We start from the raw sequence: 48,488 nt of genomic DNA, 5'->3' as shown, positions 1-48,488 counted from the left end.
CCATATCAAGTCAGAGCTTGGGAGAACAGGCTTACAACTATAGAAAGGCTTTTAAACTATGGTGAACGACAGTTTCGTTAGAGGGTAATGGGCAATGGGCATGGGGCATGGGGCATGGGGTAAGTACTCGCGCAAAATTAATTTTATATTCACATTGCTTGAAATACTTGTGAAACCATGATTCCAGTTTCAAGAAATATATAAATAATTTTGCATAACCACTTACATAGCAGTTCTGTGTTGTATACCAAACATTCTAGCCCTCCTCCCCCAATGCCCCATGCCCAATGCCCCATGCCCAATGCCCATTTACGCATTTTATTTCGTGGCTTGTAAATATTTTTCAAGATATATACGCAGAATTATGGATTCTATATGAAGCAAAAATATTAGACAATGATTGTATATTTGCTTGATATAATTATGTATGCAACCCCTAGCTGAATTGCTGTTATTACCATCATTGAATTCTGCAATTGACTTTTCACCAATAACTGTTCCACCAGACACACCTTTATTAGATGTGATTGAGCTACTCGGTAAGTCTCAACCACAAGCGAATAGCGTATTAGTCGTTGAGAATTCACTGATTTTAGGGTGTTTCACGAATAACGATGCCGTTCGACTGTTTCCCGCAAAAGTTGACTTCAAAACAACCAGTATTTGTGAAGTGATGACTACTTCAGTGACTACTGTGAAGCAATCTGATATTCAAGACATTACGTCTGTCCTATCAATATTACGTCAGCATCACTTGCCTTTAATATCAGTGGTGAATGAGCAGGAGCAACTAATTGGTTGTATTTCATGTGAAAGCGTTTGTCAAGCACTGGATTCCTACAATTTTCTCGAAAATGAAAATATTATCAATTATGAACAGGTAGAACATAAGCTACTAGAGGCAAAAAAACAACTTTTGAATGTTGTATGCGGACTTGTTTCTAGGGTAAATGAAAGTGTAGATGAGCATTGTCAAGGTATTGACCGTTATTTAGCAGAAGCCACAGATTTGACAAATGACGGTTTTACTAGTGGTACTCAGAAAAGTACAGATTTTCCAGACTTGATGAACGAATTTCTGGTGACTCAATCTTTAGCAGTTCCGAGTATCATCGATGGTACAACACATAATTGGTTAATTCCTGAACAGAACTACCAACGAGGAACCGCTGCTTTTTCTAGAAAGAAAGATTTCACTGAACATCAGCAAATACAAACATCTGTTATAGAAAGCGAAAGACTATTCCGTGATATCTTCGATGGCACCTTCCAGTTAACTGCGGTACTAACACCAGAAGGGAATATCTTACAATTTAACAAAACAGCACTCAATTTTGTTGGATTACAGCAAAAAGATGTAGTAGGGCGTTTATTATGGGAAATCCCAGCGCGGACGATTTCTCAGAAAACAGAGAACCAATTGAAAAAAGCAATAGCGATCGCTGCTAGAGGAGAATTTGTTCGTTATGAAGTTGATATTTTGGGGGCTGCTAATACTGTAGCGACTATCGACTTTTCTTTGAAGCCGATGAAAGGAGAAACTGGCAAAGTCATACTGATTATTGCCGAAGGACGCGATATCACTGAACTTAAGTCAGCACGAGCAGCTCTTGAGAAAGCGAAACAAGAGTTAGAAATGCGAGTCGAGGAGCGGACAATTGCCGTTAAGAAGGCGAATCGCCAGTTAATCTTAGAGATGGCAGATCGTCTCCTTGCAGAAGAGCAGTTGCGGCAATCTCAGGAAATGTTGCAGCTCATTATGGATAATATTCCCCAATGTATTTTCTGGAAAGACACAGATTCTGTTTATTTAGGTTGTAATCGTAACTTTGCTAGAAAAGCTGGTTTTGAAAATCCAGAAGATATTGTGGGTAAGACTGACTACGATTTACTCTTAGACAAAATAGAAGCTGAGATCTACCATAAATCGGATGCTACGGTCATACAGAGCGACGAGCCATCATACCACATCGTAACAGAGCATTTGCAAAAGGACGGCACAAAAGCTTGGCTGGAGACGAATAAAGTCCCACTGCATGATGCAGAGGGGTATGTAATAGGTATTTTAGGTAGTTTTGAAGATATTACTAACCGGAAGCGAGCAGAAGAAGCTTTGCAATTGCGCGATCGCGCGATCGCTGCTAGTAACAATGGTATTGTGATTTGCGATGTCACCTTACCAGACTGCCCAATGATTTATGCAAATCCTGCTTTTGAACGCATTACTGGTTACAGCGTAGCAGAAGTCATCGGGAAAAACTGCCGTTTTCTTCATGGTTCTGATAGCAATCAACCAGAACTAAAAAAACTTGCCTCGGCTATTCAACAAGCCAAAGGTTGCACCGTTGTTTTAAGAAATTACCGTAAAGACGGCTCTTTGTTTTGGAATGAATTAAGCATTTCTCCTGTTTATGACAGTAATGGCAAATTTACCCACTATATTGGCATTCAAACGGACATTACCGAGCGAAAGTTAGCAGAAACGGCAGTACTACTCTCGCAAGAGCGGCTACAGTATTTACTCTCTTCCAGCCCTGGTGTGATTTATACTTGTAAACCTTCTGTGACGTATAGCTCGACTTTTATCAGCAAAAACCTTGTTACCGTGATGGGCTATGAAGCAGAAGAATTTCTGGCCGATCCTAACTTTTGGTACAATCACATTCATCCAGAAGATAGAATACAGGTTTTTGATGATCGACTAGATTTATTCGAGCAAGGGAAATACAGTGTTGAGTACCGTTTTTTACACAAAAATGGTACTTATTGCTGGTTATACGATCAAGCAAAGCTTGTTTGTGATGATGCTGGGAATCCAGCAGAAATTGTTGGTTACTTGACAGATATCACACAACGCAAGCAACTTGAGGTGGAACTAAGAGATGCGTTGGAGAAAGAAAAAGAACTCAACGAGCTAAAATCTCGTTTTATTTCAATGACTTCCCACGAATTTCGTACCCCATTAAGCACTATTATCTCCTCCTCAGAATTACTAGAACATTACCGTCATAAATGGTCAGAAGAAAAACAAATCACTCACTTGCACCGCATTCAAACCGCTGTTAAGCGAATGACTGAGATGTTAGATGACGTGTTAGTTATTGCCAAGGCGGAGGTGGGAAAACTAGATTGTAGACTAGTACCCTTAGATTTGGTTGAATACTGTCTGACTCTGGTGGAAGAATTACAACTCAATGTCAAAAATCAACATACAATTGCTTTTAGCACTCCGCACCAATCTGTGCGATGCTATATGGATGAAAAATTGCTAGGACATATTCTTAGTAATTTACTTTCGAATGCGATTAAATACTCTGAAAATGGTAGCAGCATTAAATTTAATCTCACCTGTCAACAAGGACAGGCAATATTTGAGATTCAAGACCAGGGAATTGGTATTCCTCCAGAGGATATACCCCGTCTGTTTGAATCCTTTTATCGTGCCACGAATGTTGGAAATATTCAAGGTACGGGGTTGGGATTGGCAATTGTTAAAAAGTGTGTAGATATCTATAGGGGTAAAATTACAGTGAACAGTCAAGTAGGAGTAGGAACAACATTTTTTGTCACTTTACCATTAACTCTTGAGTAAATGCTTGGTGTTATATACCAACTAAGGACGGAGGTGATTATAGATAGTTGATAATTAGTTGGTAAGAGTGGCTCGGTTATCCACTGCTTTGCGGTGATTTCGTCTCCTAAAACGATTAGGGGTGGCTATACAGGCTTATGCTCGTCTTCGCAAGGACGAGATCATTAGGGAGGTGCTGTACTCTCAATACACAGTTCACCTACTTGGTTTGAACACACTTATTAACAACAAACAACAACCAATAATAAACAACAATGGCACACATTTTAGTAATTGAAGATGAAGAATCGGTAAGAGAAAATATTTTAGATCTCCTGGAAGCAGAGGGTTTTGAAACTCTTGCTGCTGCTAATGGTCGAATTGGGTTACAGTTGGCTCTTTCTGAGTCTCCTGACTTAGTTTTATGTGACTTAATGTTACCAGAGATCGACGGGTATGGTGTGCTAACAAAATTGCGTGAAGAACCTTTTACAGCAACTATCCCATTTATTTTTCTCACTGCTAGATCTGCTAGGGCAGACTTTCGTCAAGGGATGGATCTAGGTGCAGACGATTACCTCACAAAGCCATTTACTCGGGTGGAATTATTAAGTGCAATTACTAGCCGTTTATCAAAGCAAGCGACTTTGCGAAAGCTTTTGGGTAGCAATCCTAAAAGTAATAAATTATCTACAGAAATGCAGATGATAGAAGTCTGTTTACGCCGCACTTTAGAAAACAGAGAAGTTCGCCAATTTCAGGTTTACTATCAACCCCAAATTGATCTTGTGTCGGGAAAAATTATTTCTGCCGAAAGTTTAGTTCGTTGGCAAAGTCCTGAATTAGGGATGGTTGAGCCCACAGAATTGATTCCTTTAGCAGAGTCTACAGGGTTAATAGTTCCTATTGGTGATTGGATATTACAAAATGTTTGTAAACAAACTAAAATCTGGCATAATGCAGGATTTCCAGGTTTGCGTGTTGCAGTAAATTTATCAGTACATCAATTAACACCAAAAAACTTTATTCCAAAAATAGTTAAATTTCTAGAAGCAAACAATTTAGAAGCACAATGTTTAGAGTTAGAACTTACGGAAAGTATGATTATGAAAGATGTGAACAGCGCGATCGCAACAATGAACGAGTTACAATCTATAGGAGTTAAAATAGCAATTGATGATTTTGGCACTGGATACACTTCTTTAATTTATTTAAAAAGGCTACCAATTAATATTTTAAAAATTGATCGTTACTTTATTCACAACGTTGGAAATGATACACAAAAAGCAGCGATCACCACAGCTTTAATTCAAATGGCGCATAATCTCAATCTTCAGGTAGTCGCTGAAGGTGTGGAAACAGAGACAGAACTATCTTTTCTAAGAGAACACAACTGCGATGCAATGCAAGGTTATCTCTTCAGCCGTCCACTACCAACAGCGGAGTTTGAAAATTTGCTATTTTCTGACAAACATTTAAACTGATGAAAAAAAATCTACTACTCAGAAGATCGCTGAAATTTAATAAGTAGATAGATAATGTTGACGCCAAAGCAAAAAAATCTCAATGCAATTATATTTTACTCCATATGTATCAAATTTTAGTTATTGAGGATGAGACCAGTATACGGCAAAATCTGTTGGACTTGCTTGCACTTGAGGATTTCAAAGTCATTTCCGCAGAAAATGGTCAAATTGGTTTACAGTTAGCCCAACAAACAATTCCTGATCTCATTATTTGTGACGTGATGATGCCGGAATTAGATGGGCACAATGTTCTAAAGATATTACGTCAAGAACCCACGACAGCGACTATTCCTTTTATTTTTTTGACTGCTAAATCTGATAAAACTGATTTTCGTCAAGGGATGGAATTAGGTGCAGACGATTATCTAACAAAGCCTTTTACGAGAGCAGAATTATTAACGGCTATTACCTCTCGATTAGAAAAACAAGCGGTTTTTAATCAGCAATCTCAGCAAAAGCTAGATGACTTACGCAGTAGTATTACCTTGTCCCTTCCTCATGAGATGAGAACACCTCTAAATGGCATTTTAGGTTTCTCAGAACTTTTGATCAAAGATGTTGATATTCTCAATTCTCACGAAATTCGTGAAATGGCAGAAGGTATTCATAAATCTGCTACACGCTTATTAAGGTTAATTCAAAACTTTTTACTCTATGCAGAACTCGAAATCATATCAAGTGCTCCTGAACGCATTAATTTAATGCAAAGTTATCGGACAGTCTTTCCTACAGTAGCTTTGACCAACCTGATAATTGAAAAAGCAAAGCAAGTTGGACGGACAGGAGATTTACAAGTCAATCTATCAACCAATTGTAGCCTAAAAATTAATGAAACAAAACTTTATAAAATTATTGAAGAATTAATCGATAATGCCTTAAAATTTTCATCATTAGGAACAATTATTCAGGTCAATACTGCTTCCATTAACAATAAACTCATACTATCTTTTCTGGATCATGGAAGAGGTATGACATCTGCTCAAATTTCCGAATTAGGAGCTTATCGGCAATTTGAGCGTAAGCTCTACGAACAACAAGGTTCAGGCTTAGGTTTAATCATCGCCAAACGTTTGGTTGAATTACATGGGGGTGAACTTAAAATTAATAGCCAGCCAAACGAAAAAACACTTGTACAAGTAGTGCTTCCGTGTGATAACTCATAATGAGTAATGGGGAGCAAGTACGGTTGTGAGGCAGCTGATTGGGCGGCTTCCCGCAGGATACAACTGCCGTCATCTGGCATCAATAGCCAAGGGGCAAGGAGAATAGGGTGTGTAATTAATTCTATCTCAGCTCTGTACGTATAATCAGATTTTAAATCAAAATGTTTCGCTATTTTTCCTCAATTCTTTGTTAGGAGTTGTATCAATTCTTAATGAATCTGTAGTTAGATGAAATGAGCCTATTAAAAAAGCTATTAGTAAGATACTAAATATTGCGAAGAAAGTAATATTTGAAATTCGATAATTTTGAGATGAACGACGTTCTTTTGATCGTCTTTCTTTACCTAGAAGTAAAACGAAATAATATCCTTTCCTAAAAAACGGAATAGAAAGTCTAATATCTACAGCATGACGTTTAGCAAGTCTGTCTCCAAATACTTCTTTCAGGGCAGTTAATTGAGCCTTGTTAAAGGTTGCTGCTGTTTGATCAGGGATACGGGCAAAAAAGTGCTGCACGAAACGATCATTGCTTGCAGCATTTTTATTTAAGTGATTTTGCGAGCTTTTGCTTTTCATATAAATGCAAGTACGTTCTAGAACATAGGATTGTGTTCATAATCCCAACACTTTCCATGCTCCCAGATCCTACCAGTGTGTTGACAATCAGATTTATTTTCAAGCCAAGGAATTGATGCAGGATGTGGGGAGGAATTGTATGTGTAAGACAATGAGGAAAATACAAAGGACAACGTTGTTAACCCGGACACTGATAGGACGATGATGAATCCTATCATAAAAATAATATTGCTAGGAGTCCACAGAGGATATAAGCCTTTTTCGGATCGCAAGCGCTGCTTTGAGCGACGTTCAGAGCCAGCCAATAGCACAAGATAAAATGGTATCCCTGGTATCGGAACTGAAACACGCACGTCTATAGGGTGACGATTCCAACTACGAGATCCAAAGGCTTCTTTGATCGCATCTAATTGTTCGTCAGTAAAGGTATCAGCTATTTCTGGGTCTATTTTCGCTAAAAATTCGGCAAAAACAGTGTCATTGTGCTGTAAGCTTCTCATTAGTTATAAATTGCGATAGACTCCGTAGTAAAAGAATGAAGTTAGGCGCAGACACCCTAAATTAGAAAAACTAAAAATTCCTGTCCTTGATTTCCGTAGATTGTTGGATTAGGTAATGATCTAAATTACTTGAGTAGATTGATTTTGCTAACCACCAATACTAGTATGAACAACTAATGTTTGAATTAATATTTGGCTGTTTGTTTAAGTTTGGTTATAATCTGTAGAGGATGTATACGAATACATAAATTCCGTAGAGTTAAATTCTGTAAAGTTTTTTATAAAAAATATGGCAAAGCGCTCGCTTCAAGCCTCTATCGACGGTATTAGAAGAGCTAAACATGCTTTTAAATATAAAGGTTGGACACAAGAATATTTAGCTGCTGAAGTTGGTCTAGAAACTCGTCAGCCGATTTGGAAATTTTTCAGTGGAAAGCCGGTTGACCGCCAGGTTTTCTATGATATTTGTTATGCTTTAGATTTAGATCCAGAAAATATTGTTCAAAAGCCTGAAGCTGAGGAAGAAGCCCGCTTAGTCATAGCACAGCAAGATGTTGTAGATATTGATACTTTAGTCTCAAAAGCACGAGCCGCCCACTTCGAGAAAATTCGACAGCAGTGCAGCACTTTGCACGTCGTAGATATTGCTCGCCCTTTGCAGTTAGATGAACTTTATGTTGAGGTTAATATTCTCGAGGAAATCACCAGCCAAAGATGGCTAGAAATTTCGGATTTTAAAACATGTGGAGTGGGCGAAGCTGATAATTGTGTTTGTCGATCATCCCAAGAAAGCTTTACAGGAATAGAAGTAGTCTCTAAATACACCAAGTTAATGGTTCTAGGAAAACCTGGTTCTGGTAAAACTACCTTCTTGCAATCAATAGCCCTGCGCTGTAATCAAAAAGAGTTCAAGCCGGATCACCTACCCATTTTTATCACTTTAAAAGACTTTGCTGAGGATGCTGGCGAAGTAGGTCAAAATCAAAGCAGCTTATTTAACTATATCAGTGAAGAATTTGTTAATTTTGGTATTTCTGAACAAGATATTACCACTATATTATTGCAGGGTAGATGTCTAATTTTATTAGACGGTTTAGATGAAGTTACTGAAAAAGATAATGATAAAGTTATCAAAGAAATTCGTCATTTCACGGATAAGTTTTACAAAAATCACATAGTTATTACTTGTCGCATAGCGGCTCAAACGTATAAGTTCAAGGGATTTACTGAAGTTGAGATTGCTGATTTTACCCAAACACAAATAGCAGCTTTTGCGGAAAGATGGTTTCTGGCTGTCGCGAAGAAGCCCATACACGAAGCTAAAGCTTTTAGTTCGGAATTTATCCAAAAACTCAACTTACCGGAGAATCAACAAATTCAGGGATTGGTCAATACACCAATTTTGCTCAACCTTACCTGTTTAGTGTTTCAATTTTTAAAGGATTTTCCTAAATTACGTTCTGAACTTTATCAGCAAGGATTAGATCTGCTGTTAGTACGTTGGGATGAGCTTAGGGGTGTTAAGCGAGATGAGATTTATCGGAATTTATCATTGCCACATAAAATTAAGTTACTAAGTCGTTTAGCAGCAATTACGTTTACGGAAGAAGATTGCTTTTTTTCAGAGAATAAAATTCAGCAAATTATTTCTGAATATCTATCAGAACTTACCAACGCACCGACTGATGTCTATAATTTAGAACTAAAGAGTAGAGATGTACTAAAATCCATTGAGGCGCAGCATGGTTTATTGGTTGAACGTGCTCGTGGAATTTATTCTTTTTCTCATTTAACGTTCCAAGAGTATTTCACCGCCAAGGAAGTTGTTGCTCATGCAAATTCTCAAACATTATTAGAGTTTGTTGCTCATATCAGGGATAAGCGTTGGAGAGAAGTCTTTTTACTCACTGCGGAAATGTTACACCCTGCTGATGAGTTATTGCAGTTAATCAAGCAACAAATTGATACATTAGTAACATCGAGTAAGAAATTACAGGATTTTTTGAATTGGTTATCGGAAAAATTTTCCAGAATCAATGCACCTTATCACCCTGCTAGTGTACGTGCTTTTTACTTTACCCTTGTTCTTCCTCCAGAGCATTCTCTATCGCGTAACCAAGATCTAGCTCTATCTTTAGATCATCGTCTGGCTGGAAAGCTGAATAACGATTTAGCCCTGGATTTAGCTCTGATCGATGCCCTAAGTATCAGTCTAGTAATGAACGCTGATATTTTCTTCCAACGGCTATCTGCTATGAGTTTATCCGTTGACTTAGAGTATCTCCTACAAGATTATCCGTCTTTACGAGAAAAATTGCAACGTCTGAAAAACCAGCTACCATTAGCAAGCCAAGGAAAAGAATCTCTCAAAGCTTGGTGGTTAGATCATGGAGAGGCTTGGACTGAACAATTGCGAAATTTCATGATAAGCGATCGCCAAATTGGTCATAACTGGCAGTTTTATGAAAACGACTGGCAATTGTTACAGCAGTACTGGGATGATAACAAATTACTCCTTGATTGCCTTAATAGTGCAGGTGATGTTTCCTTTCATGTGCGCCAATCAATTGAAGAAAATTTGTTTATGCTCAGTCAGTAGGGAAGTCCGTAACGCACCAAACCTGTAATCCTAATTAACCCTACAAAAATCGAACTTTAGATGAGTGACACTTTTTCAGCTTCAGATATACCCTTAAAAAACCGTGCATCATCTAAATATTATGAAAGCCTCTGCGCGTTTCTTATTATTTTTTCTACTAATCTCCACAACTGTAGCCTGTAACCAGACTCGCGCTTCTTTAGAGACTCCGACTGTTGAAGCCTCCGCACCTTCTTCCCCGCAAAAAATAGCACAGAATTCCACACAACCGAAAAATATCGTCCGAACTAAACCTTTTTCACCCAAACCTATCCGCATCACTCTCAACGATTTACCAAAACCCTTTACAACTCAAAGTTCTTCAAAACCGCCTCAAGTCGTTCCAATTCCCGCAAACCCCACATTGCAAGTACCTCCTGGCTTTGTAGTTAATGTCTTTGCTGACAATCTAAACGCCCCACGCTGGCTAGCACTCACCCCAAGTGGTGATGTACTAGTCACTGAAACCAAGGAAAATCGCATTCGCCTGCTAGGTGACACAAACGGGGACGGCGTAGCGGATGTTAAAAAGACGTTTGCTAGTGCAGAGAATGGACTTAATATTCCTTTTGGGATGACTTTTGTAGGCGATTCCTTTTTTTTGGGTAACACTGATATAGTACGTAGGTTTCCTTATAAAAAAGGTCAACAGCAACTAACTGGTACTGGTGAAAAAATTACCGATCTACCTGGTGGTGGTTACAATCAGCACTGGACACGTAACGTAGTTGCCTCTCCCGATGGTCAAAAACTTTATGTTTCCATTGGTTCGCAATCAAACGATGATGAAGAACCTCTTCCACGCGCCTCAGTTCAGGCAATGAACCTAGATGGTTCACAAAGACAAACTTTTGCTTACGGCTTGCGTAACCCAGTTGGCTTAGCTTTTCATCCAGTCACCAAGGAACTTTACGCTACTGTGAATGAAAGAGATGGTCTTGGAGATAATTTAGTACCAGATTATTTTACACGTTTACGTTCAAGTGAATTTTATGGATGGCCCTACGCTTATTTAGCGCCGAGTAACGTCGATCCAAATCATAAGACAAATGGCAAGAGTAAGCGTCCTGATTTGGTAGCCCGCACAAAGACTCCAGATGTACTGTTTGAATCACATTCAGCAGCACTAGGATTGCAGTTTTATAACGGTAAGACTTTTCCTGAGAAATACCGTAACGGTGCTTTTGTTGCCTTTCGTGGTTCTTGGAACCGCGATCGCGGCACAGGTTACAAGGTTATTTTTATACCTTTTAATACTAATGGACGCCCGCAAGGTTACTACGAAAACTTTCTAACTGGTTTTCTCTTAAACCCAAGTGTACCAACAACTTGGGGGCGTCCTGTAGGTTTACTGACTCTACCCGATGGTAGTCTTTTGGTTACTGATGAAGTTAATAACCGGATTTATAGAGTTCAGTATGTTGCAAGAAGAATACAGGAGTCAGGAGTCAGGAGTCAGAATAGATAATATATTCTTTACTTTAAACCGACGGAGAATCATGATTTAAAGCAGAACTTTTATTTAATTATGGAGAAGAATGAAAAATTTTCTTTGCCTAAAGTGTTCTGAACGCCAGGTGCTTTAAGCCGGGGAACCCGTAAGGGCGCACTGGCTCCTCCTGACTCCTGTATTCTGACTCCTGACTCCTTGCTCAAAACCACCCTTCCAGTTCTAACGTTTCAATCAATTGAAGTCCACGTGGATCTCCGACTCCTAAAATGGCAGCTTTGGCGTCTTCGCGCACTCCCAAATCTTTGTCTTCGGCAAAGGCTTGAATTAAAGCATCCAAGGCGGTAGCATAAACCACATTAGAAGGTAGTTCTCGGCATAGTTGTCCAATTGACCAAGCACAATTACTTCGTACTGCTGAAATAGGATCTTGCACTAAAGCTTGAATTAACGGTGGTATTGCTTTGACAACAGTTTCGTAATTGACTTGTGCCATTTGTGCTAAAGCACTAGCAGCCCACAATCGCACAGCAGAAATATCAGTTTTTAAAGCGTCTGCCAGGGGTGCTAAACAACGTTGATCGCGGCAATTTCCTAAAGCCCAAACCACACCTTTACGCACATAACCATTCCAATCCTGATTTAATTGGTTAATTAATGGCTCCACAGCGTCTACACTAGGATTGCGGCCAATCCCGTACGCTGCGCTTACCCGTACTAAAGGACATGTATCAGCCAACAAACGAATAAGGTGAGGAGTTGCCCGTGCATCTTCTATGTCACAGAAAGCACGTGCTGCCAACATCCTCTGCTGTGGTTCAGGGTTTTCTAAAAGTGCCAGCATTTCCTCCGGATCTGGCTTAGGCACCTCTAACTCGGCGGTGATGGGTGCTAAGTGATCTAGAGGGCTATCTAGTTCCTCTTCATTCTCAAGTAAGCTTATATCGTCTTCGTCATACATATTTTATTTCGTTAAAAAAGGCAGCAGGAATAGATAACAGGGAATAGGGGAGAGAAAAACAATGGGTTGATTCTTTGTAAATCTCAAACCTCCCAGATTTCCCTCCCTTCTCTATTGCAGGAGTGCCTATTCCCTATTCCCTATCTAATTTAACCTTTATCCGACCGGGATACTTAATCTCCACGCAGTGATTTGAACATGCATAGTGACTGGGTTTGATAACCCAGTTGATTGTAAAGATTTAGTGCGTTTGTGTTTGACACAAAAACTTGCAACCCAATCTGGCGATCGCCCCTGCTTTTTGCCCAATTTTCGACATATTGCATTAAAGCTTTACCAATACCTTGCCGCCGGTACTCTGGTACAACGTAGAGTAAAAAGATGTGAGCATGGCGATCGCCATGCACTTGATCTATAGAGTTTCCTACCCAAGTACAAGCGACTGGTGACAAAGGACGAGGAAGCGACTGCTGTTGTTGTTCTTCTACCCACCACAAAGGAGTAGAGGGAGAGAAGTACTGCTCGACGGTTTGTGCTAGATGAGAAAAATCTTGTAGTGGAAATAAATCTTGATAAGTCCACTGCATAAACTTGACTAGCAGTGTTCTGTCTAAAAGTGTACCAGGGCGGATATTGTATCCTGTTAGTAGTTGTTCAGACACTCATGTAGATCATCAACTCCTGTTAATTATTTTAGGACATTGAATAAGAAAGGCAGTAGCACTCCTGCTTCCTCAACAGGTGCAGGAGAAGCCAGATCAGACGGTAAAAATATCCGAGCACTAACAGCCACAAGGGCAAAAAGAAAAACTAGCACGATTAAAAAGGGAGCAATGTACTGACGGAATATAGCCATTTATTTTTCTAGAGGAAATAGCTAAAGATTTGTGAAACTTTCTAATTTATTTTAACGAGTTTCAGTTTTTTTTGCGAAAACATGCTAACCCATCGTTAGCGCTGATCCCGCTCCAACTCAGCAATTGATTTTTCCCAATGCCAATTTTCTGGCATATCAGGATTTTCCCGCTTTGACTGCTGAATTAAACGCTCAGCAGCAGCCGTGTCGCCTCCTAAAATAGCAATAAGCCTACTTCTGAGACGGTCATCAGGTAAAACCTCTCCACGTTGGAGCGTTGTTCTCCCTGATGATAACGACTGTGACTGATTTCGCCTAAACTCCCAAAATAAAACATAGTAGAGTGTGCCGAAAATGACAATGAGGCTGAATGTTCCAAGAAAAGTTAGTAAGTTAAGGATCAAAAATCCTAGAACTAGCTGGGAGAGAACATAACCAAGTAAAACCCCAGTTATCAAAAGAATGAATGTTGCCGTAAAAATGATTATTTTCTGCCCCATAAATCTTCCTCATCGTCTAATCCTGGTCTAGGAATTGTTACTGGTTGGGGGTTCCAAGGGGCAAAAAATGGTAGAAGCAGCAATCCTGGTAACGCCGCTATTGCTGTTAGCAAGAAAAATAATGGCCATCCTGTGGCTTGCGCCCATACACCGGCTGGAGCTACAAGAATATCTCGACTAAAACCTTGCAAACTACTAAGTAAAGCAAACTGAGTTGCTGAATAGCCTTGATTACAAAGGCTCATTAAAAATGCAACAAACGCAGCTGATTCTAAGCCTGCACAAAAGTTTTCGATATTAATGGCGAGTACCATTAAAGGATAATTTTTACCCACTACAGCTAAAGCAAAGTAGGCTAGATTACCTACAGCTTGAAGTATGGCGAAGATCCATAAAGAGCGATTAATACCTATTTTGGAGATCACCGCTCCTGCTACTAAAGTGCCAACGATAACGGCAACAATCCCCAATCCACCCGGAAGTGCAATGTCGCTTTGGGTGAAATTTAAACCCTTAGCTAACAAAAATGGGGTGGAAACATTTTTTAGCAAAGAATCCCCCAACTTGTAAATAACAATAAACACCAAAATCAGAACAGCTTGGAGTGAGCCATTACGTCGAAAAAATTCGATAAACGGCAATGTGACAGCCTCATATAAGGTTTGAGGCGTCCCCAAGTCTAAAACTGGTTCTGGTGCCAAGATAGAACTTACCACACCAAAGAGCATTAACAGCGACATCAACAAGTAAACACCTTGCCAAGGCATTCTGTCTGCTAAGAACAAGGTGACATAACCTGTTACCAGAATTGCAAGCCGATACCCTAAAAGAAAAACAGATGCACCTGGACCCCTTTCTGGTATCGCTAATACATCAGTACGGTAGGCGTCAGCCACAATATCTTGACTCGCGCTAAGAAAAGCGACGATAGTAGCAGCGATAGCCAATAATTTCAAGCCCTCTGATGGCTTTTGGAAAGCCATGGCGGCGATCGCAATCAGTAGTCCTACTTGTGTTATCACTAGCCAACCACGACGACGACCTAAAAATGGAGGTATAAATCGATCTAGTATTGGTGCCCATACAAATTTTAACGAGTAGGGCAATCCCACTAAACTAAATGCGGCAATGGCATCTAGACTCACGTTTTCTTTAGTCAACCACGCTTGCAGCGGTGTTTTACTGGTTAAATAGAATGGCAACCCAGATGAAAAACCTATAAATAACAAAGCCGCCATCTTACGACTGCTAAAGATTTTCAATATTTCCACAGTTCCTCCTTGAGCAAGTTTTCAGTGATAGCGGTTCTCTTTTGCAGAGTGTATAATCTTAAAAGCCGATTGGGAATATCTTGTCATATCAGCTATTATCTTTTTTGCCAACAGGCTCGCCGCTACGCGGAAGTTAAAAGTAGGGGCGAACGGCGTTCGCCCTTATAAGGTTTTGGATGTGTAGTCACATTTATGCGAATTAGTATTAGACGAGACGTCGTAACGCACCAAAACGGTATAGAAGGTGCGTTATACCAATTTACTTAAATGTTGATACACATTAAATATCTGTAAGGGCGAACGCCGTTCGCCCCTACAACGTATTTGTATCAGGATTTTCGTGAAATGGTATTACATTATCGTTTCGACACGAATATAAACGGTGCGTTACGCTATCGCTAACGCACCCTAGGTGTTAATGGGGTTAACGGGATAAACTTGATGATCTCTAATTTCTACCCCATGCGCACTGAGGCATTTTAACCAACCTTCGCGAGTCCCAATTTGGCTTTTGTCCTTAAGAAGTCCTAATTCCTCTTCTTGTTGGGTAAGCCGAGCAAATTGTTCATAAAGGGGGTAGTTAGGAGTTACAAATGTTTCTTTGCGGTGTAAAACAGGAGGATTCTCTCGATTCTCATAGTTTCTATGAGTTATGTGTAAAGATTTTAAATCAATACTGATACTTGTTTTGAGTACAGGATGGGGATCAGTATCGAAGTCAGGATAAAACAAATAAGATACTAGCGGTTTATCAGTAGAAAATTTTACCAGTGTTGCTCCATCAACACGCCCAATTGTGCGACTAGCACAGCCTTCGTAAATTCTTAGCAACGAATCAAGCTCGGAAAGTGCATTAATATGGACGTAAAGAGCGCCACGGGTTTGTTTACCAATCTTGCTTTTTTGACAAGCACTCTCAACAACGCCTGGCTTACCTAAGCTGAAAAGCTTTGCGTCAGCAACCTCGCAAGCTTCCTCATAACTACCAAAAAAGGCTTTGATATCGTAACGCATTTCTGGTGCTAGCTTTGAGAATGAGGGGCGGTGGTCAAAGTGCGACAGAGCAAGGTAAACTTGAATATCAAGAGAACGACGGTAGGCGATCGCGTCCCATTCTGCTTCATCGGTTGCTTGGCATATCACAGCAAAAGCCCGGCGAAAACTACCAAATTCACTCAGGAGTTCATGCTCATTTTCCAACTCACCTTTCGCCGGAAGTCTCCCACGGTTCGTAAAAAAAGCCATTAATGGTTCTAGATGTTCTTTATAGTCCTCAAACCGCTTGGTAGAGATACGAACTCTTGGTGTAAAAGTCCTGGAATAAAACCGTTTCGCTTTATAAGCTTCTTTTTCAGCTTCATCGCGAAACACAAAATAGACGCCCAACGCCACTGGTACTGCATCTACATTCAGTACCTTATCAATATAAGCTTTAAGCTCTTCTTGTTCGTAATATTTCTGAAAGGTATTGCGGCGAGTCACAATACCATCACCATATGCTATTTGCGTCTTGCTAGGAGCGTTAATTAGCACCTGTGCAGCAACAATTAATACCTTATTAGTGAGTTTCCAAGCTTTGATTAAGCTGTCTTGACGTTCCTCTGGATCCTCAATCACATTTAGGACGTAGCCCAAATTGACAACATCAGCGGCAAAAGTCGGGGTGTCTGGGTAATAATAAGGATCCCAACCTGCGCTGGTGTAGCCGAAGTTTGCTACTCGCTCTACATCACCGCCGTGTCCGCATCCGTAATCAAAAAACGTGGTATCTTTAGTTAAAATCGCCGATTCTATTGCTAATCGCACAGGTCGAGATAAGTCAGTGCGAAAAATTGCGGCTCTATGACGCTCGATTTCTAAATGGCTTTCTGACATTATGCGCAATACCTATACTAAAGACGATGCTTCAAGCACGTTTTCCAGACTAGCTCCCTTTATACAAGAATATATATACAACAATAACTGGACTGAATTACGACCAGTTCAAATAGAAGCTTGTAAAGTTATTTTTAATACTGATGCGCACTTGCTGGTTGCTGCGGGAACTGCTTCTGGAAAAACCGAAGCTGCATTTTTACCAATTTTGACTTTATTACACGAAAATCCTCCTACTACCATAGGAGCATTATACATTGGTCCTATTAAAGCTTTAATTAATGACCAATTTGAGCGTCTCAATGGTTTGTTAAAAGAGGTAAATATACCTGTTTACCATTGGCATGGTGATGTTTATCAAAGCCAGAAAAATAAGCTGCTCAAAAATCCCCAAGGGATTCTGCAAATTACACCAGAATCTCTAGAAAGCTTGTTGATCAACAAACATAACGAACTGTCGCGTTTATTTGCTGATTTACGGTTTGTTGTGATCGATGAAATTCACGCCTTTATGGGTTCCCAAAGGGGTTGTCAAATTCTTTGCCAATTAGCACGGTTAACAAAAGTAATGCAGTCTCAACCCCGTAGAATTGGTTTATCGGCGACTCTTGGTGATTATTCAATGGCCGAAGAGTGGTTACGTTCTGGAACCGACAAGCCAGTCATTACTTCAAAAATTGAAGGAGCAAAACGCCAAATTAAATTAGCTTTAGAACATTTTTATACTTTACAACCAGAGCGACAAATAGATTCAGACATCACAGCCTACGAGAGATATATTTTTAATTTAAGTAAGGCTCGCAAATGTCTAATTTTCGCTAACAATAAATCTCAAACAGAATCTGTCATTGCTTCCTTGCGCCAAATTGCTAGCTCCCAAGGAGATCCAGATATTTATTATGTACATCATGGTAGTATATCGGCTAGTTTACGGCAAGCTGCGGAAGAGGCTATGCGTGAACCTAATAATCCTGCTGTCACTGCTGCCACTTTAACTTTAGAATTAGGTATAGATATCGGTCATTTAGAGAGAGTCATTCAGTTAGAATCGCCTTTGTCTGTAGCCAGTTTTTTACAACGTCTGGGAAGAACTGGAAGACGGGGAGAGGCTGCTGATATGCGTTTTATTTGCGCTGAAGATGAACCTTCCCCAGATGCAACCCTACCAGAACAAATTCCTTGGCAACTTTTGCAATGTATTGCAATTATTCAACTGTATTTAGAGGAGCGTTGGATTGAGCCGATACCACCTCTTAAATATCCTTTGAGTTTATTGTACCAACAAACAATGAGTGTTTTAGTAGCAAGCGGGGAAATAACACCTGCTAGCCTGGCTAAACAAGTATTAAGTTTAGAAGTATTTGCTGCTATTACCAAAGAAGAATTAAAGCTATTGCTGCGTTATTTGATTGATATTGATCATATTCAAAAGACTGAGAAAAATACATTGATTCTTGGTCGTACAGGAGAAAAAGTAGTAAGCAAATTTCAGTTTTATGCTGTGTTTGCGGATAATCAGGAATATGTTGTGAAACAAGGCGCGATCGCCATCGGTAGTATTGTCAAGTTGTTACCCGTGGGAAGTCAATTTGCCTTAGCAGGGAAAACTTGGGAAATTTTAGAAATTGACTTTAAAAGAAAAATTGTTTTTGTCAAGCAAGTACAAGGTAAGGCTAGTATTTTTTGGCGCGGTGGTAGCGGCGCTATTCACACAAGAATTTTGCAAAGAATGCGGAAAGTCTTATTTGAAGAGGTAGAGTATAGTTTTTTGCAAAAAAATGCTTTGGAACGTTTGCGCAAGGTTCGTAGCTTAGCTCAAGAAGCTGGATTAGATAAACAAAACATTTTCTTAATAGAAAAAGGTCAGTGTTGTATTTTCCCTTGGATGGGTACTGTAGCATACCGCACCTTAGAAAGGTTACTAAACTCCTTTTGTCGAGAGTCTTTAGAAATTCAGAAAATTGGCGGTATTAATCCCTATTTTTTGACAGTTAAGTTAGGTAAGGGCAAGTGGAAATCTCTTTATCCTGAAATCGTTTCTTTGTGCGAGCAAAGGATAACCGCCGAGAATTTATTAAGTGATTCAGAACCTCTGGAGCGACAAAAGTATGATGAGTATATACCTTACATACTTTTATTAAAAGCGTATGCTAGCGATAATCTAGATATGGTGGAATTGAGACAGCAAGTGTCGGGTTGGGAGGATTTTGTAGGTGACTAGGCTAAAGGGTGTGTGATAAATGAAGGCGATCGCTTATAGTATGGACTTGTTAATCCCTGGCTTGTATGTGTGGCTTCCAGGATTTAATATTAGGATTGGAGGCAGTATCCCTGATGATTTACCTTACAAATATCCTGGTAAGATTCACAGTCCGACTGGTATTGCTTTAGTATTACCTGGGTATAAGATATTTACTACCAGGGAACCTATGACCCTAGAGAAGCACTAAATACAAGGGATACCACAATTTAAATGTAAGGTCATATACTCAAATTAATTTGAAGACATGATGCAAAAAGCTGGTTACTCTATGACCGGAAGTGCGCCAGATCAAGGTAACAGAATTAAAGTCTGGTGGACACACACTCAATATCAACGAGTTGAATCAATATATAGTCCAAACAAAACAAAGGTTATAACGGCGTATCACGTTTAACAAGCTTTTGCTTTGGTCAGTTAGCAATTACAATAAAACTTACGCACCATACAAATTGAACACTATATGTATTGATGGGTAATGGCTGTTTCACACCTCTAAGGGCGTAGCCTCCGGCTTCCCGTTAGCGCAGCGAGCCCGCAGGGATTAGGGTATGGCATTCGCCCCCAATACTGCGTAGGTTTTGCCCGATAATTCGCCCTGAACTAAAGTTCGGGCTAATAGCTAAAGTGAGCTAAAAGCTCACTGGGTAGTCTTTTAACCCATTTTAATGGGTTTGGGCTTTGAGCCGGGAAATTTATTTCCCGGCTCTTGACTGGGGCTATAAGATTTACAGTTTCTTTTGTTTTTTCTTCAGCAGTGAAAGTCATGAAAGTCTCCAATTGCTTACTATACAAAGATTTCTTTCTTGGCGCTCAGGGAACTTTTTTGCACCTAAGTAACAATATTTAATAGTTAAGCAACCAGATATTAACCTTGCTATAGACATAGATACACTGCATAGTTTAAGAGTGATTTAACACTCCGCAGGTAGAGGGCAATATTCTGTAGGAAAATAAACGTATTCTCAATGCAGCACTGGACACCCGAAAGAACTACTCGTACTAGATTTAAGGGGAGTATTAAATTTCTTCTTTCTGCTTCAGAATACCAAAACCAGCTTTTCTTTCTATATAGTCAGCTAAGTTAATAAAATCATCGCGTGGATAGCATTTTCCGCCAATGAGTTCAAATGCTAATCTACTTGAGGGGTTTTCATCTTCCAAAATATGCATCCCCCAATAATAGAGTTGATCACTAGTGCGAATACATGCTTCTTCTGGATCTATACAATAAAACTTATCGTCTGTTTGGCTAACTTCTTTATAAGTATCAAAATAAATCTTTTTAAGAAGCTGTAATCGCTGTTTACCTGGATCTTTAAAGTTATTCACTAGCACAAATAAATAGGCATGTTCGTTGATTTGACGTATTTGTTGAACAGTTTCTTGAATAACTTTTCCGTGCTTATTAATTCCTAAAGGATTTAAGGTTGTTGGTATAATACAATATTGAAATTTTTTAACGAGTTCTATAGGATTACGTTCAAGTGCAGGTGAGCAATCGCAAATCACTATTCTACTATCGCGGGCAGAATCCTCATGCCAATCTTTGCCATTAAACACTTCGATAGTTGTGCCAACACCTTTAGGATTAGGAACAAATATTCCATCACCCACAAGCTTTTGTAAATTTTGTTCTGGATCTAAATCAACAAGCGCTACATTAAAACCTTGTAAAGCAAATGCTCCTGCCAAATGTCCTGCTATAGTAGTTTTACCTACTCCACCTTTGCAAGTAAAAATCCCAAAATAAACTTTTTCTGATGGGATCTTTGGCTCTTGATCACTTTTATCTTCGTTATCAATACCCTCAATTCCAAAAAGTTTATATTCTTGTACAATACCACAGTAAATTTTAGCATCTTTTCCCCACGATCTTATTAAAGCTAATGCAGGGGTACTAAAACCTTTTGTAGTGATAAACAAGCCAAAATTAAATTTTTTACCTTCTTGAGAATCTAAAAAATCTGCAAATTTTAAAAGCTGTGGCGCTGCAACATTATTTCTTAGCCATTTAAGTTGAACGGCACCAACTAAGTTACGCTTTTTGATAACCAAATTATAACCAACCTGGTTTTGTTTGGCCGTGATCACTGTCCATCCAGACTTATAGAGGAGTTTTGCTACATGTTGTTCAAGATGGTTATAGTCTTTGGTATAAGAAGGTTCCATGGTTCCATAAATAGTGAAAAAAATGCTTTATCCGCACTCGTCACGTATATTTATACCTTGTATCATTTCTCTGATTCAATCCTCCTTTTGGCAAAAATTACACACAAATTAGTTTTTTAAGTATAAATACCAAAACAAATACAGCGTTTATAAAAAGGTGTCAGAGTAGAGAATACACCATCCCTTTACTGGGTGGTGTATTCTCTCTTCTGGCTTCTGACTCCTGACTCCTGACTTCTGAATTCTGTTTGATAAATTTTTCAAGAAGATATTTTGGTTAATACAGATAATATGTTAGCTTTTGGATAAGCTGGAAGCGCCAATCTGAGGAGAAAATCAGCGTTATGCATTTGTTGTTATCTGGACCGTTGGAAGTAGAAAGATTGACGGTTAAGATTGCAGATTTGCCAGTTTCATTAGATGGAATAAAGCTGGTGCAATTGTCGGATTTTCATTATGATGGTTTACGACTATCGGAAGAAATGCTAGAAAAAGCGATCGCACTCAGCAATGAAGCTGAACCCGATTTAGTTGTATTAACCGGCGACTACGTGACTGACGATCCATCACCAATCCGTCAGCTGGTACTAAGACTCAAACATTTACAAAGCCGTGCCGGTATTTATGCTATACTTGGAAACCACGATCTACGTTACAGATCTTCAAAAGCAGAAGTGATAGGAGCTTTCAATAGCATTGGGATCAAAGTTCTATGGAATGAAATCGCCTATCCACTAGGAAAAGAATTCCCATTGGTGGGACTAGCTGATTATTGGTCACGGGAATTCGACCCTAAATCTGTCATGAACCAGCTAGATGCTGCAACACCCCGAATTGTTTTATCCCATAACCCAGATACCGCCGCTATATTACAACAATGGCGCGTTGATTTACAACTGTCTGGTCATACACATGGTGGTCAAATAGTTCTTCCAGGACTTGGTCCCTTGGTAATTCATTACCAAAGACTTCTATCAAAAGTTCCTCGAAAACTGCAGCGCTTAGTACCAATGTTACGATTAGACTGCTCTAAGGTAATGCGACACTGGGAATGGGCGCAGGGCTTTCACACAGTAGCACAAAATCAACTATACGTTAATCGGGGTTTAGGAACTTATCCACCAGGGCGCTTGTTTTGCAACCCAGAAGTGAGCGTAATTACTTTAAGAAAAAGAATTTAGGAGTCAGGAGTCAGAATGAATCATCAAGAGCTTGAAATCCTCGTCCCATAAATTCTGGCTTCTGACTCCTTCTCCTTTTGTCAGAAACAGCGAACCGCCAAAAGCTACGACAGGCCGAGATCAGGAGCTTTTAGCGGTTTATTAAAAATGCAATTGATTTTGAATAGTAGAAAATTCAGAAAAAAAGCAGGTATTTTTAACTAAGGTGTATAAGATTCGCAACTTAATCTACTCAGATCCACATCCCTCATTCCAGCTAGGTGAGCGTTTCCGATTCTATTTTACAAACCTCCTAATCAACTCGATGAACTTTAGGTAAAAGCACATTGTAGAGGATGTAATAGCTGAGAAGTTTTTGCGATGGTATTAGAGCGGGAGGTACAGGCTCTAATTGAGTTTTTTTCTCTTTTTTGTACCTGTTTATAAATTAACACCCCATTGGTAATAAAAAGTTCTTTGTTTACTAAGTGTTATCATGATTAACGTATCTTAATATTCTCTAAAGATTTCTACACTTTTCTCGTACTCCTTGTTCCCCTACCTTTGCCTTACCCATGAAAAGGCAAAAGTGTAATAGTCTTATCTCCATTAGCACTAGCTAAAGTCTTACCATCTGGGCTAAAGGCAACGCAATAAATGGGATCTTCGCTTCCTGTAAAAGTAAGGAGTTCTTTACCCGTCTCAACTTGCCAAAGCTTGATTGTTTTGTCTTTACTTCCACTGGCTAGAGTCTTACCATCTGGGCTGAAGGCGACGGAACACACTGGATCAGAATGACCTAGGAGAGTGCGGATTTCTTTACCATTGGACAGTTGCCAAAGTTTGATCGTTTTGTCTCTACTACCACTTGCTAGGGTTTTGCCATCTGGGCTGAATGCAACAGAATTAATACCACCATACAAGTCAGAATGTCCTTTGAGTGTTAGGAATTTGTTTTCAGCTAGATACCAAATTTTGATGGTTTGATCATTCGCCGCACCACCACTAGCTAAAATTTTGCCATCCAAGCTAAAGGCAACACACAGAACCTCGTCGGAATGACCTGGTATAGTATAGATGCCTTTATACTTTTCTATTGACCAAAGCTTAATAGTTCTATCCTTACTACCACTGGCTAAAATTTTTCCATCAGGACTAAAGACGATAGAGTAAACCTTTTCTCCATGTCCTGTAAAGGTACAAATTTCCTTTCCTGTCAAAACATCCCACAACTTTATTGTTTTGTCATTACCACCACTAGCTAGAGTCTTTCCGTCTGGACTAAATGCAACTGTATTAATTCCTCCAAAATAAGAAGATTCTCTGTGTCCTTTAAGAGTACGTGGTTCATTGGTAGCCAGATTCCAAATTTTTAATGTTGTATCATGACTACCACTAGCTAAACTCTGCCCATCAGGACTAAAAGCGATAGACATCACTTTATCTGTATGTCCCCTAAGAATGCGTTTAAATGTTAAGTTTGGCTTGATTACCTCAGATGTAGGTGGTGCAGAAGGTGTAATGATTTTGTCATCAGAGTTTTTCTCTGCTGCAATAGGTGGGGGATTCTGAGGGGGATTTGTTTGTTGTATCTGTGGTGTTACTGGTACTATTAATTTTGAATTGGTACCCTGGTGAGCTAATGCTGGAGGAGTACTGCCATTGCGTTGGTGAGCCAGTTCTGCATCCGGGTTTACCGGCGTAGGAATCTGGCGGTTAGCCTCATGTGGTAAAGGAGGGTTGGGAAACGGCGCTTCTGCGGGAGAGTTTTCTTGTTGTTGATCCCCAGAGGAACTAATGGGTTCCACGAGTTGAGAATTATCTGGCGATCGCTCTACCGTTGATTGAGGTTGTTCTTGACTTGGTTCGGGAGTAAGTACAACAGGTAAGGTATTTGTAGGAGAAGTTGTTTGCTGTACCTGTGGTGATGGTGGTTCTATCGGTGGGGTAGTTGCTTCACTTTGTGGCGGGGTGATAATTTTCTCTGGCGTATCTGGTGAGTTTTGCTCATTCACAGAAAAGGATAAGGTTAACACTTGGAGTTCAGTCTGGATTTGGGCGATCGCGGACTTTAGCTCCTCCATGTGGTTAAAAGTATCTGTACTTAATTGTTGAGTAAAAGCTTCTAGTTGAGCTAAACGCTGCTTAAGATGGTCAGTATTATTTTGTGGCTGGTAGCGTTGTAGTTCTTGTGTCTGTTGCTCAGTTGTTTTACTCAACTGTTGTATTAAGCCTTCAAGCCGAGAGAGGCGCTCACTAAGAGGTTCTATTTGATTATGAGTATTTATACTTAATTGTTGAGTAAGATTATCTAGTTGGGCTAGCTGTTGCCTAATATTGTTAATATTATATTCTTGCTGGTAGCGTTGTAATTGTTGGGTGTGTTGCTCAGTTGTTTTATTCAACTGTTGTGTTAGCGTATCCAGTTGGGTCAGACGTAGATTAAGAGGGTCAATTTGTTTTTGAGTATTTGTACTCAATTGTTCTGCTAAGGAATCAAATTGAGTCAGGTACTGGTTAAAAGCATCAGCATTTTTCTGTTGTTGGTTGAGTTGTAATTCTTGTATTTGCTGAGCTGTGGTTTTGCTAAGCTGTTGTGTTAACCCATCAAGTTTAGTGAGACGCTGGGTAAAAACATCAACGCTATACTGTTGGTTATTACGTAACTGCTCTAGTTGCTGCTCAGTTGTTGTACTAAGTTTGCGCGTGTAGGTGTCGAAGTTCTCCAAACGCTGCCTGAGTGGATCGATCAGTAGATCTAGCTTGTTGATTGCCCGGATATGCTCTTGTTGATTCAGATACTTCAACCTTTCGCGATTAGCTATGTTCAAGCCGATTGTTAAAGTTAGGGGAGCAACCGCGTAGACAATCTGTTGAGTAACTGCTGCTGTAACGATTCCTATTGTAGATAAAGAAAGGGAGGCGTATTCGCTAACTTCTAACCAATGGAGTTGTGTCATAGTTCAACTGGTGTGCTTGGCTCTTAAAGGAAAAATAGCTTGCTGTGTTTTACCGATGTATCAGATATCTTCTTCATTTGAAATTTCTCCAACTTGTGCTGAGAATTTCCCATTGCCTATGAGATGCTACTAAAACAAATACGTCGGTTAGCAAAGACTTTGTGTGAATTACCATTTGAACCTCAGTAAACGCTTTATCCACTGGAAGAACTTTGTTATCAAAGATTTTCGCTTTGATTTCCATCCCGAGGATGTTGATGCACGAGAAGCTTCTTTATTTATTTTCCCTTCAATTTGTCCAGCTTTGCTTAAGTCTGAGGTGGCTCTATACTCATATCCCAGTTGGGAGCAGATAAACCCACGATATTTGTATGCTTCAACATAGTAAGGATCAAGACGAATGGCTTGAGTAAAGTTGGCGATCGCTTCTTCATATCTTTCTAGTTTTGCATTCTCTACTCCCCAGTGGTAGAAAATTTCAGCATTAGAGAGAGTAGTGTTAATTTTTGTTGCGTTTATTTGCCCAAATGAATTGGCAGGGCTTAAGTAGTAGGATTTTAGCCTGTTGTAAGCTTGGTTAATTTGTTTAAGTTTTTTTTCTGCTTCCTGCTTTTCCTGTGAATGAAGAAAACGATCTGGATGCCATATTTTAACTAGCTCACGATAGGCCAGCTTAACATCCGCTTGGGATGCGCTAGGTTTTAGACCTAATAGAGAGTAAGCATCATTTATATCAAAGCTATCATCGCGCATACTAGGAAAATAGGCAGCACATCGTAAATCCATGTTAACTATTCCCAGAAATGCTTTTCATAAAATATAAATAGGTCATAATAGTTATTATGAGTAGTATAGTCATGATTATTTCTCTAGAAGATAGTATTACTACGTAACCATATAAAAATTTATTTATGGTTGATAGCCCTAACAATCATCTTCACGTAACCCAGACACCTCATAGCGGCTACCATTGGGACGGTAGTAGTCGCCGCTTCTTTGAAGGTTGGTACTATCGTGTAACTTTGCCTCGAGAAGCCCAGACTTTTGCTTTCATGTATTCCATAGAAGATCCCATCGGCGGAAAGCCTCACAGTGGCGGTGCTGCACAGATTCTTGGTGCAAATGACGAGTATCTATGCCGTACTTTTCCAGACGTAAGGAAATTTTGGGCTAGTCGTGATGTGTTGGCTTTAGGTCATTGGGGTAAGACCAAACAGCACACCGCTCCTGTTTATCTTCCACCCCCAGAGTTTGACCGTTATGTAGAAGAAGGCTATCAAGCTACAGCTACCCTGAATCAGGGAGCAATTCATGATCCGGGTACTGGTTGCTATTGTCGTTGGGAATATGAAATTAAGCCACTGCTGGGCTGGGGAGATCAAGGAGGTATTCAGCAATCAACTGCTGGGTGGCTATCATCTTTCCAAATTTTCGAACCAGGATGGCAAATTTTAATGGCTCATGGTTTAGCTTCCGGGTGGATAGACTGGAATGGCAAACTCTATGAATTTATCGACGCGCCAGCTTATTCTGAGAAAAATTGGGGAGGAGCTTTTCCCACAAAATGGTTTTGGATGAATTGTAACTTATTCGAGAATGAACCCAACTTAGCATTAACCGCTGGCGGCGGGCGACGTGGGGTGTTGTGGTGGATGGAATCTGTCGCGATGATTGGGTTACACTACCAAGGTAAGTTTTATGAATTTGTACCTTGGAACTCACAGGTTAGCTGGGATATTCATCCTTGGGGCGCATGGAAAATGCAAGCTAAAAACGAACGCTATAAGGTTGAGTTAATAGCAACTACTGATTTACCAGGTACTTCTCTCCGTGCCCCAACAAAAAATGGTTTGGTATTTTGTTGTCATGACACGATGCAGGGCAAGTTAAATTTAAAACTACAAGAATTCAGTAATGGGCAAGGCAAAATAATTTTGGAAGCACACAGTTTTCTTTGTGGATTAGAAGTAGGTGGCAAACCTTGGCAAAATGTTTGGCAGTCCGAATAAAGATGGTATCATAATACTATTGACATATAATTGGGGCTGTAGCTCAGCTGGATAGAGCGAGCGCCTCCTAAGCGCTAGGTCGCCGGTTCGAATCTGGCCAGTCCCGTAAACAAAATTGAATAATTAGCCGGAAAACCGTTTTATCTACTTGAATATCAAATAAAGAAGGCAAGAATACCGGATCTCAGATCTGGGTATCTCCTAGCAGGGAGAGCAAGGGAAAGCCCCATAAATAAGTGTAGGGTACTGAAACAAATACCTATTGTTTCTCGTCAAACAATGAGACATGGTAATGCGCGTTAAACACCCCACTGCAATTTAATGCTGACTTTATAAATAGTCCATTAACGGAGCTTCCTTTACTCCCCCCTTCGGGTGACGCTCCTGCGACTGGCGTTAGCTGGCGCTAACGCCAGTCGCCCAGACGCTCGTAGACTCGCTATCGTGACGGAGACCGCCAAGATGGGCGCTGGTCTCACCTGCTCCCCCGCTAAGATTTCCCTACCTCTTGCGTATTTCCTATTCCGTTATTATCCTTTAAAACAGAAAAATTACAGTCTAAACAGCTCAAGTGGATAGAGCCGTCAACTACCCACACTAACCGCAAGCGGTATAGTGTGGGATTGAAAGAGCCAGATTTCAACGTAAGAGATGACTAGCCCACGAGACTTGTTCTGTTACGGACTCCCGAATATTTCCCTAGTTCGGGTTATCTCTAAGCCTACTGGCTGTAGGCGCTCTTAGAAAGGACATGCAGAACAAGTTGGGCGAAGGGACTGATAACTTTACTCGGAGGTTTATCACTTTATGCGAGTACCAGTAAAACCAAGAATATTTCAGTTTATAACCACGATTGGCGTCGTATCGGTCAGTTCAGTCCATCAAAAGTGCAACTAATTAAACGGAGCACGAGATTATGCGTAGCAGTCTAAGAGATTGCTTGATTTATCGCTATTCTCCGCCTCCTAACCACTACGCGGGAAATTGGTCAGGGACGCAACAAATTAAGCGCGTAATTCCTCCCAATACCGAATCAAATATTTCGGTGTGAGACTCAAGAGCAGGACATGTTGAATAAGTTACTATCTAAAGTTATGGCTTTAGTCGCCCTACCGCTAATGGGGTTATGGGGTTACAAGGAGATCAAAATCCAATTTCTACAACCGCAAGCAATTTTAGTGTTGGGTGGTTCAACCAAAAAATTAGAACGAGAGAAGTTTACAGCCGAATTTGCTCGTCAACACCCAAATTTACCAATTTGGATCTCTGGAGGTAGTCCTCCAAAGGTAACTAGACTGGTGTTCGCCAAAAGCGGGGTAAATACTAAGCGATTGCATTTAGACTACGAAGCCAACAACACATTAGAAAATTTCACCACGGTTGTAGACCATCTGGAATCTCTTGGCATCAAAAGCGTATATTTAATTACATCAGACTACCACATGCGTCGAGCTAAAGTTATCGGCGATATCGTTCTAGGTAGCCGAGGAATTGATTTCAAACCAGTACCCGTCCCTTCTGACTACTCTCCAGAGCCAATTGAAAAATCTATTCGAGATGGAGTAAGAGCCGTACTTTGGGTAGCAACTGGTTATACGGGAACACATGAATCGCAAGAAAAGCGATAAATTAGGTGCTAAGCTGGTTTCTCCTGCACAAGTACATAAGGCTGCACAATTAGAGTGTTAAATTTTTTAGTGCGCTCGTGATTCCATTCTCCCACCTGAGTGGCTGAGGGTTTGGCAATCAATGCTTCATCAATCCAGGCTTGTACTTCTGAAACTTTATCGCTAGCGATCGCGACACCCACATCGAGTAAATCTAGTCCTTGCACCACCACAATGACTGCGTCGCGTTTTACATGAGGAATCAGCCACTCCCATTCCGACTCATCCAAATTTTCTGTTAATTCCGTTCTTAAATCCGACATAATTTCCCCAAGTTGATGCACTATAGATTTATTCTACTTACCGCCCCAAATCATGAAGCGCATTAATCGCTGCTGCACATTGCTTTGTCACCGCTTCTAATTCCTCTTTGTCAGTAGAACTTGGTGTTTCAATCACGCTACCAATCCGTACTGTCACTGGAGCCGAACGGGGGGCTCCACCCTTAGCTTCAATAGCTTCAGTTCCCCATAAACATACGGGCAAAATTGGTGCTTTAACCTTAGCAGCAATCAGAGCTGCACCCCGTTTTGGATCTGTAATACGCCCATCTGGGGTACGAGTCCCCTGTAAAAAAATACCTACAGCCCATCCCTCATCAAGATACTTTAACGCTGCCCGCATAGCAGCACGATCAGCAGCCCCCCTATTTACAGGGTAAGCACCGTACAACTCAATTGCTTGTTTCAAAATTGGGATTTTAAACAGTTCTTCCTTTGCCATATACGCCACTGGACGACCTACACAATTAGAAACAATTGGTGGATCAAAGTTACTAGCATGATTGCTGACTACCACAAGTGGTCCAGTTTTAGGAACATTTTCGGCACCATAGATCCGTCCTCGAAGGTACGTATGAAGTACAGGACTAACTACTGACCACTTAAAGGCATGGTACAGCAATAAACTAATAATCGGTTCGCGGCTTCGAGTCATAGGTCATTGGGCGTGGGGCATGGGGCATGGGGCATGGGGCGTGGGGCAGGGGAGCAGGGGAGCAGGGGAGCAGGGGAGGATTGAACAAGTAGTATTTATACTCTCTTGGCACTAAAGATTTACCGACTTAATTCTTCTCCTGTGCCCCATGCCCTATGCCCCATGCCCTATTCAGAAATACTTTGAACGTTTTCTAATATTAAATCAGAGCAAGTGCGTTTAATTAAACCTGTCAAAACTTTACCAGGTCCAATCTCGACAACTCGTCCGATACCATTTTCTGGTAGTGCTAGTGATATTTCTCTCCACCGTACTGAACTAGTCATTTGTTGTGTGAGGCGGTGCTTTAAAACATGAGCATCAACAGATGGAACTGGTTCTACATTAGATAAAACTGGCACGGTAGCTTGCTGAAATTCTACAGATTCTAGCACTTCTTGAAATTTGTCAGCAGCAGTTGTCATTAGAGGTGAGTGAAAAGCCCCAGAAACATCTAAGGGGATGGCGCGTTTTGCCTTCACTTTAGACATAACCTCTTTGACCGCTTCTGGAGTGCCGGAAATAACGACTTGCATTGGACTATTGTCATTTGCTAGCACGGCGTTAGGAGTTTCGGTAATGACTTGCTCTAATTGTTCTCGATCAAAATTCATTAAAGCAGCCATCATACCACCTGCTGTATTGTCCATTAATTCAGCACGACGCTTCACAATTTCTAAGCCAACAGACCACTCAAATACACCAGCAACATAAAGGGCAACATATTCCCCCAAACTATGCCCAGCTACTAAATCGGGTTTTTCCTTTTCTTTGATGACATCAGCAAGAATACTTGCTACAACGTATAAAGAAGGCTGAGTGTATAGAGTGCGTGATAGTTTTTCCTCATTTTGGCAAATTTCAGTTACAGACCAGCCTAATATTTCCTTGGCTTGGGCAAACTTTTCCTTAGCTAAGGGTAGCTCTAATAAATCTACTCCCATTCCTGCCGCCTGGGAGCCTTGACCGGGAAATACCCATGCAGTTTTAGTCATTATGTTGTTTTCTGTTTCGTATTTGGTATAAAAAAGAATTCAGGAGTCAGGAGTCAGGAGTCAGAAGTCAAAAATCAATTCTTTAGACTGCTGGGTAAGACAGCCTTCGATTTTAGTTGTGGAGCAGAGTGAAGAATTTTTTCATATTTCAAAACCCTGGCTTCAGCCATGGCATATTCTGACTCCTGTATTCTGACTTCTGACTCCTTCTTTATTTTCCCCATTGAAAAATGGCTGCTCCCCAAGTTAATCCCGCACCAAAACCCGATACAGCGATTACATCACCAGTTTTGATGGTTCCTTGGCTGACTGCTTCATCTAGTGCTAACGGTATGGAAGCAGCAGAAGTGTTACCGTAGTATGCAAGATTCGTGATAACTTTATGCTCTGGAATATTTAGGCGATCTTGTACAGCTTCAATAATGCGCTGATTAGCTTGATGTAATATTAACCAATCGATGTCGTCAACACTGAGATTAGCACGGAATAAAGCTTTGTCTATGATTTCTGGTACTTTTTGGACAGCAAAACGGTAAACCTCTTTGCCATTCATCGCAATTGGTTGGAAGTTTCCTTTCCCAACGTTGATACCTTGGACAAGTTGTGTTTGTTCGGGTGTGTATGCCACGCTTAAGCAATAGTTTTGAGTGCCGTCGCTTTTGAGTTCAAACCCCAACAAGCGATCGCACGAGTTTGCTTGCAACACTACAGCCCCAGCACCATCTCCAAATAACACACAAGTGCGTCTGTCTTGCCAATCGACCCAACGAGAGAGTATATCAGCCCCTATCAGGAGTACTTTTTGATAAACTCCAGTTCTTATATACTGAGCAGCTGTCACCAATCCAAATACAAAACCAGAGCAAGCAGCTGTCAAGTCAAAAGCCACAGCGTTGCTTGCCCCCAATTGCGCTTGAATTTTACAAGCACTGCCGAACAAATCATCTGGGGTAGAGGTAGCTAGTAGAATGAGATCCAGATCTTGTGGTTCGATTCCTGCGGCTGCGAGTGCTTTTTTACCCGCAGCAGTAGCAAGGCTAGTTAAAGATTCAGTGGGTTGCGCTAACCTTCGTTGATGAATTCCTGTTCGTGTGGTGATCCATTCATCTGATGTATCAACTAGTTCAGTTAGTCCCAGGTTATCTAAAAAAGTTGCTGGTACTTCTGAGCCACTACCTGTAATTGCGATTCCTAAATTTTGCACTCCTAAATTTCTCCCAAGCTATCAGCTATTATCTGCGTCAACAATACCAATTATGTAAAGTTTTTTTAAAATTGACTTAAAAGGCTTGTATTTGCGCTCCACATACGCTAATGCGGAACCACAAGCCAATCAGAATGCTATCTACTTAAGTGTTAGTTGTTGGTTGTTTAATGGTTGATAACTCATAACAACCAACAACTAACATGGGCTAGAGAATATAAATTCCTAGCTGGTTTCGCCTTGTAAACTTTGATATTGATAGAGAATTTGTTGCAGCACTTGATTATCTACTGCTTCTTTTGCCATACGAATTGCATTAAAAATTGAAGGTGCTTGAGAGCTGCCGTGACTGATAATGCAAATTCCTGCCACGCCAAGAAGTAAAGCCCCTCCATGTTCCGCGTGATCTACTCGTTGCTTAATACGCTTCAGGTTTGATTTTAAAATTGCTGTACCTATTTGACCGTGCAATCCTTGAGGTAATTCCTCTCGGATGATTTGCAATAAGACTTCTCCAACTGCTTCGGCAAATTTCAACAACACATTGCCCACAAAACCATCACATACAATTACGTCAAAGCGACCAGACAAAACATCACGACCTTCAGCATTACCAATAAAAGAAATTCGAGAATTTTCCCGTAGCATTTGGTGAGCACGGACTGCGGCATCATTGCCTTTGCTGTCTTCCTCCCCAATGTTTAATAAACCAACTTTAGGTTCTGGAGTACCCAAAACGTATTGGCTATATACCGACCCCATAACAGCAAACTGTTCTAAAAATTTGGGGCGGCAGTCTACGTTTGCACCGACATCAAGTATCAGTACAGGCTTATTCGCTACGATTGTGGGAAAAACCGCGCCAATTGCTGGACGGTCAATTCCCGGTAGCCGTCCCAAACGGAGCAAAGCTGCTGCCATAGCTGCTCCAGAGTGACCGGCAGAAACGACAGCGTCTGCCTTGTTTTGCTTTACTAAATCCATTGCCACGTTGATCGAAGCCTTCGGTTTGCGTCTGATGGCGCTCAAAGGCTCTTCTTCCATAGTGATCGCTTCCTCAGCAGCAACGATCTCTATCTGCCCCAAATTGGTCTTTGGTGGCAGTTGGCATTGAATTTCTTGGGGATTTCCCACTAACAATACTTCCACACCCAGTTCTTCTCTTGCCCGCAGTGCGCCAGCTACGATTTCACGAGGTGCGTGATCCCCTCCCATTGCGTCAATTGCGATCCGTACGCCAGTCGATCCCATTGCTCAAAGCTTCTAGAAACCTTACAAATTTTACCAGATGCCTCTACTGAAAGTTGCTAATTTCTAATTGCCAAAACATGCTCTTCAATTCAGGGCTAAAGGGTGACATAAATGCCACGGATAAACAAAAATAATGATGTAACAAATGAACACCTTTTTTTGTGATCAACCCAAAAGCTTTCGGCCTGCAAGTTTCATTACTTTCAACAGAGGTTATACCTAGCCCAAGATAACATAAATGATCACAAAATGCGCAGAAATTCACTGAAAAGTCAGGGTTTTAGTCGATGTAGACGCAATGCTACAACGTAATTGGTTCAACCAAATTGAACAAAATTCCCTGATTTGCTTCCTGACATTAGGAAGAAGATATTGGATAACACAAGCAACGTAGCGAAGGACTAAACTGATAAAGTTCGATCTTTTTTATAAAGTAGTCAGGAGTCAGAATTCAGGAGTCAGAATGATTATTGTTTTAAAACCGTGTCCCTTGTGGACGAGATAGGGGTTAAAAATTTTTGTTTAAAACACCGTCCCTTTATGGGTGCTTTATTCTGACTCCTGACTCCTGAATTCTGTTTTATTATTTATTTTTCATTCTCCCCACTTCCGCAGAGGAAAAACACCAGCTATTATGGCTCAGTGCGGACAAGTATCCCTCATACTATAAAAACAAAGTAGCACATCCTAATAGAGGAATGAAGCATGCTGGAATTATTTGGTTCGGGTTTGATTTCACTTTGGCTGAAGATGGCTGGAGTACAAGTCAAGCCTTTAGATGCCTTAGATATATTGTCTTGGCAAATTAGTCCTGGCTTGGTTCTTGCCTCTGATCCAAATCCAGCTGGATCCGCCACAGTGCAAGAATATCTCAAGGAACTACAAACATTGAAATTGGTGAATCTTAATGAAATAGAGAGTCAAGGTGTTTGGATGCAGTCAGGTCCAATGCTGATGGCTAATCACCAAGGTACAACTCCTTTACCAGCAGCTTCTTTAACCAAAATTGCCACTACACTAGTTGCTTTAAAAAATTTGGGACCAGACCACCAATTTCAAACTTTAGTAAGTGCTACAGGACCATTGCAAAATGGAGTATTGCAGGGTGACTTGGTGATAACTGCTGAAGGAGATCCTTTGTTCGTTTGGGAAGAAGCGATCGCCATTGGCAATGCCCTAAATAAAATGGGGATCACCCAAGTCAAGGGTAAATTACTCATTAGTGGCAATTTCGCCCTGAATTTTCAACGTAACCCAATCTTAGCAGGTCAGTTACTCAAGCAAGCATTAAACCATACTACTTGGCCACGCGCGGCGGCTTTTCAATATTCACGCATGCGCAAAGGAACACCTAAACCTAAAGTAGTCATCACAGGACCAGTGCAATTAGCCTCACAGGAAAATCCAGGGCAAACTTTGCTGTTACGTCACTATTCGTTACCACTGAAGCAACTGATTAAGGAGATGAATGTTTTCAGTAACAACGATATGGCGGAAATGCTAGCACAAGCGGTTGGAGGTGCAACAGTAGTGCAATCAACAGCTGCTCAACTTGCTCAAGTGCCAGAGTCAGAAATTCAGTTAATAAATGGTTCAGGACTAGGAGCAGAAAATCGGATTTCCCCTAGGGCAGTCTGTGCTATGTTAATGGCAGTTCAACGTGAAGCCTTTGCGCATCAATTGGATCTGGCTGATTTATTTCTTATCTCAGGATTAGATCACCGGGGGACGCTGTATGGTAGACACTTACCTCTTGCTACCGTGATCAAAACTGGCACGCTCAAAGATGTCAGTGCGTTAGCTGGAGTCATGCCAACACGCGATCGCGGTTTAGTTTGGTTTGCGATTGTTAACCGTGGTACAAATGTATCAGCTTTTCGCACTGGTCAAGACAAACTCTTGCAACGTCTTGCTCAGCAACTTCAAGCAGTGACATCCATTCCTAATGTTTTAATTCCTCACGGAGCTATCAACGTTTGGCCAGAATACGGTGCTGTTAATCGTAACGAAATCGTCTTTAAAGGTTAGGGGTAGGACAAAAGTAGGGGCAAACGGCGTTTGCCCCTACTTTTGTGGAATAATTTCTGTCAAGACTCTACCACCAGAATCACCACCATGCACGGTGATCGATTCTGCTTCTAAATTACCAGAGGCTGTTTGACCGGTAAAACTTAACGGTGGATCTATCTGTCGATAAAATACATCGCCAGCAGCATTAACCAAATGATTATTAAGATACCAAGTTAGGGTTTTAGATTTAAGTACTTGACCGCGCTTGCCAATGCTATTAACATTACCTGTTAAATAAACAATCCTTTGCGGTATATTCATCTGACCTTGATTAGCAGTTATGCGAATATTTTCCGCACGATGAAACACACGTACAGGTTGGTTTGTGCTTACATTTTGAGCGTTTAAATCCCAGGTCATAGAGTTACTAGCTATTTGCATTGGTGGGTCTAGTAATTCTACCTGTGCATTCTTGGTAACGGTAGCAATCTTAGTTTTCAGGTTGACTTCAGCCGTATCACCTCTACCACGGTCAGTAATTTGATTATTTTGATAATGGTCGATTTTTACTGGGCGATCGCCTATTAGTTTTTCTTCTTTTATCTGCCAGAACAAATGGTCAGTTTGCATTTTTAATGCTGGTTCAGTAGAAGTTGCTACTACCCCGCCTAAAAATTCCATATGTTCTTCGCGAGTTTTTACTCGTGCTTCTTGCGCAACTGCCTTTAGTTGCTTGTGGGTGACGTTAAGCTGGTTACGGACGATCAACAAATCTTCTTTCGGTCGCCATTCCAACTCATTACCCCTTAACACAACGCCATTGTGAGGATTTGTGGCTACAATTTTTCCTTGAAGAAACAGTTGTTTCCCATCCTGCTTAATATCTGCTTGTTGTCCTTGTACTTGGTAAGCTACTTTGCCATCTTGGTAGAGTTCACCATAAGGGTTTTCAGCCTGACCTATTTGTTTCTCTTTGATGTATTTTGCTCGTTTAGCTTTGACTTTCCAAATAGGTCTTCCTACTTCATCTGCTTGTTCAAAAATAACATCAAAGAAATTTAAATTGCTGTCCGTCTCCCGACGAGCGGGACTTTGCGTGGGGGAGGTGGTCACTTTATGGCTTTGATTCCCGCAAGCACTTAATGCTATCAGCGTGCAAAAAGTTACAGGCAAAATAATCAGTGGGAAAGGGGAAAAATGTTTCTCCCTTTTTTCCCCTCTCCCTTTTTTCTTACCTTGTTGCTTCATCACTCTTGTATTTCTAAATGACCGGGATCTACTGACTCATCCAAAAAACTCACACTAGACAATGGTCGGTATGGATAGCTTTGGCGAGGAGTCTTTTGAATATCTTCTTTGACAGCTTCTAAATCAATATAGCGGTCAGAGACGTTGATTAAGCTGTCACTTGTCATAGAACGCAAACTGACTACCTCTACCCGCACGCCGCGATAACTAACCGAATTAACGGCGTATGCCAGATCTCCATCACCACTCACTAATACTGCGGTATCATAGGAATCTACTAAAGCCATCATATCTACTGCAATTTCTACATCCAAGTTGGCTTTTTTTGATCCATCTGGTAGCTGTACCAAATCTTTAGCAATCACTCGATAGCCATTACGGCGCATCCACAGTAGAAAACCCTGTTGCTTCTCGTTAGTCCGGTCCACACCAGTATAAAAAAAAGCACGTAGCAGCCTAGATCCCCCTGTTAATCGACAAAGTAACTTTGTGTAATCAATTTCGATTCCTAGTTGCAGCGCTGCATAAAATAAATTTGAGCCATCAATAAATATAGCAACACGACCGCGATTTTCTAAAACTTGTTCAGGCGTGAATATCGAGTCATTATCTAAATTATTTAACATCATGGTCATACCTCATTTTTTATCAAAAGTAATAATTGATACTTGTATTAACAGTTACAAGCAAGCAAGTAAGAGCTAATTATGATAATGTTTCAGAGCTAATAAATAAACTTAGCCCTGACAAGTTTGAAAAAAACAGAGTTTGAAAGGACTAATCGTTTTCAGAGATTTCTATTCGCTTAAAGATTGGATGGGGTGCACCCAATTTTTGTTGACTACTTAATACGCCCCAGCAAGAGTGAATTTCAAAGGGGGCGTTAGCTGAAGTTTGTATTTGATCGTTAAAATTTATTCCAAAGCCCAGTTGCTGGTAAATATCGCTACTGATATCCGGAATAACTGGAGACAGAAGATAAGCTGCTAGTCTAACTGATTCTAGAACCGTATATAATACGAGTTCTACTGCTTCCTGCCGACCTTGTTTATATAGTGACCAAGGGGCTTGATCATCAATAAACTTATTGCAGGCTTGCACCAGTGAGAGGATATTCTCACAAGCTTGATTGAAAGCTAGCGTTTCATAAGCATTTTTTACCTGCTCCCCTAGACGTAAACCAATACCTTTTAATGGATGGTCAAAAGGAATATTGTCGTTTGTGATTTGCGGTACATTACCACCGCAGTATTTTTTAACCATGTTTAAGGTGCGATTTAGCAAATTACCCAAATCATTTGCCAAATCTGCATTTAGTTTTTCAATGAATCTGCTTTTATTAAAATCTCCATCTTTGCCAAATTCGATTTCCTTAAGGAAGTAATAACGAACGGCATCTGCACCATAGCACTTAATCAAGGATATGGGATCAAGGGTGTTACCCAGACTCTTACCCATTTTCTGACCATCTTTGGTCAAAAAGCCATGCACAAACACTCGCTCTGGCAGAGGCAACCCTGCTGATATTAGCATTGCAGGCCAATAAACGGTATGAAAGCGGAGGATATCTTTACCAATTAAGTGCAAGTTAATTGGGAACCATTTTGCTATAGCATTTTCTAAAGTAGGTTCTTGGTCTGGTTCTAGTAATGCTGTTACATAACCCAACAGGGCGTCAAACCAAACGTAAATAGTGTGCTTGGGATCAACTGGTAGTGGAATACCCCACTCTAGATTCACCCGAGAAATAGAAAAGTCCTGTAAACCTGAGTTCACAAAGCTCTTGACTTCATTACGACGGCTTGATGGCTGGATAAAATCCGGTTTAGATTCGTACAGTGCTTGTAGTTGAGATTGATATTTGGATAAACGGAAAAAGTAGTTTTCCTCGTCTCGCCACTCAACTTGTTTATTGGGGTGAAGTGGACAACGGTGTTCGTCTAGAAGTTCCCGTTCCTCTTTAAATTCCTCACACGAGACGCAGTACCAACCTTTTTGTTGTCCCAGGTAAATATCTCCTGTATTCCAGAGTCGCTGAAAGAATTCTTTAACGATCGCTTCATGGCGGTGATCCGTCGTCCGAATAAAGCGATCATATTGAACATTTAGCAATTCCCATAGGGAGACGAAACCAACTGACATTTCATCACAAAAACTTTGTGGTGCTAGTCCTTTGCTTTCGGCTGTTCGCTGAATTTTTTGCCCGTGCTCATCTGTACCTGTAACTAGCAGCACCGAATGACCTAAAAGTCTTTCAAAGCGGGCTAACACGTCTGCTGCCATTGTCGTGTAAGCGCTGCCAATGTGAGGTAAATCGTTTACATAATATAGCGGTGTTGTAAGTGCAAATGACAATTCTTTTTTATTCACTTGATTCCTGGGAAATAAAAACTACTTATTAACGCGGTTTTGTATTTGATTTTTACTGGCAAAACGACGTCATTGTATAATACAACTACAAATTTTTCAACCAATGCCATAATGCTAACAAATTTCTTTTCTCCTCGATTTTTTTTAATGAGAAGTATAAGAGCCGTTAATTTATACTTAAAATTTATAAAAAATTGACTATTAACTGTAACAAAAGCTCATTATTCTTTTTATTGTCGTGGTAGTGCAGAATCCCTTGTAGCTCAGATATTTCTATCTTACGGTAGTCCTCTGGTAGATTAAGAAATGTAAAAAATAAATTAAGATTAATTGATCTACGATCTGAAAATTTTTATTGAAAAGGCATGAGTGTAAAGAGTCCCCTGGACATATCCCGTTCCTTATTGGCAGCCCTGTCAATGAAAATGTTTCTCTATTACGAGAACCGCATTCCCCAGGATATGAGCGTGCTGGTGGTAAGCAATCACCGTAGCTTTATGGATGCACCAATTCTCATGTCAGCAATATCCCGTCCAATTCGCTTTGCTTGCCATCACTATATGGGGCAAGTTCCAATTATGCGGGAGATTGTCACAGGTCAGTTGGGATGCTTTCCCCTAGAAGCCAGCCAACAACGCCAGCAGAGCTTTTTTGTCCAGTCTCAAGTACTTTTACAATCTAAACAGGCTGTTGGTGTGTTTCCCGAAGGAACAGAACCAATGGTAAAATTTACCCAACCAGACACAATGAGCGAATTCCAGAGGGGATTTGCCCATTTGGCTTTGCGATCTCAAGTAAGAGATTTAGCAATTTTGCCAATCGCCATAGCTTCTCTTGAAGAAGTTAACACATCCGCCGTACCTTTAAAGCTACTAAGTTTCTTCGATCCTTCAGAAGCTTTATTTAATCAACCGGGTTGGCATCCTCTGGTAATATACCGTCGCGTCGCAGTGTTGGTTGGTCAACCTTATTGGATTCAATCGAAACATCAGGAAAAATACCAAGGAAAACAAGCTAAAACCGTTGTGGCAGAACTGACAAATCACTGTCATTCTGAGATACAAAACCTATTACGTCAAGGTTATTATTAAAATCAATAGTTAATTGACTATATGACTATTTAATATTGAAAAATGACTATCCCCCAAGTTGAAATTAAGCCCTGTTTCCTAACGCCTAAAAGGCTACAGCCAGAGTATCCGTTATTTATTTTTTTGCCAGGAATGGACGGAACTGGTAAATTATTGCGATCGCAAACTGCTGGATTAGAAGCAGGCTTTGATGTCCGTTGTTTAGCTATTCCACGAGATGACCTCACTAGCTGGGACGTGTTGACTAACAGTCTATTAGACTTAATTCATGCAGAACTGGAAAAAAGCCAACCAAGGTCAGTCTACCTATGTGGAGAGTCTTTTGGGGGCTGTTTAGCCCAGAAAGTAGCGCTGGCTGCACCGCAATTGTTTAAACGAATTATCCTGATCAACCCAGCTTCTAGCTTTCATCTTCATCCTTGGCTTACTCCGGCATCTCAGCTAACAAACTTAGTGCCATCATCCCTATATGAAGTCGGTACAGTTGGTTTATTGCCTTTTTTAGCAGCATTAAACAGAATTTCTAAGCGCGATCGCCATGAACTCTTAAAAACTGTGCGTTCCGTACCGTCAGCAACAGCCCTCTGGCGACTCTCCTTGCTTAGAGACTTTAATGTAGATGAAGCCCAGTTACGTCAACTCACTCAACCTGTTTTGCTCATTGCTAGTGCTGCTGATCATCTTTTGCCATCTTTAGCTGAAGCAAAACGGTTAGTGAAAATTTTACCCAACCCCCAAGTGGTCGTATTACCCCATAGCGGACACGCTTGCTTGCTTGAAAAAGATATTTTTCTCTACGACATTATGAGAAATCATAATTTTTTACCTTAATTGGGCAATGGGCAATGGGCATGGGGCATGGGGCAAAAATTGTTACTCAGCGGTGCGTTACGGCGCAAAAACAAGTAATTGGTAAAAAATGATACTTCTTGATGCGCCTAACGCACCCTACTCCCTGCTTCCCCTGCTTCCCCTGCTAAGAGCTCCCCTGCTCCCTCTTCAAACCGGTAACTTTATCGTAAACGTCGTACCCAAACCTTGTCCCAGGCTCGACACATCAACGGTTCCGCCATGCATTTCTACTAAATGACGCACAAGCGATAACCCGACACCCAAACCACCATATGATCTAGTCATGGTGCTATCACCTTGACGAAAATGCTCAAAGACGAAGGGCAAAAACTCAGGACTAATACCTATGCCGGTATCTTTGACAGTAATTTTGGCATAGTTAGGAGAGGGTGGTAGAAAAGGATAAGTCATTTTTTTTGCTACTTGTTCTAGTTGCACCTCCACCTTTCCCCCTTTTGGAGTGAACTTTATCGCGTTTGATAATAGATTTCTCATGACTTGTTCTAAGCGCTTTGGATCACCTAGAACTTGAATCTCGGGATTTTCGAATTGGGCTGTAAACTGCAAATCAATTGATTTAGCAAGAGCATCTGAACGAACAGTATCAATAACTGTTGTGATAAGAGGAACAAGTGGAACTGAAACAAGATTTATTTGCAGTTTACCAGTAGTGATCTGAAATAAATCAAGTAGATCCTCTACTAGCTGTATTTGTGTTCGGGTGCTGCACTCAATAGTCTCTAAAGCCCGTGCAGTTGTAACTGCATCTACAGATCCATTTTGCAACGTTTGTACCCAGCCGAGGATCACACTCAGGGGCGATCGCAGCTCGTGTGAGACAATAGCCAAAAACTCATCTTTTACCCGAGCGTTTTGCTCCCCCAGGAAAAGCTTAGTCTGTTCCGGTGTTCCCGACTTACACTTAAGTTCGTTAATCTCACGGAGTAGCCAGCGCAGTCCAATCAAATTGCCTGATTGATCGCGCACTTTTGTCGTCGTTATAGAGACATCAATAGGTTTACGGTTACGGGGTTGTAAGCTAATTTCCCACTCTGAGAATTTATTTAAAATATGTAGCTGGCGGAGGCGAAAACGAAAATTTTTCCGAAGCTCGGAAGGGATAAAACTCACCAACAGTTTACCTACCAGCAATTTTTGCGAAACATTTAATAGATTTGCTGCCGCCCGGTTAGCTTTTTGGATTACGCCATGCTGATTTGTGAGTAAATAGCCATCTGGTATGGACTCAAATAATTCTTGGTAAAGGTAGTGTTCTGCTTCTATTAAAAGTTGAGTACTTGCCACAACAGGATTATGCCCGTTCAGTTCCTCCTCAGCTAGTATCAGTTCTTCTAAAAGGATGTGTAGTTCGTCTAAAGCTTCTCCTAGCGTTTCCTTTTCTAGTGTTGATTTATTAGTACGCTCTAGGAATCCAGCTAGTTGTGAGCGCCATACCGTTACTTGCCAAGAAAATTCGTCTATATTCATGAATCAGCGATAACTGAGAAAGCAGGCAAAATTCATCCCAATCCTCCTGTGCCAAAGGGAACGCTTTCGCGTTAAGGCAGTTTCTCGCCTGCGAAGCACAAGTGAGTCTTGGGGCTTTGAGTTAAAGATTAAAAAATTGCATAACAGGGATTAGATGTAGGCGCTATTTTCTTCGCTAATAGTGACTTTAACATCACACAACCCAAAGGAGGAAGCCCACAGGTTAAAATCGTGGTTGCTGAATCGACAAATTGTGCTTCGAGAAGGAGGAGAAATTTAGCGTATTTCCGCTAAAACAAAAAAAGAAAGACTTTACCCAACGGTCTGCGAAAATGAACACTGAACCCCAACATGAGTCAGTTGATGCACCCCCAACAGGGTTACCTCCTGTCAAGCAAAATAAACCATCTTTTTTGGAATCCTTCTTGCGGACTGGACAAGAGGCGGTAAAAACAGCCGATGCGGTAGGAAAATCAGCAACAAAACAAACACAAAAGTTTATTGAGGACGCTACTCATAAAACAGGAAAAGTCGTTAATTACCTGAGTGGCAACTGGTTCCTCAGAAAGCTTGCTGGCGTATTAAATCTTAGCTGGTTGGCTGGCGGTGTTGATAACGTAAACCTTGACAATGCACAAGCAGCAGTAAAAAAGCTACAACAAGAACATCCCGAAGAATCACCAAGCCAAATCAGTCACCGCATTATGATTGCAAAAGCAACTAAGGCTGGGGGGATCGGGATAGCGACTAGCATTATACCAGGGGAAGCGTTGGCGCTGTTAGCAGTTGATTTGGCAGCAACAACGCAATTGCAATCAGAAATGATATATCAAATTGCAGCTGCTTATGGATTAGACTTAAAAGATCCTGCTCGTAAAGGTGAAGTCTTAGCAATTTTTGGTTTGGCGCTGGGAGGCGGTCGTTTGCTCAAAGCAGCGGGTTTAGGTTTGCTACGAAACATTCCTTTTGCTGGAACAATGATAGCCGCCAGCACGAACGCGACAATGATTTATTCGTTAGGATATGCAGCTTGTCGGTTTTATGAGGCGAAGCTGGATGATCCATCAACTTCCATAAATTCAGAACAGACACTGACACAGTTAAAGGAACAAAGCGAAAATTATTTGGAAAAAGCGATCGCCCAAGAAGCAGTCATGGATCAAATCTTAGTTCACATGGTCCTTGCCAGCAACCCAGAGAAAACTTGGTCGGAAATTTTGCCGGGGTTGCAAGCTTTAAAGCTAAGTCCTGACTCATTAGAAGCTATTGCGCAAAACATCAAATCACCTCAGCCTTTAGACACACTGCTTAATCAGCTGAACCGTGATTTTGCCGTCCCATTACTAGCTCAGTGCTACAGAATTGCTCAGTTCGACGGTGAGATCACACCCATTGAACAGAAAGTGATAGAAGCGATTACTAGTAAATTTAACATTGACCCTAACACAATACTGTAAAAAAATCTTGAACTGACTAGTTTGTCAAGTTTCTGAAGAAGTATTTTGCGCGTGAATCTTAACAAAATCTATCCAAAGATAATTTCACCAAGCTTAGCATCAAGCATATGGTAGATTTTAGAGATTTTTTGGCTTTTTCAGAGTGGCAGATCAATGCGGAAAATAGTATCCCCCGCTGAAATATTATTAAGGAGAAAACAGGTATTTGAGGTTGGAGTGATCGGGTATGCCTAACCTCAGCACGACTAAAGCTGGTTCAAATCTTGCAAGTGCCATTGTTGTGATCGTTGGCTGTCTTGTACTGATTGGCTGGAAGTTTAATTTCGCCGTGTTAAAGAGTGTTATACCAGGTCTAGCTTCAATGAAAGCTAACACTGCACTCTGTTTTATCCTAGCTGGGGTATCACTATGGCATACTACTAGGAGAAATACCTATAGTAGTGTGCTAACTCGCCGAGGGTGCGCGATCGCCGTGGGACTGATTGCGCTGCTTACTCTTAGTCAATATTGGTTCTATAATCTAGGCATCGACGAACTGCTAGTTCGCGATTTACCGTTATCAGCAGCAACTTCTTCTCCGGGACGAATGGGAGCGAATACTGCTGTGAGTTTTTTGTTAATTAGTACAGCGCTTTGGTTACAGGATCAAAGGACTAACCGGAGTTATTGGTTAGCTCAGGGTTTGAGCTTGGTTGTAGCGTTGATCTCCTTTCAAGCATTGATAGGCTATGCCTTTGGAGTGAAAGTTTTTTATCACCTCAGCGTTTATACTACCTCAATGGCGTTACATACGGCAATAACCTTTGAGGTACTTTGTTTGGGAGTTTTACTTGGTAGTTCTGAAAGGGGGCTGATGAAAACGATTACCAGTGACTTAAGCGGAGGAGTGTTCGCTCGTCGGTTGATACCGAGTGCGATCGCCGTACCGATAATTGTCAGCTGGTTAATTCTTCAAGGACAAAAAGCCAATTACTACGACCCAGCCTTTGGTTTATCACTACTAGTGGTGTCAGTCAACCTGATTTTTTTAATCTTGATTTGGTGGAATGCCAAGTTTATTAACCAAGTTGACGAGAATCGCAAAAAAGTAGAGCAGACACTACAGCAGCAAGCTAGTTTATTGGAGTTAGCATACGAGGCAATATTTGTTCGCAATGCTAACGGTGAGATCAGTTATTGGAACCAAAGTGCCGAGGAAATGTATGGGTATTCAAAAGCAGAAGCTATAGGAAAAGTAAGCCATACGCTTCTCCAAACTCAAGTCATACAGGGTCTTAAAGATATTGATACCACGCTGGTCAACAGCGGAAGTTGGCAGGGTGAACTTCTGCACACGTGTAAAGACAATACAAAGCTCATAGTCGAGAGTCGTCAAGTGGTAATCAGTGATTCACAAGGAAAGGTAAAAGGTTTTCTAGAAGTAAACCGTGATATTACTGAGCGTAAAACAGCAGAACAAGCATTGCGTAAAAGTGAAGCACGACTGCGGTTATTTGCCGATTCAGACATTATCGGGATTCTTTTTGGCGATGTATATGGAGGAGTGAATGAGGTAAATAATGCTTTTCTTCACATTATTGGTTATAGCCGCAAAGACTATCAGTTTGGCGGAGTGCGGTGGACTGATATAACGCCACCAGAGCATCTAGTATTGGATGAGATAGCGATCGCCCAGGCAAAACAAAAGGGGATTTGCACACCTTACGAAAAAGAATATATTCGCAAAGACGGTTCTCGTGTGCCTGTGCTAATAGGTTTCGCTTTGATTGGCGAGCAAAAGGAAGAGACAATCGCCTTTATTCTAGATTTGAGCGATCTTAAACGAGCTGAAGCAGAACGCGATCGCTTTTTTAAGTTATCGCTGGATATGCTTTGTGTTGTGGGAATAGATGGGTACTTTAAACGTATAAACCCAGCCTTTGAAAAAATTCTCGGCTACTCTCACCAAGAATTACTTGCCAAACCATTTATTGAGTTTGTGCATCCAGAAGATCGGGCAAAAACTTTGGCTGAGGTAGAGAACCTAGCAAAAGGAAAGACTGTCATCAACTTTGAGAATCGCTATCGGTGTCAGGATGGTTCTTACAAATGGCTACTCTGGAGTACAGTTCCAGACCAAGAAACTGGGTTACATTATGCTGTTGCTCATGATATCACTGAGCGCAAACTGGCTAACGAGACACTGGAAGAACGGGTAAAAGAACGCACCGCTCAACTAGAAGCAGCTAATAAAGAGCTGGAATCTTTCTCTTACTCAGTTTCCCATGACCTACGCGCACCATTACGCCACATTAGTGGGTTTGTGGATTTGTTACAAAAACGTCTGGGAGCCACAGCACTCGATGAAACGAGTAAGCGTTACATCAATATAATAACTGAAACTTCAAAACAAGCAGGCAAATTGATTGATGACTTGCTAGCTTTTTCCCGTATGGGACGCACTGAGATGCGCTTCACAATTATTGACATGAATCAGCTAGTTCAAGAAGTTGAGCATGATTTAGAGTCAGAAATGAGCAACCGTAGAGTTTCCTTGCAAATTGAATCCTTACCACAAGTGCAGGGTGATCCCTCGATGTTGCGGCTGGCTCTACACAATTTGTTAGAAAACGCCCTAAAATACACAAAAACCCGCCCTATAGCAGAAATCACTGTAGGCACCAGTATCACTTGCGATCAGCAAGTGACATTTTTCGTGCGAGATAACGGTATTGGCTTTGACATGCAATACGTTCATAAACTGTTTGGCGTTTTTCAACGTTTACACAGTGATCCTCGATTTGAGGGCACGGGTGTTGGACTAGCAAACGTCCAGCGCATTATTCACCGTCATGGTGGACGTGTTTGGGCTGAAGGTGAAATAGACAAAGGGGCGACATTTTATTTTTCGCTACCGAGCGCGTTGGGGACACAAAGTGGAGAGTATAATGGATCTTAAACGCATTCTCCTAGTAGAAGACAGCATTAATGATGTTGAATTAATCCTGACTTCACTATCGGAAAATAATTTGGTTAATGAAGTTGTCGTTGCCCGTGATGGTGAAGAAGCATTAGACTATCTTTATAGACGTGGTGTCTATCGACTCCGTCGAGAAGGCAACCCCGTCGTGGTGCTGCTGGATCTCAAGCTGCCAAAAGTTGACGGCATAGAAGTTTTGGCACAACTTAAGGCTGACTCAAGTTTACGACTTGTGCCTGTGGTCGTGCTAACATCCTCAAGAGAGGAACAGGATCTGTTGCGGTGTTATGAATTAGGTACAAATGCTTACGTAGTTAAACCCATTGACTTCCATGAATTCATGGATGTGATTAAGGGGTTAGGATTATTCTGGGCAATAATAAACGAACCCCCGCCTGGTTCTATACCCCCTTTACGGAGTAGTCAAGGAATAACAGGAATACAGTAATGTCAGGTCTAAGTTTTCTGTTGCTAGAAGATAGTTTACTAGATGCAGAACTGATCGACGCCCTATTGACTGAGGGTGGTATTGTTTATAGATTAAAGCAGGTCAAAACGCGCGATGAGTATCAAAAGGCATTAGAGCAAGGTAGCTTTGACCTGATTCTTTCAGATTACTCTTTACCTGGCTTTGATGGCATTACTGCTCTAGAAATTGCACAGTATGTGTGTCCGGATGTGCCTTTTATTTTTGTCACAGCAACAATGGGGGAAGAAGTAGCAATTGAAACCCTCAAAAAAGGTGCCATAGATTACGTACTAAAACAAAGAATGTATCGTTTAGTGCCGTCAATACGGAGAGCACTGCGAGAAGCTGAGGAAAGACGGGCTCGCCAACAAGCAGAAACAGAACTACACCGTCGCGAGCAGGAATTTAGAGCGTTGGTGGAAAATTCGCCAGATATCATCGCCAGAATTGACAAAAACCTGCGCTACGTCTATGTAAATCCTGCAATTCAAAGATCAACGGGAATGCCACCAAATATGATGGTAGGGAAAAAAACCCCTGAATTGGGAATTCCTGAGGAAATTTATTCTCCTTGGGAAGCAAGGTTACGCAAGGTTTTTGTCACAGGGCTTCCCTGCTTTTTTGATTTCGACTTTCTGTCTTCTAATGGAATTCGTTATTACCAGTCGCAAATTGTACCAGAGTTCGCTTTAAATGGTTCGGTCGAAACGCTACTTAGTATCACTCGTGATATTACAGAGTCTAAGCAAGCAGAACAGGCTTTGCGAGCAAGCGAAGCTCAATTGCGGCAACAGAAAGACGAGTTAGAACAAGCAAACCAAGTTAAAGATGAGTTTCTGGCGGTTCTTTCCCATGAATTGCGATCGCCCCTCAATGCAATTCTCGGTTGGTCAAAACTACTGCGTAGCCGTAAATTAGATACACCAACCTTTGAACGTGCCTTAGAAACTATTGAGCGCAACGCTAAGCTCCAAACTCAACTCATTGAAGATTTACTAGACGTT

Annotated in this window: 37 protein-coding genes and 1 tRNA gene (1 of these 38 only partly in view); 18 read left to right on the top strand and 20 right to left on the bottom strand. The window is 40.9% G+C overall.

What is annotated here, in order from left to right; genetic code table 11:
- Positions 1 to 427: 427 nt before the first annotated feature.
- The 3 genes from G4P69_RS05100 (at position 428) to G4P69_RS05090 (ending at position 6,260) form a co-directional block, all read left to right on the top strand.
- A complete protein-coding gene (locus G4P69_RS05100; protein ID WP_208339329.1) occupies positions 428 to 3,592 on the top strand; it encodes a PAS domain S-box protein in 3,165 nt (1,054 codons plus the stop codon).
- Between the two features lie 254 nt (positions 3,593 to 3,846).
- On the top strand, positions 3,847 to 5,055 hold the full coding sequence (locus tag G4P69_RS05095) for an EAL domain-containing response regulator (protein WP_208339330.1): 1,209 nt from the start codon (positions 3,847 to 3,849) through the stop codon (positions 5,053 to 5,055).
- A 104-nt stretch (positions 5,056 to 5,159) separates the two neighbouring features.
- Positions 5,160 to 6,260 (top strand): hybrid sensor histidine kinase/response regulator, encoded by a 1,101-nt coding sequence (locus G4P69_RS05090; RefSeq protein WP_208339331.1) that lies wholly within the window; start codon positions 5,160 to 5,162, stop codon positions 6,258 to 6,260.
- 156 nt (positions 6,261 to 6,416) lie between these two features.
- Here G4P69_RS05090 and G4P69_RS05085 read toward each other — a convergent pair whose 3' ends face one another.
- Complete coding sequence (locus tag G4P69_RS05085; RefSeq protein WP_208339332.1) at positions 6,417 to 6,836, bottom strand: hypothetical protein; 420 nt, start codon at positions 6,834 to 6,836, stop codon at positions 6,417 to 6,419.
- Between the two features lie 17 nt (positions 6,837 to 6,853).
- Complete coding sequence (locus G4P69_RS05080) at positions 6,854 to 7,336, bottom strand: hypothetical protein (RefSeq protein ID WP_208339333.1); 483 nt, start codon at positions 7,334 to 7,336, stop codon at positions 6,854 to 6,856.
- Between the two features lie 289 nt (positions 7,337 to 7,625).
- On the opposite strand from G4P69_RS05080, the gene G4P69_RS05075 reads away from it, so the two are divergent.
- The gene (locus G4P69_RS05075; protein WP_208339334.1) at positions 7,626 to 9,935 is read left to right on the top strand and encodes an NACHT domain-containing protein; all 2,310 of its coding nucleotides are present in this window, start codon (positions 7,626 to 7,628) and stop codon (positions 9,933 to 9,935) included.
- Between the two features lie 121 nt (positions 9,936 to 10,056).
- Positions 10,057 to 11,442: a PQQ-dependent sugar dehydrogenase gene (locus G4P69_RS05070; RefSeq protein ID WP_208339335.1), complete on the top strand. Its 1,386-nt coding sequence runs from the start codon at positions 10,057 to 10,059 to the stop codon at positions 11,440 to 11,442.
- Between the two features lie 184 nt (positions 11,443 to 11,626).
- Here G4P69_RS05070 and G4P69_RS05065 read toward each other — a convergent pair whose 3' ends face one another.
- The 6 genes from G4P69_RS05065 to G4P69_RS05040 form a co-directional block, all read right to left on the bottom strand.
- A complete protein-coding gene (locus tag G4P69_RS05065) occupies positions 11,627 to 12,385 on the bottom strand; it encodes a HEAT repeat domain-containing protein (RefSeq protein ID WP_208339336.1) in 759 nt (252 codons plus the stop codon).
- A 173-nt stretch (positions 12,386 to 12,558) separates the two neighbouring features.
- Entirely contained in the window at positions 12,559 to 13,047 is a 489-nt protein-coding gene (locus G4P69_RS05060; protein ID WP_310834331.1) for a GNAT family N-acetyltransferase, read from the bottom strand.
- A 26-nt stretch (positions 13,048 to 13,073) separates the two neighbouring features.
- The gene (locus G4P69_RS05055; protein ID WP_208339337.1) at positions 13,074 to 13,241 is read right to left on the bottom strand and encodes a hypothetical protein; all 168 of its coding nucleotides are present in this window, start codon (positions 13,239 to 13,241) and stop codon (positions 13,074 to 13,076) included.
- Positions 13,242 to 13,336: 95 nt separating this feature from the next.
- Positions 13,337 to 13,741 carry an ABC transporter permease gene (locus G4P69_RS05050; RefSeq protein WP_208339338.1) on the bottom strand — a complete coding sequence of 135 codons (405 nt, stop codon included), beginning with the start codon at positions 13,739 to 13,741 and terminating at the stop codon, positions 13,337 to 13,339.
- A complete protein-coding gene (locus G4P69_RS05045; RefSeq protein ID WP_208339380.1) occupies positions 13,726 to 14,979 on the bottom strand; it encodes an AmpG family muropeptide MFS transporter in 1,254 nt (417 codons plus the stop codon). Before G4P69_RS05045 ends, G4P69_RS05050 begins: the two co-directional genes overlap by 16 nt.
- Before the next feature lie 441 nt (positions 14,980 to 15,420).
- The gene (locus G4P69_RS05040) at positions 15,421 to 16,887 is read right to left on the bottom strand and encodes a DNA phosphorothioation-associated putative methyltransferase (RefSeq protein WP_208339339.1); all 1,467 of its coding nucleotides are present in this window, start codon (positions 16,885 to 16,887) and stop codon (positions 15,421 to 15,423) included.
- Between the two features lies 1 nt (position 16,888).
- On the opposite strand from G4P69_RS05040, the gene G4P69_RS05035 reads away from it, so the two are divergent.
- Positions 16,889 to 19,108: a DEAD/DEAH box helicase gene (locus tag G4P69_RS05035; protein WP_208339340.1), complete on the top strand. Its 2,220-nt coding sequence runs from the start codon at positions 16,889 to 16,891 to the stop codon at positions 19,106 to 19,108.
- Between the two features lie 19 nt (positions 19,109 to 19,127).
- Positions 19,128 to 19,337 carry a hypothetical protein gene (locus G4P69_RS05030; protein ID WP_243902154.1) on the top strand — a complete coding sequence of 70 codons (210 nt, stop codon included), beginning with the start codon at positions 19,128 to 19,130 and terminating at the stop codon, positions 19,335 to 19,337.
- A gap of 830 nt (positions 19,338 to 20,167) precedes the next feature.
- Here the strand turns inward: G4P69_RS05030 and G4P69_RS05025 are convergent.
- Complete coding sequence (locus G4P69_RS05025) at positions 20,168 to 21,319, bottom strand: nucleotide-binding protein (protein ID WP_208339341.1); 1,152 nt, start codon at positions 21,317 to 21,319, stop codon at positions 20,168 to 20,170.
- A 344-nt stretch (positions 21,320 to 21,663) separates the two neighbouring features.
- Here G4P69_RS05025 and G4P69_RS05020 point away from each other — a divergent pair, with 344 nt between their 5' ends.
- Positions 21,664 to 22,500, top strand: a complete 837-nt coding sequence (locus G4P69_RS05020; protein ID WP_208339342.1) for a metallophosphoesterase — start codon at positions 21,664 to 21,666, stop codon at positions 22,498 to 22,500.
- Between the two features lie 548 nt (positions 22,501 to 23,048).
- Here the strand turns inward: G4P69_RS05020 and G4P69_RS05015 are convergent.
- Together G4P69_RS05015 and G4P69_RS05010 are read right to left on the bottom strand one after the other, a co-directional pair.
- Entirely contained in the window at positions 23,049 to 25,439 is a 2,391-nt protein-coding gene (locus tag G4P69_RS05015) for a WD40 repeat domain-containing protein (protein ID WP_208339343.1), read from the bottom strand.
- 168 nt (positions 25,440 to 25,607) lie between these two features.
- Positions 25,608 to 26,225: a J domain-containing protein gene (locus tag G4P69_RS05010; RefSeq protein ID WP_243902155.1), complete on the bottom strand. Its 618-nt coding sequence runs from the start codon at positions 26,223 to 26,225 to the stop codon at positions 25,608 to 25,610.
- A gap of 125 nt (positions 26,226 to 26,350) precedes the next feature.
- Between G4P69_RS05010 and G4P69_RS05005 the strand changes: the two genes are divergently transcribed.
- The 3 genes from G4P69_RS05005 to G4P69_RS04995 all read left to right on the top strand — a co-directional run bounded on the left by G4P69_RS05005 (position 26,351) and on the right by G4P69_RS04995 (position 29,076).
- Entirely contained in the window at positions 26,351 to 27,448 is a 1,098-nt protein-coding gene (locus tag G4P69_RS05005) for a tocopherol cyclase family protein (RefSeq protein ID WP_208339344.1), read from the top strand.
- A 32-nt stretch (positions 27,449 to 27,480) separates the two neighbouring features.
- Positions 27,481 to 27,554, top strand: a tRNA-Arg gene (locus tag G4P69_RS05000).
- A gap of 961 nt (positions 27,555 to 28,515) precedes the next feature.
- Entirely contained in the window at positions 28,516 to 29,076 is a 561-nt protein-coding gene (locus G4P69_RS04995) for a YdcF family protein (protein WP_243902156.1), read from the top strand.
- A gap of 8 nt (positions 29,077 to 29,084) precedes the next feature.
- Here G4P69_RS04995 and G4P69_RS04990 read toward each other — a convergent pair whose 3' ends face one another.
- The 5 genes from G4P69_RS04990 to plsX all read right to left on the bottom strand — a co-directional run bounded on the left by G4P69_RS04990 (position 29,085) and on the right by plsX (position 33,540).
- Entirely contained in the window at positions 29,085 to 29,378 is a 294-nt protein-coding gene (locus G4P69_RS04990; RefSeq protein ID WP_208339345.1) for a DUF2288 domain-containing protein, read from the bottom strand.
- A gap of 37 nt (positions 29,379 to 29,415) precedes the next feature.
- Positions 29,416 to 30,051, bottom strand: a complete 636-nt coding sequence (locus G4P69_RS04985) for a lysophospholipid acyltransferase family protein (RefSeq protein WP_208339346.1) — start codon at positions 30,049 to 30,051, stop codon at positions 29,416 to 29,418.
- 167 nt (positions 30,052 to 30,218) lie between these two features.
- Positions 30,219 to 31,085: an ACP S-malonyltransferase gene (gene fabD, locus G4P69_RS04980; protein WP_208339347.1), complete on the bottom strand. Its 867-nt coding sequence runs from the start codon at positions 31,083 to 31,085 to the stop codon at positions 30,219 to 30,221.
- A gap of 211 nt (positions 31,086 to 31,296) precedes the next feature.
- Positions 31,297 to 32,289, bottom strand: a complete 993-nt coding sequence (locus G4P69_RS04975; RefSeq protein WP_208339348.1) for a beta-ketoacyl-ACP synthase III — start codon at positions 32,287 to 32,289, stop codon at positions 31,297 to 31,299.
- A gap of 225 nt (positions 32,290 to 32,514) precedes the next feature.
- Complete coding sequence (gene plsX, locus G4P69_RS04970) at positions 32,515 to 33,540, bottom strand: phosphate acyltransferase PlsX (RefSeq protein ID WP_208339349.1); 1,026 nt, start codon at positions 33,538 to 33,540, stop codon at positions 32,515 to 32,517.
- A 705-nt stretch (positions 33,541 to 34,245) separates the two neighbouring features.
- Here plsX and G4P69_RS04965 point away from each other — a divergent pair.
- Positions 34,246 to 35,568: a D-alanyl-D-alanine carboxypeptidase gene (locus G4P69_RS04965; protein WP_208339350.1), complete on the top strand. Its 1,323-nt coding sequence runs from the start codon at positions 34,246 to 34,248 to the stop codon at positions 35,566 to 35,568.
- 36 nt (positions 35,569 to 35,604) lie between these two features.
- Here the strand turns inward: G4P69_RS04965 and lptC are convergent, their stop codons facing one another.
- The 3 genes from lptC to metG all read right to left on the bottom strand — a co-directional run bounded on the left by lptC (position 35,605) and on the right by metG (position 39,168).
- Positions 35,605 to 36,798 carry an LPS export ABC transporter periplasmic protein LptC gene (gene lptC, locus G4P69_RS04960; RefSeq protein WP_208339383.1) on the bottom strand — a complete coding sequence of 398 codons (1,194 nt, stop codon included), beginning with the start codon at positions 36,796 to 36,798 and terminating at the stop codon, positions 35,605 to 35,607.
- Positions 36,798 to 37,424 carry a LabA-like NYN domain-containing protein gene (locus G4P69_RS04955; protein WP_208339384.1) on the bottom strand — a complete coding sequence of 209 codons (627 nt, stop codon included), beginning with the start codon at positions 37,422 to 37,424 and terminating at the stop codon, positions 36,798 to 36,800. Before G4P69_RS04955 ends, lptC begins: the two co-directional genes overlap by 1 nt.
- A gap of 151 nt (positions 37,425 to 37,575) precedes the next feature.
- Positions 37,576 to 39,168 (bottom strand): methionine--tRNA ligase, encoded by a 1,593-nt coding sequence (gene metG / locus G4P69_RS04950; RefSeq protein WP_208339351.1) that lies wholly within the window; start codon positions 39,166 to 39,168, stop codon positions 37,576 to 37,578.
- Positions 39,169 to 39,533: 365 nt separating this feature from the next.
- Between metG and G4P69_RS04945 the strand changes: the two genes are divergently transcribed.
- Together G4P69_RS04945 and G4P69_RS04940 are read left to right on the top strand one after the other, a co-directional pair.
- Complete coding sequence (locus tag G4P69_RS04945; protein ID WP_208339352.1) at positions 39,534 to 40,259, top strand: lysophospholipid acyltransferase family protein; 726 nt, start codon at positions 39,534 to 39,536, stop codon at positions 40,257 to 40,259.
- A gap of 42 nt (positions 40,260 to 40,301) precedes the next feature.
- Positions 40,302 to 41,090, top strand: a complete 789-nt coding sequence (locus tag G4P69_RS04940; RefSeq protein WP_208339353.1) for an alpha/beta fold hydrolase — start codon at positions 40,302 to 40,304, stop codon at positions 41,088 to 41,090.
- Positions 41,091 to 41,258: 168 nt separating this feature from the next.
- On the opposite strand, the gene G4P69_RS04935 is transcribed toward G4P69_RS04940, so the two are convergent.
- Positions 41,259 to 42,599 (bottom strand): sensor histidine kinase, encoded by a 1,341-nt coding sequence (locus tag G4P69_RS04935; RefSeq protein WP_208339354.1) that lies wholly within the window; start codon positions 42,597 to 42,599, stop codon positions 41,259 to 41,261.
- 332 nt (positions 42,600 to 42,931) lie between these two features.
- On the opposite strand from G4P69_RS04935, the gene G4P69_RS04930 reads away from it, so the two are divergent.
- The 4 genes from G4P69_RS04930 to G4P69_RS04915 form a co-directional block, all read left to right on the top strand.
- The gene (locus G4P69_RS04930) at positions 42,932 to 44,056 is read left to right on the top strand and encodes an EcsC family protein (protein ID WP_208339355.1); all 1,125 of its coding nucleotides are present in this window, start codon (positions 42,932 to 42,934) and stop codon (positions 44,054 to 44,056) included.
- A 226-nt stretch (positions 44,057 to 44,282) separates the two neighbouring features.
- Entirely contained in the window at positions 44,283 to 46,994 is a 2,712-nt protein-coding gene (locus G4P69_RS04925; protein WP_208339356.1) for a PAS domain S-box protein, read from the top strand.
- Positions 46,984 to 47,463: a response regulator gene (locus tag G4P69_RS04920; RefSeq protein WP_208339357.1), complete on the top strand. Its 480-nt coding sequence runs from the start codon at positions 46,984 to 46,986 to the stop codon at positions 47,461 to 47,463. The genes G4P69_RS04925 and G4P69_RS04920 overlap by 11 nt, the downstream gene beginning before the upstream one ends.
- A protein-coding gene (locus G4P69_RS04915) for a hybrid sensor histidine kinase/response regulator (protein WP_208339358.1) crosses the window boundary here: on the top strand, positions 47,463 to 48,488 show its beginning. It continues 1,089 nt past the right edge of the window; the window shows 1,026 of its 2,115 coding nt (coding positions 1-1,026); it begins with the start codon at positions 47,463 to 47,465; its stop codon lies beyond the right edge, outside the window. The genes G4P69_RS04920 and G4P69_RS04915 overlap by 1 nt, the downstream gene beginning before the upstream one ends.

The sequence above is a fragment of the Aetokthonos hydrillicola CCALA 1050 genome (assembly GCF_017591665.1).
GTDB classification, from domain to species: Bacteria; Cyanobacteriota; Cyanobacteriia; order Cyanobacteriales; family Nostocaceae; genus Aetokthonos; species Aetokthonos hydrillicola.
The sequence above is the reverse complement of the archived record's forward strand: the minus strand, read 5'-3'. Positions and strand labels throughout refer to the sequence as shown.

What these genes read in the sequence shown, in the direction of transcription:
- G4P69_RS05100 (WP_208339329.1), top strand. Translation starts at nt 428, where the DNA reads ATGCAACCCCTAGCTGAATTGCTGTTATTACCATCATTGAATTCTGCA.
- G4P69_RS05095 (WP_208339330.1), top strand. Translation starts at nt 3,847, where the DNA reads ATGGCACACATTTTAGTAATTGAAGATGAAGAATCGGTAAGAGAAAAT.
- G4P69_RS05090 (WP_208339331.1), top strand. Translation starts at nt 5,160, where the DNA reads ATGTATCAAATTTTAGTTATTGAGGATGAGACCAGTATACGGCAAAAT.
- G4P69_RS05085 (WP_208339332.1), bottom strand. Translation starts at nt 6,836, where the DNA reads ATGAAAAGCAAAAGCTCGCAAAATCACTTAAATAAAAATGCTGCAAGC.
- G4P69_RS05080 (WP_208339333.1), bottom strand. Translation starts at nt 7,336, where the DNA reads ATGAGAAGCTTACAGCACAATGACACTGTTTTTGCCGAATTTTTAGCG.
- G4P69_RS05075 (WP_208339334.1), top strand. Translation starts at nt 7,626, where the DNA reads ATGGCAAAGCGCTCGCTTCAAGCCTCTATCGACGGTATTAGAAGAGCT.
- G4P69_RS05070 (WP_208339335.1), top strand. Translation starts at nt 10,057, where the DNA reads ATGAAAGCCTCTGCGCGTTTCTTATTATTTTTTCTACTAATCTCCACA.
- G4P69_RS05065 (WP_208339336.1), bottom strand. Translation starts at nt 12,385, where the DNA reads ATGTATGACGAAGACGATATAAGCTTACTTGAGAATGAAGAGGAACTA.
- G4P69_RS05055 (WP_208339337.1), bottom strand. Translation starts at nt 13,241, where the DNA reads ATGGCTATATTCCGTCAGTACATTGCTCCCTTTTTAATCGTGCTAGTT.
- G4P69_RS05050 (WP_208339338.1), bottom strand. Translation starts at nt 13,741, where the DNA reads ATGGGGCAGAAAATAATCATTTTTACGGCAACATTCATTCTTTTGATA.
- G4P69_RS05045 (WP_208339380.1), bottom strand. Translation starts at nt 14,979, where the DNA reads ATGGCGGCTTTGTTATTTATAGGTTTTTCATCTGGGTTGCCATTCTAT.
- G4P69_RS05040 (WP_208339339.1), bottom strand. Translation starts at nt 16,887, where the DNA reads ATGTCAGAAAGCCATTTAGAAATCGAGCGTCATAGAGCCGCAATTTTT.
- G4P69_RS05035 (WP_208339340.1), top strand. Translation starts at nt 16,889, where the DNA reads ATGCGCAATACCTATACTAAAGACGATGCTTCAAGCACGTTTTCCAGA.
- G4P69_RS05030 (WP_243902154.1), top strand. Translation starts at nt 19,128, where the DNA reads ATGAAGGCGATCGCTTATAGTATGGACTTGTTAATCCCTGGCTTGTAT.
- G4P69_RS05025 (WP_208339341.1), bottom strand. Translation starts at nt 21,319, where the DNA reads ATGGAACCTTCTTATACCAAAGACTATAACCATCTTGAACAACATGTA.
- G4P69_RS05020 (WP_208339342.1), top strand. Translation starts at nt 21,664, where the DNA reads ATGCATTTGTTGTTATCTGGACCGTTGGAAGTAGAAAGATTGACGGTT.
- G4P69_RS05015 (WP_208339343.1), bottom strand. Translation starts at nt 25,439, where the DNA reads ATGACACAACTCCATTGGTTAGAAGTTAGCGAATACGCCTCCCTTTCT.
- G4P69_RS05010 (WP_243902155.1), bottom strand. Translation starts at nt 26,225, where the DNA reads ATGGATTTACGATGTGCTGCCTATTTTCCTAGTATGCGCGATGATAGC.
- G4P69_RS05005 (WP_208339344.1), top strand. Translation starts at nt 26,351, where the DNA reads ATGGTTGATAGCCCTAACAATCATCTTCACGTAACCCAGACACCTCAT.
- G4P69_RS04995 (WP_243902156.1), top strand. Translation starts at nt 28,516, where the DNA reads ATGTTGAATAAGTTACTATCTAAAGTTATGGCTTTAGTCGCCCTACCG.
- G4P69_RS04990 (WP_208339345.1), bottom strand. Translation starts at nt 29,378, where the DNA reads ATGTCGGATTTAAGAACGGAATTAACAGAAAATTTGGATGAGTCGGAA.
- G4P69_RS04985 (WP_208339346.1), bottom strand. Translation starts at nt 30,051, where the DNA reads ATGACTCGAAGCCGCGAACCGATTATTAGTTTATTGCTGTACCATGCC.
- fabD (WP_208339347.1), bottom strand. Translation starts at nt 31,085, where the DNA reads ATGACTAAAACTGCATGGGTATTTCCCGGTCAAGGCTCCCAGGCGGCA.
- plsX (WP_208339349.1), bottom strand. Translation starts at nt 33,540, where the DNA reads ATGGGATCGACTGGCGTACGGATCGCAATTGACGCAATGGGAGGGGAT.
- G4P69_RS04965 (WP_208339350.1), top strand. Translation starts at nt 34,246, where the DNA reads ATGCTGGAATTATTTGGTTCGGGTTTGATTTCACTTTGGCTGAAGATG.
- lptC (WP_208339383.1), bottom strand. Translation starts at nt 36,798, where the DNA reads ATGAAGCAACAAGGTAAGAAAAAAGGGAGAGGGGAAAAAAGGGAGAAA.
- G4P69_RS04955 (WP_208339384.1), bottom strand. Translation starts at nt 37,424, where the DNA reads ATGTTAAATAATTTAGATAATGACTCGATATTCACGCCTGAACAAGTT.
- G4P69_RS04945 (WP_208339352.1), top strand. Translation starts at nt 39,534, where the DNA reads ATGAGTGTAAAGAGTCCCCTGGACATATCCCGTTCCTTATTGGCAGCC.
- G4P69_RS04940 (WP_208339353.1), top strand. Translation starts at nt 40,302, where the DNA reads ATGACTATCCCCCAAGTTGAAATTAAGCCCTGTTTCCTAACGCCTAAA.
- G4P69_RS04935 (WP_208339354.1), bottom strand. Translation starts at nt 42,599, where the DNA reads ATGAATATAGACGAATTTTCTTGGCAAGTAACGGTATGGCGCTCACAA.
- G4P69_RS04930 (WP_208339355.1), top strand. Translation starts at nt 42,932, where the DNA reads ATGAACACTGAACCCCAACATGAGTCAGTTGATGCACCCCCAACAGGG.
- G4P69_RS04925 (WP_208339356.1), top strand. Translation starts at nt 44,283, where the DNA reads ATGCCTAACCTCAGCACGACTAAAGCTGGTTCAAATCTTGCAAGTGCC.
- G4P69_RS04920 (WP_208339357.1), top strand. Translation starts at nt 46,984, where the DNA reads ATGGATCTTAAACGCATTCTCCTAGTAGAAGACAGCATTAATGATGTT.